At 60.5% G+C, this 56,349-nt stretch carries 54 protein-coding genes and 1 riboswitch (2 of these 55 only partly in view); of the genes, 33 read left to right on the forward strand and 21 right to left on the reverse strand.

Annotation, left to right across the window (positions count from 1 at the left end; all coding sequences use genetic code 11):
* Positions 1-676, reverse strand: partial view of a TorF family putative porin gene (locus JH25_RS05070; RefSeq protein ID WP_005790212.1) — the 5' portion only. 47 nt of this gene lie to the left of the window's left edge; only the first 676 of its 723 coding nucleotides appear in the window; the start codon lies at positions 674-676; its stop codon lies beyond the left edge, outside the window.
* A 213-nt stretch (positions 677-889) separates the two neighbouring features.
* A complete protein-coding gene (locus JH25_RS05065; RefSeq protein WP_003193095.1) occupies positions 890-1,069 on the reverse strand; it encodes a hypothetical protein in 180 nt (59 codons plus the stop codon).
* A gap of 322 nt (positions 1,070-1,391) precedes the next feature.
* Between JH25_RS05065 and JH25_RS05060 the strand changes: the two genes are divergently transcribed.
* Together JH25_RS05060 and JH25_RS05055 are read left to right on the forward strand one after the other, a co-directional pair.
* Positions 1,392-2,228: a CvfB family protein gene (locus JH25_RS05060; RefSeq protein ID WP_019820451.1), complete on the forward strand. Its 837-nt coding sequence runs from the start codon at positions 1,392-1,394 to the stop codon at positions 2,226-2,228.
* 112 nt (positions 2,229-2,340) lie between these two features.
* Positions 2,341-2,739: a DUF2177 family protein gene (locus tag JH25_RS05055; RefSeq protein WP_032879998.1), complete on the forward strand. Its 399-nt coding sequence runs from the start codon at positions 2,341-2,343 to the stop codon at positions 2,737-2,739.
* Here the strand turns inward: JH25_RS05055 and JH25_RS05050 are convergent.
* The gene (locus JH25_RS05050; RefSeq protein WP_032879999.1) at positions 2,683-3,861 is read right to left on the reverse strand and encodes an MFS transporter; all 1,179 of its coding nucleotides are present in this window, start codon (positions 3,859-3,861) and stop codon (positions 2,683-2,685) included. The two genes, JH25_RS05055 and JH25_RS05050, sit on opposite strands and share 57 nt — an antisense overlap.
* A 104-nt stretch (positions 3,862-3,965) precedes the next feature.
* On the opposite strand from JH25_RS05050, the gene ptrR reads away from it, so the two are divergent.
* Positions 3,966-4,859 (forward strand): putrescine utilization regulator PtrR, encoded by an 894-nt coding sequence (gene ptrR, locus JH25_RS05045; protein WP_032880001.1) that lies wholly within the window; start codon positions 3,966-3,968, stop codon positions 4,857-4,859.
* A 142-nt stretch (positions 4,860-5,001) separates the two neighbouring features.
* Positions 5,002-5,124 carry a PA1414 family protein gene (locus JH25_RS29220; protein ID WP_003193089.1) on the forward strand — a complete coding sequence of 41 codons (123 nt, stop codon included), beginning with the start codon at positions 5,002-5,004 and terminating at the stop codon, positions 5,122-5,124.
* A 187-nt stretch (positions 5,125-5,311) separates the two neighbouring features.
* Here JH25_RS29220 and JH25_RS05040 read toward each other — a convergent pair whose 3' ends face one another.
* Entirely contained in the window at positions 5,312-6,694 is a 1,383-nt protein-coding gene (locus JH25_RS05040; RefSeq protein WP_032880003.1) for a sodium:solute symporter, read from the reverse strand.
* A gap of 131 nt (positions 6,695-6,825) precedes the next feature.
* A complete protein-coding gene (gene speB, locus JH25_RS05035) occupies positions 6,826-7,776 on the reverse strand; it encodes an agmatinase (protein ID WP_032880005.1) in 951 nt (316 codons plus the stop codon).
* Between the two features lie 149 nt (positions 7,777-7,925).
* Between speB and JH25_RS05030 the strand changes: the two genes are divergently transcribed.
* The 7 genes from JH25_RS05030 to JH25_RS05000 all read left to right on the forward strand — a co-directional run bounded on the left by JH25_RS05030 (position 7,926) and on the right by JH25_RS05000 (position 15,842).
* Entirely contained in the window at positions 7,926-8,819 is an 894-nt protein-coding gene (locus JH25_RS05030; protein ID WP_005790200.1) for a LysR family transcriptional regulator, read from the forward strand.
* A 7-nt stretch (positions 8,820-8,826) separates the two neighbouring features.
* Positions 8,827-9,432 carry a tRNA-uridine aminocarboxypropyltransferase gene (locus JH25_RS05025; protein ID WP_032880007.1) on the forward strand — a complete coding sequence of 202 codons (606 nt, stop codon included), beginning with the start codon at positions 8,827-8,829 and terminating at the stop codon, positions 9,430-9,432.
* Positions 9,433-9,663: 231 nt separating this feature from the next.
* Positions 9,664-10,566 carry a cysteine synthase CysM gene (cysM, locus tag JH25_RS05020; RefSeq protein ID WP_003193080.1) on the forward strand — a complete coding sequence of 301 codons (903 nt, stop codon included), beginning with the start codon at positions 9,664-9,666 and terminating at the stop codon, positions 10,564-10,566.
* On the forward strand, positions 10,566-11,918 hold the full coding sequence (gene rlmD, locus JH25_RS05015) for a 23S rRNA (uracil(1939)-C(5))-methyltransferase RlmD (RefSeq protein WP_032880008.1): 1,353 nt from the start codon (positions 10,566-10,568) through the stop codon (positions 11,916-11,918). The genes cysM and rlmD overlap by 1 nt, the downstream gene beginning before the upstream one ends.
* Positions 11,919-12,039: 121 nt before the next feature.
* A complete protein-coding gene (gene relA, locus JH25_RS05010) occupies positions 12,040-14,283 on the forward strand; it encodes a GTP diphosphokinase (RefSeq protein ID WP_032880009.1) in 2,244 nt (747 codons plus the stop codon).
* Positions 14,284-14,437: 154 nt separating this feature from the next.
* Entirely contained in the window at positions 14,438-15,271 is an 834-nt protein-coding gene (gene mazG, locus JH25_RS05005) for a nucleoside triphosphate pyrophosphohydrolase (protein WP_032880011.1), read from the forward strand.
* 25 nt (positions 15,272-15,296) lie between these two features.
* Positions 15,297-15,842 (forward strand): DUF2058 domain-containing protein, encoded by a 546-nt coding sequence (locus JH25_RS05000; protein WP_014719402.1) that lies wholly within the window; start codon positions 15,297-15,299, stop codon positions 15,840-15,842.
* Positions 15,843-15,908: 66 nt separating this feature from the next.
* Here JH25_RS05000 and JH25_RS04995 read toward each other — a convergent pair whose 3' ends face one another.
* The 7 genes from JH25_RS04995 to purM form a co-directional block, all read right to left on the reverse strand.
* The gene (locus JH25_RS04995; protein ID WP_032880013.1) at positions 15,909-18,014 is read right to left on the reverse strand and encodes a TonB-dependent receptor; all 2,106 of its coding nucleotides are present in this window, start codon (positions 18,012-18,014) and stop codon (positions 15,909-15,911) included.
* The gene (locus JH25_RS04990; RefSeq protein WP_032880014.1) at positions 18,011-19,237 is read right to left on the reverse strand and encodes an MFS transporter; all 1,227 of its coding nucleotides are present in this window, start codon (positions 19,235-19,237) and stop codon (positions 18,011-18,013) included. Before JH25_RS04990 ends, JH25_RS04995 begins: the two co-directional genes overlap by 4 nt.
* On the reverse strand, positions 19,227-21,152 hold the full coding sequence (locus tag JH25_RS04985) for an IucA/IucC family protein (RefSeq protein WP_032880016.1): 1,926 nt from the start codon (positions 21,150-21,152) through the stop codon (positions 19,227-19,229). Before JH25_RS04985 ends, JH25_RS04990 begins: the two co-directional genes overlap by 11 nt.
* A gap of 188 nt (positions 21,153-21,340) precedes the next feature.
* Complete coding sequence (locus tag JH25_RS04980; RefSeq protein WP_003193064.1) at positions 21,341-21,529, reverse strand: hypothetical protein; 189 nt, start codon at positions 21,527-21,529, stop codon at positions 21,341-21,343.
* 378 nt (positions 21,530-21,907) lie between these two features.
* Positions 21,908-22,621, reverse strand: a complete 714-nt coding sequence (locus JH25_RS04975; RefSeq protein WP_032880017.1) for a DUF3108 domain-containing protein — start codon at positions 22,619-22,621, stop codon at positions 21,908-21,910.
* Between the two features lie 8 nt (positions 22,622-22,629).
* Positions 22,630-23,280 carry a phosphoribosylglycinamide formyltransferase gene (purN, locus tag JH25_RS04970; RefSeq protein WP_032880020.1) on the reverse strand — a complete coding sequence of 217 codons (651 nt, stop codon included), beginning with the start codon at positions 23,278-23,280 and terminating at the stop codon, positions 22,630-22,632.
* Positions 23,280-24,338, reverse strand: coding sequence for a phosphoribosylformylglycinamidine cyclo-ligase (gene purM / locus JH25_RS04965; protein WP_005790182.1), 1,059 nt, complete (start codon positions 24,336-24,338; stop codon positions 23,280-23,282). Before purM ends, purN begins: the two co-directional genes overlap by 1 nt.
* A 355-nt stretch (positions 24,339-24,693) precedes the next feature.
* Between purM and JH25_RS04960 the strand changes: the two genes are divergently transcribed.
* The 5 genes from JH25_RS04960 (at position 24,694) to JH25_RS04940 (ending at position 29,294) form a co-directional block, all read left to right on the forward strand.
* Positions 24,694-25,734, forward strand: a complete 1,041-nt coding sequence (locus tag JH25_RS04960) for a DUF2066 domain-containing protein (protein ID WP_032880022.1) — start codon at positions 24,694-24,696, stop codon at positions 25,732-25,734.
* 55 nt (positions 25,735-25,789) lie between these two features.
* A complete protein-coding gene (locus JH25_RS04955) occupies positions 25,790-26,863 on the forward strand; it encodes an AI-2E family transporter (protein WP_032880024.1) in 1,074 nt (357 codons plus the stop codon).
* Between the two features lie 203 nt (positions 26,864-27,066).
* Positions 27,067-27,771 (forward strand): DnaA regulatory inactivator Hda, encoded by a 705-nt coding sequence (gene hda, locus JH25_RS04950; RefSeq protein WP_027603798.1) that lies wholly within the window; start codon positions 27,067-27,069, stop codon positions 27,769-27,771.
* Between the two features lie 209 nt (positions 27,772-27,980).
* Positions 27,981-28,610, forward strand: a complete 630-nt coding sequence (locus JH25_RS04945; RefSeq protein WP_005790175.1) for a C40 family peptidase — start codon at positions 27,981-27,983, stop codon at positions 28,608-28,610.
* A gap of 144 nt (positions 28,611-28,754) precedes the next feature.
* Positions 28,755-29,294, forward strand: a complete 540-nt coding sequence (locus JH25_RS04940; RefSeq protein WP_005790173.1) for a C40 family peptidase — start codon at positions 28,755-28,757, stop codon at positions 29,292-29,294.
* A 131-nt stretch (positions 29,295-29,425) separates the two neighbouring features.
* On the opposite strand, the gene JH25_RS04935 is transcribed toward JH25_RS04940, so the two are convergent.
* Positions 29,426-30,739 (reverse strand): PQQ-dependent sugar dehydrogenase, encoded by a 1,314-nt coding sequence (locus tag JH25_RS04935; protein ID WP_032880026.1) that lies wholly within the window; start codon positions 30,737-30,739, stop codon positions 29,426-29,428.
* Between the two features lie 99 nt (positions 30,740-30,838).
* Positions 30,839-31,084: riboswitch (cobalamin riboswitch) on the forward strand.
* Between the two features lie 79 nt (positions 31,085-31,163).
* Here JH25_RS04935 and cobO point away from each other — a divergent pair.
* The 13 genes from cobO to JH25_RS04870 all read left to right on the forward strand — a co-directional run bounded on the left by cobO (position 31,164) and on the right by JH25_RS04870 (position 42,595).
* A complete protein-coding gene (gene cobO / locus JH25_RS04930; protein WP_005790169.1) occupies positions 31,164-31,775 on the forward strand; it encodes a cob(I)yrinic acid a,c-diamide adenosyltransferase in 612 nt (203 codons plus the stop codon).
* The gene (locus JH25_RS04925) at positions 31,772-33,163 is read left to right on the forward strand and encodes a cobyrinate a,c-diamide synthase (protein WP_032880028.1); all 1,392 of its coding nucleotides are present in this window, start codon (positions 31,772-31,774) and stop codon (positions 33,161-33,163) included. The genes cobO and JH25_RS04925 overlap by 4 nt, the downstream gene beginning before the upstream one ends.
* A complete protein-coding gene (gene bluB / locus JH25_RS04920; RefSeq protein ID WP_032880030.1) occupies positions 33,160-33,810 on the forward strand; it encodes a 5,6-dimethylbenzimidazole synthase in 651 nt (216 codons plus the stop codon). The genes JH25_RS04925 and bluB overlap by 4 nt, the downstream gene beginning before the upstream one ends.
* Positions 33,807-34,715, forward strand: a complete 909-nt coding sequence (cbiB, locus tag JH25_RS04915; protein ID WP_032880032.1) for an adenosylcobinamide-phosphate synthase CbiB — start codon at positions 33,807-33,809, stop codon at positions 34,713-34,715. Before bluB ends, cbiB begins: the two co-directional genes overlap by 4 nt.
* Positions 34,708-35,697, forward strand: a complete 990-nt coding sequence (gene cobD, locus JH25_RS04910; RefSeq protein WP_032880034.1) for a threonine-phosphate decarboxylase CobD — start codon at positions 34,708-34,710, stop codon at positions 35,695-35,697. The genes cbiB and cobD overlap by 8 nt, the downstream gene beginning before the upstream one ends.
* Entirely contained in the window at positions 35,694-37,145 is a 1,452-nt protein-coding gene (locus tag JH25_RS04905) for a cobyric acid synthase (RefSeq protein ID WP_032880035.1), read from the forward strand. The genes cobD and JH25_RS04905 overlap by 4 nt, the downstream gene beginning before the upstream one ends.
* Positions 37,146-37,306: 161 nt before the next feature.
* On the forward strand, positions 37,307-37,828 hold the full coding sequence (gene cobU, locus JH25_RS04900) for a bifunctional adenosylcobinamide kinase/adenosylcobinamide-phosphate guanylyltransferase (RefSeq protein WP_032880036.1): 522 nt from the start codon (positions 37,307-37,309) through the stop codon (positions 37,826-37,828).
* Entirely contained in the window at positions 37,825-38,880 is a 1,056-nt protein-coding gene (gene cobT / locus JH25_RS04895) for a nicotinate-nucleotide--dimethylbenzimidazole phosphoribosyltransferase (RefSeq protein ID WP_032880037.1), read from the forward strand. The genes cobU and cobT overlap by 4 nt, the downstream gene beginning before the upstream one ends.
* Positions 38,877-39,452, forward strand: coding sequence for an alpha-ribazole phosphatase family protein (cobC, locus tag JH25_RS04890; RefSeq protein ID WP_032880038.1), 576 nt, complete (start codon positions 38,877-38,879; stop codon positions 39,450-39,452). The genes cobT and cobC overlap by 4 nt, the downstream gene beginning before the upstream one ends.
* Positions 39,453-39,454: 2 nt before the next feature.
* Positions 39,455-40,183: an adenosylcobinamide-GDP ribazoletransferase gene (locus JH25_RS04885; RefSeq protein ID WP_032880039.1), complete on the forward strand. Its 729-nt coding sequence runs from the start codon at positions 39,455-39,457 to the stop codon at positions 40,181-40,183.
* Between the two features lie 42 nt (positions 40,184-40,225).
* Entirely contained in the window at positions 40,226-40,630 is a 405-nt protein-coding gene (locus tag JH25_RS04880) for a MarR family winged helix-turn-helix transcriptional regulator (RefSeq protein ID WP_005790150.1), read from the forward strand.
* A 63-nt stretch (positions 40,631-40,693) separates the two neighbouring features.
* Complete coding sequence (locus JH25_RS04875) at positions 40,694-41,893, forward strand: MFS transporter (RefSeq protein WP_164365808.1); 1,200 nt, start codon at positions 40,694-40,696, stop codon at positions 41,891-41,893.
* A gap of 150 nt (positions 41,894-42,043) precedes the next feature.
* Complete coding sequence (locus JH25_RS04870; RefSeq protein WP_005790144.1) at positions 42,044-42,595, forward strand: glutathione peroxidase; 552 nt, start codon at positions 42,044-42,046, stop codon at positions 42,593-42,595.
* A gap of 65 nt (positions 42,596-42,660) precedes the next feature.
* Here the strand turns inward: JH25_RS04870 and JH25_RS04865 are convergent, their stop codons facing one another.
* The 4 genes from JH25_RS04865 to JH25_RS04850 all read right to left on the reverse strand — a co-directional run bounded on the left by JH25_RS04865 (position 42,661) and on the right by JH25_RS04850 (position 45,815).
* A complete protein-coding gene (locus JH25_RS04865; protein WP_032880041.1) occupies positions 42,661-43,938 on the reverse strand; it encodes an OmpP1/FadL family transporter in 1,278 nt (425 codons plus the stop codon).
* 146 nt (positions 43,939-44,084) lie between these two features.
* Positions 44,085-44,567, reverse strand: coding sequence for a hypothetical protein (locus tag JH25_RS04860; RefSeq protein ID WP_032880042.1), 483 nt, complete (start codon positions 44,565-44,567; stop codon positions 44,085-44,087).
* A gap of 275 nt (positions 44,568-44,842) precedes the next feature.
* Positions 44,843-45,067: a hypothetical protein gene (locus JH25_RS04855; RefSeq protein ID WP_005790139.1), complete on the reverse strand. Its 225-nt coding sequence runs from the start codon at positions 45,065-45,067 to the stop codon at positions 44,843-44,845.
* Between the two features lie 442 nt (positions 45,068-45,509).
* Positions 45,510-45,815 (reverse strand): hypothetical protein, encoded by a 306-nt coding sequence (locus JH25_RS04850; RefSeq protein ID WP_032880043.1) that lies wholly within the window; start codon positions 45,813-45,815, stop codon positions 45,510-45,512.
* 456 nt (positions 45,816-46,271) lie between these two features.
* On the opposite strand from JH25_RS04850, the gene JH25_RS0127350 reads away from it, so the two are divergent.
* On the forward strand, positions 46,272-46,595 hold the full coding sequence (locus JH25_RS0127350; protein ID WP_032880044.1) for a hypothetical protein: 324 nt from the start codon (positions 46,272-46,274) through the stop codon (positions 46,593-46,595).
* Between the two features lie 175 nt (positions 46,596-46,770).
* Positions 46,771-48,135, forward strand: coding sequence for a DNA recombination protein RmuC (rmuC, locus tag JH25_RS04845; protein ID WP_177327436.1), 1,365 nt, complete (start codon positions 46,771-46,773; stop codon positions 48,133-48,135).
* 61 nt (positions 48,136-48,196) lie between these two features.
* Here the strand turns inward: rmuC and JH25_RS04840 are convergent, their stop codons facing one another.
* The 3 genes from JH25_RS04840 to JH25_RS04830 form a co-directional block, all read right to left on the reverse strand.
* The gene (locus JH25_RS04840; protein WP_032880045.1) at positions 48,197-51,667 is read right to left on the reverse strand and encodes a hybrid sensor histidine kinase/response regulator; all 3,471 of its coding nucleotides are present in this window, start codon (positions 51,665-51,667) and stop codon (positions 48,197-48,199) included.
* Between the two features lie 118 nt (positions 51,668-51,785).
* Complete coding sequence (locus JH25_RS04835; RefSeq protein WP_032803663.1) at positions 51,786-52,169, reverse strand: YbaN family protein; 384 nt, start codon at positions 52,167-52,169, stop codon at positions 51,786-51,788.
* Between the two features lie 20 nt (positions 52,170-52,189).
* A complete protein-coding gene (locus tag JH25_RS04830) occupies positions 52,190-52,777 on the reverse strand; it encodes a UPF0149 family protein (protein ID WP_005790129.1) in 588 nt (195 codons plus the stop codon).
* Between the two features lie 275 nt (positions 52,778-53,052).
* Here JH25_RS04830 and recQ point away from each other — a divergent pair, with 275 nt between their 5' ends.
* Positions 53,053-55,182, forward strand: coding sequence for a DNA helicase RecQ (recQ, locus tag JH25_RS04825; RefSeq protein ID WP_005790127.1), 2,130 nt, complete (start codon positions 53,053-53,055; stop codon positions 55,180-55,182).
* A gap of 121 nt (positions 55,183-55,303) precedes the next feature.
* Positions 55,304-55,738, forward strand: a complete 435-nt coding sequence (locus tag JH25_RS04820; RefSeq protein WP_003193007.1) for a MarR family transcriptional regulator — start codon at positions 55,304-55,306, stop codon at positions 55,736-55,738.
* A gap of 128 nt (positions 55,739-55,866) precedes the next feature.
* On the opposite strand, the gene JH25_RS04815 is transcribed toward JH25_RS04820, so the two are convergent.
* Positions 55,867-56,349, reverse strand: partial view of a patatin-like phospholipase family protein gene (locus tag JH25_RS04815; protein WP_005790125.1) — the 3' portion only. It continues 1,707 nt past the right edge of the window; the window shows 483 of its 2,190 coding nt (coding positions 1,708-2,190); its start codon lies beyond the right edge, outside the window — the gene reads right to left on this strand; its stop codon occupies positions 55,867-55,869.

Consider the following 56,349-nt stretch of genomic DNA (forward strand, 5'->3'; position numbering starts at 1 on the left):
GCGAGTTGTGTCCGGAGTAGGCCGAGCAGTCACCGCCGCTGAGGCTGGAGTCGCTGTAGATCAGATCCAGGTCGATGCCTTTCCAGGCCCGGGAGAATTGCACCGACCAGTCGCTGAAACTGCTGATGGCGCCGTTTTCCACCGACACCGGTGTGCCCAATTGGTGGGTGGTGTATTTCATGCTGACGCCGATACCGAACGGCTGGGTGCCGCCGAGGTCGGCGAACAGGGTGCTGTCCTGACGGTCGGGGTCGTTGCTGAAGGACACGCCGAAGCGGTTGCCCAACAGGTTCAGGCCGCCGTAGAACTCCTGGCTGTCGAGGGGGCTGACCTTGGGGTAGCTGTAGTGAATCAAGCCCACTTCATAGCCCAGGGTCTGGTCGAAAGGGCGTTTGAAACCCAGGTAGGAGTCAACTTCGAGATTGTTGGCCGACGACAGGCCCATATTCGGTGAAAACTGGCCGAAATACAGGCCGCTGTCGTGGGTAAGGTCCAGGCCTCCGTGGAACGAGTCACTGCCAGGGGAGGTGGGCTTGACCAGGCCCTGGGCCATGCTACGGCTGGGGGTAGTGCCCAATTTCAGGTCGAAGTCGCCCAGTTCACGCTGAAAAATCTGCGCTTCGGCCAAAGGGCTGGCGATCAGAATGCTGACCAGGAAAATACAGCGTTTAAGCATGCTTCACTCCATGAAAAGCGAGGAGCAGGAACGGATGGGTTCGAGCAGATGCCCGTGCTAGACGTGTGCAAGGATACCGGCGAATGCCAGGCATTGAGGCCCGTTCGTCGATTAGCTTGGTATTGAAGGGTGTACGAGGGTGTTTCCAACTCTAGTCCTAGCGCCTTGAAGGCAAGACGCTTAGGGACCAGATGCAGTGCGCAGGTAGGACGATTACTTCTTGCCCAGGCTGATCTGCTTGGACGGGCCGAAAGTCTGGCCGCTCACGCCCTTGGCAATTTGCTGGATTTCGCCGCCGGACTTGAGGAAAGCAGCAATCTGGCTGTTGATCGATTCGCTGGTTTCAACGGCGGGAGCTGGCTTTGCTTTGCTGTTGGATGCTTTTACACGCATGGCGGCCACTAACCTGTAGAGAATTAACTTGGCCAGGCATCGTACAGGAAATACTTGACAATTGCTTGGCAAATATCCCCTGAGAATATAGGCCAGGCTGGGAAAGAGCCCAGGTTTAATGATGAAATAAGCCGCTAACTTACTGTTTTAGCTCGAAACCATGGGCGTGTGCGAGGTTGGCGGCCCGGAAAAATTCAACCGATTGATCAGACGAGCGGGGCGATGCCAATAGAACGCCATGCCAGCCCGCGATTTTTCAGGCGCGCGCGCGTGCAGGGCCCAACTCGGGTAGAATGCCGCCCACGCAATGAGGGTATTGGAAATGGCTTTAGTCGGGCGCTACAACAGCTTGCAAGTGGTCAAGCACACTAACTTTGGTTTGTACCTCGATGGTGCGCAAGATGGGGAAATCCTCTTGCCTAATCGGTATATCCCTAAAGATATTCCCAGTGAAGATGAAGACTGGCTCAATGTTTTCATTTACTTGGACAGCGATGACAAACTTATCGCCACCACTGAAAAACCCAAAGTTCAAGTCGGCGAATTTGCCAGTTTGAAAGTTGTGGAAGTCAACAGTATCGGGGTGTTCCTCGACTGGGGCCTGCCAAAGGATCTGCTGCTGCCGTATTCGGAAGAAAAGCGCCAGCTGACGGCGGGTGAATATTGCGTGGTGCACGTCTACCTCGACAAGCACACCAAGCGCATCACCGCCACCGCACGTCTTGACCGTTACCTGGACAAGACGCCAGCCAACTACCAGGTGGGCCAGGAAGTCGATCTGTTGGTGGCTGAAGCCACGGACATGGGTTTCAAGGCAATCATCAACAACAAGCACTGGGGCCTGATCCACAAGAACGAAGTGTTCAAGTTCCTGCGCCCGGGCAAGGAAGAAAAAGGCTTCATCAAGGAGATTCGCGCCGATGGCAACATCAGCCTGAGCCTGCAACCGGTCGGCCAGGAAGCGGCCTCCAGCCTCAACTCCAAGATCCTCGCCAAGTTGCGTGACAACAACGGCACCCTGCCGGTCAGCGACAAAAGCGATCCGGCGGTGATCAGCAACTTGTTCGGCGTCAGCAAAGGCAACTTTAAAAAGGCCATTGGTGCGCTCTACAAGCAAGGCCAGATCGTGATTCACGCCGACCGCATTGAACTAAGCTGATCGCGCCTGGCTCTTTGTAGGAGCGAGCTTGCTCGCGAAAATATTCCACGCGCAGTGTGGCGTCGGATGTACGTTTTTCGCGAGCAAGCTCGCTCCTACAAAGGCTCGTGTCATGTCCAAGAGACCGCTCTTCGCCTACCTCGGCACCTTGCTCGCCTTCCTGGTCCTCGACGGCCTCTGGCTCGGCGTGCTCATGGGCCCCACCTACAAATCCCTGCTCGGCCCGCTGATGCTTGATCAGCCGCGCCTGTTGCCTGCGGTGTTGTTCTATCTGCTGTATGTCCTCGGTTGTGTGGTGTTCGTGGTCTTGCCCAGTGCCAGTTGGCAACGTGCTGCGCGGTTGGGCGCACTGCTGGGCCTGGTGGCCTATGGCACTTATGATTTGAGCAATTGGGCCACGCTTCAGGGCTGGTCCGCCGGGCTCGCGGTGATGGACATGGCGTGGGGCACCTGTTTAACCGCCCTGTGCTGCACCGTCGGCCACCTGTGTGCACGGCGTGTGCATCGGTAGTTGGCGGTTGATCAAGACCGAGCCTGCCACCAACAACCCGGCACCGGCGACGATCAACGCCGGGTGCAGACCACCACTGAGGTGACTGCTCATCGAGGCCAGTAGCGGACCGCTCAGTTGGCCGATGGCAAAGCTGGCGGTCAGTAGCCCTGTGCTGCGTTGGTAGCCGTTGGGTGCAACCTCGCGCAGGCGCGCCATTACCAGTTGCATGCAGGCCAGGAAGGGCGCGCCGCACAACAACACGCCCAGCGCAAGGCCCCAACCGTTACCGAGCAGGCAGGCGAAGACCCCGGCCGCTTGCAGCCACAAGGTCACGATCAGCCATCGGCGCGTGGTGTCCGGGCTCTTGCGGCGCAGACTTGCCACCACCACACCTACAGCGGCAGCCACGCCGAAGCAGGGCCAGAACAGATCGGCCTGCCAGGCTCCGTTGAACTGTGCGTTGGCCATCTGCGACAGAAAGGTCGCGGGGATGATGTAGCCCAGGCCGAACAGGAAATAGATCCAGCACAGATGCGCGATGCTGCCGTTGTTGCTTGCACGGGTTTCAGCAGGCGCCGTGAGGGTTGGCTTGGGTAAAAAGGGCAGGATCGCCAGCAGCATCACCAGGGCAACGATGCCGTAGACCAGCCACAGAATGGCGGAGCCTTGCCCCAGCAAGTTCGAGCCCAGCGCCAGCAGCCCCGTCAGCGCAATCCCAAGTCCCGGCCCGGCAAATACCAGCGCACCCAGACGCGGCCGGCCGGCGGCGATCGCCAGCGGCTGGCTCAGGCTGGTAATCATCACCAGAGCCCAGGCGCTGGCCACGCCGGTTCCGAAGCGCAACAGCAAGTGCGGCCAGAACCCATGGGCCCAGTACGACGCCAGCGTCAGCAGGACGCAGAGCCACAACCCGCCATAAAGGCGGCCGCGTACATGATGATGGCTGCGAGCAAAGATCGAATCCACCGCGCCCACAAAGTAGCCCAAGTAATTGGCGGCCGCGATCAGCCCGGCATCCGCCAGGTCGACCTGACCTTCGCTGAGTAAATGCGGCATTTGCGGGGTCAGGGCGAAGCGGCCAATGCCCATGGCCATCATCAGGGCGATAAAGCTGGCGAGTAAACGAATCTGCGGTGACATGCTTAGGTTTCCTACAGGAAAGCGAATGACTTGTAGGCTAAGGCGGATTGACTTTCTGTAAAATTGAATAATAGTGAGTAACTTGTTCAGTTTTGGAGAAAGGTATGGAGTTCAGTCAATTGCGGATTTTCCAGGCCGTGGCGGAAGAGGGCTCCATCACCCGCGCCGCTGAACGTTTGCACCGCGTGCCATCGAACTTGTCGACCCGCCTCAAGCAGATGGAGGAGCAACTGGGAGTCGAGCTGTTTGTGCGTGAGCGCCAGCGGTTGCAGCTTTCTCCTGCGGGTAAAGTGCTGCTGGACTACAGCACTCGGCTGCTGGCGCTGCATGACGAAGCTCACAGCGCCGTACAAGGCGGGCAACCGGCTGGTGATTTTGTGCTGGGCAGCATGTACAGCACCGCCGCGGTGCATTTGCCCAAGCTGCTGGCGCGCTATCACAGGACTTACCCCATGGTGAACCTGCAAGTGCAGTCGGCGCCCAGCGGGGAGCTGCTGGAAGGTTTGATTACCGGACGGCTGGACGCAGCGTTTGTGGACGGTCCGCTGACCATCGCGACCCTGGATGGCGTACCGTTGTGCGAAGAGCGCCTGGTATTGATTTGCGAAGCCGATCACCCACCGGTGCGCGGTCCCCAGGACGTTGCCGGGCGATCTGTGTTCACGTTCCGACGCAGCTGCGCCTATCGCACGCGCCTGGAAACCTGGTTTTCCCACGAGCATGTGGCCATGGGGCGGGCTATCGAGATCGAGTCCTATCAAGGGATGCTCGCGTGTGTGATCGCCGGTTCGGGGGTGGCGTTGATGTCGCAATCGATGCTCGACAGCCTGCCAGGCAAGGACAGCGTGTCCGTTCATCCGCTGACCGGGCCTTTTGCCACTGCGACCACCTGGCTGATGTGGCGAAAGGGTATGCTCGGCGCTAACCTCAATGCATGGATCGACCTGCAGCACGAAGGCAGCCCGGCAAGCCTGGCAGATACGCGCGCCATCGCTTGAGCGATCCGTCAGGATTTGGATCAATCCAGTAATAGTTAGTTGTGGTTTCGTTCAAGCATTACCTAGGACTTAGGGCTACTATCTCTGTAGGAAACGGCGACAAAACTCACGCCGACCAGCACTACCCTCAAAGGGGGCAACCATGAAAGAGAAAATCCAAAACTGGCTCCACGATCTTGGCGTTGCGCTGGGCTTGATCGAGCCCCCGCTGCAACCGGTGCCGATCCGCACGGACGATGAGCAGCGCCGGCCCCGTCGCCGCTGAGTATCAGGCCCAAACAATATGGGAAATGTGGGAGCGGACTTGCTCGCGAATACGGTGCATCAGCCAGTAAATGGTTGAATGACACACCGCCTTCGCGAGCAAGCCCGCTCCCACAATTATTTTGTGCAGCGCAAAAAACGGGTGCGAACACCGACGTCGCACCCGCTGAAGAAATTATCCTAATCGCTCAAGCCGCTCGAGCCGCCACGGTATCCGGTTTGCGCGACAACACACTCACCAGCACAAAACTCACCAGGGCTACCGCCAGGCTGCAGTAAATCGGTGTGTTTGCATCCAACCCATCCTTGAACATAAACACCAGCGCGGTTACGAAACCCAGCGCCATGGACGTGATCGCGCCCGAGGTGGTGGCTCGCTTCCAGAATATCGCGCCAATCAGAGGTACCAACATACCGCCCACCAACAGGTTATAGGCCAGGGTCAGCGCGCTGATCACGTCATTCACCACCAGTGCGATGCCCAATACGGCAACACCGGTCATCAGGGTGAACACGCGGTTGATGCCCAGGCTCGATTGCTTGCCACCGCGCAGCCGTGGCAGCAGGTCTTCGGTCAACACGGTGGACGCAGCGAGCAGGCCGGCGCTGGCGGTGGACATCATCGCCGCCAGGGCAGCCGCAATCACCAGGCCACGAATACCGTCCGGTAACGAGGCTTTGACGATGGCGGCAAAGGCATTGTTGACGTTATCCAGGTCCGGGATCAGCACGTGAGCCGCCATGCCAATCAGGGCGCAGGCCAGGCCGTAGAGAATGCAGTAGAAACCGGCGAAAGTGCCCGCGTACTGGGCGACCTTTTCATCACGGGCGGTGAATACTCGCTGCCAGATATCCTGGCCGATCAGGATGCCGAAGAAGTAGATCATGAAGTAAGTGATGATCGTGTCCCAACCGATCGCGGTAAAGCTGAAGTTCGACGCCGGCAGCTTGGCCACCAGTTCATCCCAGCCGCCGACGCGGTACAGGCAGATCGGCAGCAGGATGAACATCAGGCCGACGGTCTTGATCACAAATTGCACGATATCGGTCAGGGTCAGCGACCACATGCCACCGATGGTTGAATACACCACCACCACACCGCCGCCTACCAGCACCGACATCCAGAAGGGCAAGTCGAACAGCACTTGCAATACGGTGCCGATGGCCAGGATCGAGGTCACGCCGATCATCAGTGCATAGGCCAGCATGATCACCGCGCTGGCCTGGCGCGCCATGGGGTTGTAGCGTTTTTCCAGGACCTGGGTCACGGTGAAGATTTTCAGCTTCAGCAGCGGCTTGGCCAGGAACAGGTTCAGCGCAATGATCCCGGCGCCCAGCGCGGCGCACAGCCAGAAACCTGAAATGCCGTGCACATAACCCAAGCGCACGGTGCCGACGGTGGAGGCGCCGCCCAATACCGTGGCGGCCATGGTGCCCATGTACAGCGATGGGCCGAGGTTACGGCCCGCCACCAGATAGTCTTCGTGGGTTTTGGCGCGGCGCATACCGTAGTAGCCAAGCACGAGCATACCGGCGGCGTAGATGAGTACGACGAATAAATCCAAAGCCATGACGGTGATTCTCCGATTATCTTTTTTATGGGCGATCAAGCGGCAGCCGGCTCGGTCAACACGCGAGCGAAGGTCAGGTATATCGTTGGACGGGGATCTGCGCGATCCCCTTGATTGTTATCGTGAAGGCATCAGCGATGCGCGACGCCAGGCAATACGCAGAGCATCTCGTACAGCAAGTTGGCGCCCAGCAGCGAGGTGTTGCCGGTGGTGTCATAGGGCGGCGAAACTTCCACCAGATCACAACCAATCAGGTCCAGGCCCTGGCAGCCACGGATGATCTCGATCGCCTGGATGGTGGTCAGCCCGCCGATTTCCGGGGTGCCGGTGCCGGGTGCCCAGGCGGGATCGATGCCGTCGATATCGAAGCTGAGGTACACCGGGCCGCCGCCGACTTTCTCCCGCACTTGGGCCATCAACGGGGCCAGGGAGTGGTGCCAGCATTCTTCGGCCTGGACCACGCGAAAGCCTTGCTTGCGGCTCCAGTTGAAGTCTTCGGCGGTGTAGCCCTGGGCACGCAGGCCGATCTGCACCACGCGGTCGCAATCGAGCAACCCTTCTTCCACGGCGCGGCGGAAGGTGGTGCCGTGGGCGATTTTTTCGCCGAACATATGGTCGTTGACGTCGGCATGGGCATCGATGTGCACCAGCCCGACCTTGCCGTGTTTCTTGTGGATCGCCCGCAGGATCGGCAGGGTGATGGTGTGGTCGCCGCCCAGGGTCAGGGGGATCACGTCGTGCTCGAGGATTTCATCGTAGGCCTCTTCGATGATGCGCACGGCGTCGAGCAGGTTGAAGGTGTTGATCGCCACGTCGCCGATGTCGGCCACTGACAGTGAGTCGAACGGTGCCGCCCCGGTGGCCATGTTGTAGGGGCGGATCATCACCGACTCGGCGCGGATTTCCCGAGGCCCGAAGCGTGTGCCGGCGCGCAGCGAGGTGCCGATATCCAGGGGCACGCCGATAAAGGCAGCGTCCAGACCCTTGGCCGTTTGCAGGTGGGGAAGACGCATCATGGTGGCGATGCCGGCGAAGCGCGGCATTTCGTTGCCGCCCAGTGGTTGGTGGAAAATCTTGTCCACGGGATTGCCTCATCGTTGTTTTGTTTATTGATGGCCGATTCTGCGAAAAGCCCGGGGCAGGAAGAATCGGCAGGGGCAAATACTTAGTTCAGATTTTTCTAAACTAATGCAGGGAGGTAGACTGCATGCATCCCTGTCCGGAACTGACCATGGCCAACGCCTTGCCCGACCTGAAACTCCTGCGCATCTTCGTCAGCGTCGTGCGCCACCAGGGGTTCGCCAATGCCCAGCACGAACTCAACCTGTCGACGTCGGCCATCAGCACGTATATGAGCCAACTCGAATCCGCGCTGGGCCTGGTGCTGTGCCATCGAGGACGTGGCGGCTTCAGCCTGACCAGCAAAGGCGAGCTGTTTCATCAGGAAACCCTGCGCCTGTTGGGCGAGCTCGAGGGCTTCGAGCAATACGCCGCCGCGCTCAAAGGCGAGTTGCGCGGCACGCTCAAGCTGGGCGTGCTTGATTCCACCGTCAGCGACAAGGCCCTGCCATTCGCCGAAGTGATTGGCGCCTACAGCCTGGAACATCCGGCGGTTCACCTGAATCTGTCGGTGATGAGCCCCTACGAACTGCAACTGGGCGTACAGGACAACCGCCTGGACCTGGCAATCGGTGCGTTCTCCAACCGTATGAGCGGGCTGATCTATATGCCGCTGTACCGCGAACAGCACTGGCTGTATTGCAGCAACCGGCACCCGCTGTTCAGCGAGCGGCGTATTCCCGAACAGGTCATCACTCAGCAGCGCATGGTCGGCCGCGGCTACTGGAGCCAGGCCGAACTGGCGCGCCACGGCTTCAAACACAGCGCCGCGACCGTGGAAAGTATGGAAGCGCAGTTGATCCTGGTATTGTCCGGCGCCTACATCGGTTACCTGCCCGAACACTACGCCCAGGCCTGGGCCGACAAGGGTGACCTGCGCGTGTTACTGCCGGCGACCTTCGGCTACCAGGCGCCGTTCTCGATGATCATGCGCCGTGGTCGTAGCCGTGAACCGCTGATCCAGACCTTCCGCGACTTGCTCAAGACCCAGCTTAACCAGGCCTGAAAAAACCATGTCCAGACCCCAATGCCCGCAATGCTTGCGGCCGACCACTCATTGCCTCTGTGCACTGATCCCGACCCTCGATAGCCGCACTCGCGTGTTGCTGTTGCAGCACCCGAGCGAGGTCGGCCATGCGCTCAATACCGCGAGGTTGGCGGCGTTGGGCTTGAATAATGCGCAGTTGGTGGTGGGGGAGGTGTTTGATGATCTGGCGACGTTATTAAACCCGCCTGGTTATCGGGCGCGGCTGTTGTTTCCGGCGGATGACGCCGAGCCGCTGCGCGCTTATGCACCTGACGATCAGCCATTGTTATTGGTGGTTCCCGATGGCACCTGGCGCAAGGCGCGCAAGCTGTTGCACCTCAACCCTTTGTTGGCGGCGTTGCCCCGGGTGACATTGGCCCTAGGCGGCGTTTCCCGCTATCGCTTGCGCAAGGCGCCGGGGCCTGGTGCCTTGTCGACGGTTGAAGCAATCACGCAAGCGTTGCAGGTATTGGAAGCGCCACTATCGTTCGAGCCGCTGCTCAAACCCTTTGAAGCGCTGATCGAAGGGCAGATTGCTGCGATGGGGGATGAGGTATTCCAGAGAAATCATGGTGAAGGGCAGAAGGATTAGCAGGTTTGACGAGGCGCGCCCATCGGGAGCAAGCCCCCTCCCACAGTCGATCGCGTTCCTGCATAAAAATGCGGTCCGATGTGGGAGGGGGCTTGCCCCCGATGGAGCCCTCACAGTCAACACTTTAATGGCTTATGCCTTTAAGCCATAAGCACCGCACTTTGCGTGATATGGCCCGCCGGCCTTTCCCGGTATGATGTCCGCCCCCGCAGTCTGGATTGCGAATACGCCATGACCTTGCAGTACCCCACAATCGCCGATTGCGTCGGCAACACGCCCCTGGTCCGCTTGCAACGCATGGCGGGTGAAACCAGCAATACCCTGTTGCTCAAACTCGAAGGCAACAACCCGGCCGGCTCCGTCAAGGACCGCCCGGCGCTGTCGATGATCGCCCGCGCCGAGTTGCGCGGGCAGATCAAGCCAGGCGACACCCTGATTGAAGCCACCTCGGGTAACACCGGGATCGCCCTGGCCATGGCCGCCGCGATCAAAGGCTACAAGATGGTGCTGATCATGCCCGACAACGGCAGTGCCGAGCGCAAGGCGGCGATGACCGCTTACGGTGCCCAGCTGATCCTGGTCACCCAGGAAGAAGGCATGGAAGGCGCCCGTGACCTCGCCGAGCGTATGGCCGCCGAAGGCCGTGGCGTGGTGCTGGACCAGTTCGCCAACGGTGACAATCCCGAGGCGCACTACACCAGCACCGGCCCGGAAATCTGGCGCCAGACCCAGGGCACCATTACCCATTTCGTCAGTTCCATGGGCACCACCGGCACCATCATGGGCAACTCGCGCTACCTGAAGGAGCAGAACCCTGCGATCCAGATCGTCGGTCTGCAACCGATGGAAGGCGCGGCCATCCCCGGTATCCGCCGCTGGCCCGAAGAGTACTTGCCGAAGATTTACAACGCGACGCGAGTAGACCGCATCATCGACATGGCCCAGCGCGAAGCCGAAGACACTACGCGCCGTCTGGCCCGTGAAGAAGGCATCTTCTGCGGCGTGTCCTCCGGCGGCGCTGTGGCCGGTATGTTGCGCTTGTCCAAAGAAGTGGAAAACGCGGTGATCGTCGCGATCATCTGTGACCGAGGCGACCGCTACCTGTCGACCGGCATCTTCGACGAACCCAACTGATGGCCAAGCACGAGAGAGGCCTGCGCTTCCAGCCGACAGGCGGCAGCCGGGCCCCGCAGATCCCGGTGGGCAAGAAACAGCGCCTGACCATCGAGCGCCTGGCCAATGATGGCCGTGGCATTGTGTTCTTTGAAGGCCGCACCTGGTTTGTGAATGGTGCGCTGGCCGGCGAAGAAGTCGAAGCGCGGGTGTTGGGCGCCCACGGCAAAGTGGTTGAGGCCCGCACCGAGCGGGTGTTCAAGGCCAGTGAGCTACGGCGCCCGGCACCCTGCGCCCACGTTGGCCGCTGCGGCGGTTGCAGCGTGCAGCATCTGCCCCATGATCAGCAACTTGCCCTGAAACAGCGCATGCTCGCCGAGCAGTTGTCGCGGGTGGCAGGTGTCGAACCGCAAGAGTGGGCGCCGCCGTTGAGCGGGCCGGAGTTCGGTTACCGGCGTCGCGCCCGTGTGGCCGTACGTTGGGACGCCAAGGCGAAGAAACTCGAAGTGGGTTTTCGCGCCGTGGCCAGTCAGGACATCGTCGCTATCGACGATTGCCCGGTGCTGGTACAAGCCTTGCAACCGATCATGCAGCGCTTGCCGAATATGCTGCGTCGCCTGAGCAAACCGCAGGCGCTGGGGCATGTGGAGCTGTTCAGTGGTTCGTCCACCGCCGTTTTGCTGCGGCATATGGCACCGCTGTCCGAAGCAGACCTGCTGATCCTTAAAGAATTCTGTACCTTCCATGAGGCCCAATTGTGGCTGCATGGCGAGGGCCAGCCGGAACCTGCCGAGCCCGACCAGGCCCTGGGGTTTCGCCTGGATGCGTGGAATCTGGAACTGGCTTACCGGCCGGGAGATTTTGTGCAGGTCAACGCCGGGGTCAATCAGGCGATGGTTGCCCAGGCATTGGAGTGGCTGGCGCCACAAGCCGACGAACGGGTGTTGGACCTGTTTTGCGGCCTTGGCAACTTCGCCTTGCCGCTGGCGCGCCAGGTGCGCGAAGTGGTGGCGGTAGAGGGTGTGCAGACCATGGTGGACCGTGCGGCACTCAATGCCGCGAGCAACCATTTGCCTAACGTGCAGTTCTTTCAGGCCGACCTGTCTCAGCCTTTGACTGACGCGCCATGGGCCAAACAGGGCTTTTCTGCGGTACTCTTGGACCCACCCCGCGATGGTGCCCAAGAGGTTGTGCGCAAGCTCGCCACCCTTGGAGCCAAGCGCCTGGTGTATGTGTCCTGTAACCCAGCTACGCTGGCGCGGGACACGGTTGAGTTGGTCAAGCAAGGCTACCGGCTAAAGCGTGCCGGGATTCTCGACATGTTTCCGCAGACTGCGCATGTCGAGGCCATGGCGTTATTTGAAGCGGGCTAGGATGCCCGTTTAATCCGACTGGCCTGCGTTCTCCAAGGCCTTGGTACTGCTACGGAGCTCGCAGTAAAAGTCGGCGATGATTTTGGCGCATCAAAGGTGCGTCGTAGGGAAGGTAAGCAAGATGGTACAGGTGAGAGCACACCAGCCGATCAACACCGACGGCAGTATCAATCTCGAGGCATGGCTGGATCATGCCGTCAGTGTCGACCCGGCACTGGACCGTGAAGCCTTGAAAGCAGCCTGCGAGTTCGCTCGTGAGTCTGAGCAGCAAGACAATGCGGCCAAGAACCTGTGGGCCGAAGGCACTTCAAGCTTTCGCACCGGGTTGGAAATCGCCGAGATCCTCGCCGATCTCAAGCTGGATCAGGATTCGCTGATCGCCGCCGTGCTGTATCGCGGCGTGCGCGAGGGGCATATTCCGTTGGCAACCGTTGGCCAGCGCTTCGGCTCGGTGGTGACCAAGCTGATCGACGGCGTGCTGCGCATGGCGGCCATCAGTGCCAGCCTCAGCCCGCGCCAGTCGATGGTGCTGGGCACCCAGGGCCAGGTGGAAAACCTGCGCAAGATGCTGGTGGCGATGGTCGACGACGTGCGCGTCGCCCTGATCAAGCTGGCCGAGCGTACCTGCGCGATCCGTGCGGTGAAGACCGCCGACGACGAAAAGCGCAACCGCGTCGCCCGCGAAGTCTTCGACATCTACGCGCCGCTGGCCCACCGCCTGGGCATCGGCCACATCAAGTGGGAGCTGGAGGACCTGTCCTTTCGCTACCTGGAGCCGGACCAATACAAACAGATCGCCACGTTGCTGCACGAGCGGCGCCTGGATCGCGAGCGCTTTATCAGCGACGTGATGGGCCAGCTGCGTTCCGAGCTGCAGGCAACTGGCGTAGACGCCGACATCAGCGGCCGCGCCAAGCACATCTACTCGATCTGGCGCAAAATGCAGCGCAAGGGCCTGGCCTTCAGCCAGATCTATGACGTGCGGGCGGTGCGCGTGCTGGTGCCGGAAATGCGCGATTGCTACACCGCGCTGGGGATCGTTCACACCCTGTGGCGCCACATCCCCAAGGAGTTCGACGACTACATCGCCAACCCCAAGGAAAACGGCTACCGCTCGCTGCACACCGCGGTGATCGGCCCTGAAGGCAAGGTGCTGGAAGTGCAGATCCGCACCCACGCGATGCACGAAGAGGCCGAGCTGGGTGTGTGCGCGCACTGGCGCTACAAGGGCACCGACGTCAAGGCCGGGTCCAACCAGTACGAAGAGAAAATCTCCTGGCTGCGCCAAGTGCTGGAATGGCACGAAGAACTCGGCGACATCGGCGGGCTGGCCGAACAGCTGCGGGTGGATATCGAGCCGGACCGGGTCTATATCTTCACCCCCGACGGCCATGCCATCGACTTGCCCAAGGGCGCCACGCCGCTGGATTTTGCCTACCGCGTGCACACCGAAATCGGCCATAACTGCCGGGGCGCCAAGATCAACGGGCGCATCGTGCCGCTCAACTACAGCCTGCAAACCGGTGAACAGGTCGAGATCATCACCAGCAAGCACGGCACGCCGAGCCGCGACTGGCTGAACCCGAACCTGGGCTATATCACCACCTCGCGAGCACGGGCGAAGATCGTCCACTGGTTCAAATTGCAAGCGCGCGACCAGAACGTCGCCGCCGGCAAGACCCTGCTCGAACGCGAACTGGCGCGCCTGGGCCTGCCTCAGGTGGACTTCGACAAGCTGGCCGAAAAGGCCAACATGAAGATCGCCGAAGACATGTTCGCCGCCCTCGGTGCCGGTGACCTGCGCCTGGCGCAACTGGTCAACCTGGCCCAGCAACTGGTCGAGCCCGAGCGCGGCAACGAACAGCTGGAACTCATCCCACGCAAGGCCACGGGTTACAAACCGGGCAAGCGTGGCGATATCCAGATTCAGGGCGTGGGCAACCTGATGACGCAAATGGCCGGCTGCTGCCAGCCGTTGCCGGGCGACGCCATTGTCGGCTACATCACCCAGGGCCGTGGCGTGAGCATTCACCGCCAGGACTGCGCCTCGGTGCTGCAACTGGGCGGGCGCGAGCCGGAGCGGATCATCCAGGTCAGTTGGGGGCCGGTGCCGGTGCTCACTTACCCGGTGGACATCATCATCCGTGCCTACGATCGTTCCGGCTTGCTGCGTGACGTCTCGCAAGTGCTGCTCAACGAGCGGATCAACGTGCTGGCGGTCAACACCCGCTCGAACAAAGAGGACAACACGGCGTTGATGTCCCTGACCATCGAGATTCCGGGGTTGGACGCACTGGGACGGTTGCTGGGGAGGATTTCCCAGTTGCCGAACATCATCGAGACGCGGCGCAACCGTACCCCATGAATAGCTGGATGAACGCGAACTGAATTGTGTTAGCTGCTTCATGTGGGAGCTGGCTTGCCTGCGATAGCACCACCTCGGTTTAACTGAAGCACCGAGTCGCGAGCATCGCAGGCAAGCCAGCTCCCACATTGGATTTTCAGCGGAAAGAGATACGATGTATTCACTCGAAGACCTGCTGCACCTGATGAACCGCCTGCGCGACCCGCAATACGGCTGCCCGTGGGACATCAAGCAAACCTACGCGACCATCGTCCCGCACACGCTGGAGGAGGCCTATGAAGTGGCCGACGCCATCGAGCGCGGCGATTTCGATCACCTGCAAGGTGAGCTGGGCGACCTGCTGTTCCAAGTGGTGTATTACAGCCAACTGGCGCGGGAAGAAGGGCGCTTCGAATTTGCCGGCGTGATCGACAGCATCACCCGTAAGTTGATTCGCCGGCATCCTCACGTGTTCCCAACCGGCGACCTGTACGCACCGCTGGATATCCCGCAGTTGAGCGAAGAACAGGTCAAGGAGCGCTGGGAGCAGATCAAAGCTGAGGAGCGCGCAGAAAAGTCCGACGCTCCCGAGCAACTCTCCCTGCTCGATGATGTGCCCACCGCCTTACCTTCGTTGTCCCGTGCGGCCAAGTTGCAAAAGCGCGCCAGCCAGGTCGGTTTCGACTGGCCGGCCGCCTTGCCGGTGGTGGACAACGTGCGTGAAGAGTTGGATGAAGTGCTCGAAGCCATGGCCGATAACGATCCGCAGGCCATTGCCGATGAAGTCGGTGACCTGCTGTTTGCCGCCGTCAACCTGGCCCGTCACCTCAAGGTTGACCCGGAAACCGCACTGCGCGGTGCCAATGCCAAGTTCGAACGACGTTTCCGATTTATCGAACAGGCATTGCGCGATACGCACCAACCCATAGAAGATTGCACCCTCGAAGAGTTGGACGCCCTGTGGGGCGAAGCCAAACGCCAGGAAAAGAATGTGTCCAGCTGCGGTTGAGCAGCTGCCTAAGTGAGTAAGCACCATGAGCCTTTCCCTTCGCGACCAGTTGCTCAAAGCAGGTCTGGTCAACCAAAAGCAGGCCAAGCAGGTCGGCAAAGAGAAGCAGAAGCAGCAGCGTCTGGTCCACAAGGGCCAGGCCGAAGTCGATGATACCCAGGCACGCCTGGCCGCTGAGGCACACGCCGAGAAGGTCAAGCGTGACCAGGAGCTCAACCGCCAGCAGCAGGAAAAAGCCGAGGCCAAGGCGCGTACCGCCCAGGTCAAGCAGTTGATCGAAACCTCGCGCCTGCCCAAGTTGACCACCGAGGACTACTACAACTTTGTCGATGACAAGAAGGTCAAGCGCCTGTCGGTCAACACCTTGATGCGCAACAAGCTGAGCAACGGCTCTCTGGCTATCGTGCACCACGGTGGCGGCTACGAGGTGATCCCGCGTGAAGCGGCGCTCAAGATTCAGGAACGTGCACCGGAGCGCATCGTGCAGCTCAACATCCTCACCGAAAGCCAGGTGCCGGATGAGGATGATCCGTACGCCGCCTACCAGATCCCTGACGATCTGATGTGGTAAGCCGCTAGAAACGACAAACCCCGCCAAAAGGCGGGGTTTGTGTTTTAAGCGTGCAGCGTCAGCCGGTTACCAATCCACTGCGTAACTCAGGCTGAAGGTACGGCCCTCGGCATTCGGGTACGGTGCGCGGGCATTGGCCTGGGCGAACATGTTCTGGTAGTTGCGGTTGGTAAGGTTGTACACCGCACCTTCGAGGCGACCTATCGGTAGCCTTACCGAGCCCAGCACGTCAACCAAGGTATAGCCCTGGATATCGCGACCGTTGTTGTCCTTGGCCGCCGCGTCATAGTCGGCCAGGCGCATCCCCTGCAAGCGCAGGCTGTAGTCGTCACGCTGATAGCCGACAAAAGCGGTGGTCTTGGCGGGGGAAATACGCGTGGCGGGCAGGTCGATCCATTTGCCGTTCTGCTGGGTCTCGCCCTTGGCGTAAGCGTAAGTACCGCCGACGGACCACTGGTCGTTGACGTTATAAGTCAGGCTGGTTTCGGCACCGCGCACGCGTTCTTTCTGATTGATCAGGCGCAATACACGGTCGTTGGCATCGTAGAACTGCGTGACATCCGAGGTGTTTTCATACGCGGTGACACTGGCCTGCCACTTGTCCCAGTCGCCACGCCAGCCCAGCTCGTAACTGTCGACTTTCAGAGCCTGGGCATTGAGGTCCTGAATATCGTATTTGCTGTTCACGTCACGCAGGAAGCGCTGGATATCCGGCAGGGAAAAGCCCTGGCTGAAGTTGACGAACACGTCCTGGTTTTCGGTCAGGTGATACACCGCCCCGAGGTTATACAGCGTGTCATCGTATTTGAGCGTGCCGCCGGGCAGTGTGGCGCGGTTGCCGGTCTGGACGATTTCGCCGTAGGCGATGCTGTCGGAGACTTTGCTCTCAATCCACTCGCGACGTATTCCACCGCGTAAGGTCCAGTCATCGATGTCGTAGGACAGCTGACCAAAGATGGCTTTGGTGGTGGTCTCAATATCCGGGCCCAGTTCGAACGTGGTCCCGGTTTTGCTGTAGCTCAGGCCATTGACCCGGTATTGGTCGCCACGCTGGCGTGAGGTTTCATGATCATAGTCAGCCCCCCACACCAGGTTGCCGGTTGCCGGGCCGATGTCCGGCATCTGCGTATCGATCGCCGCACGCAGGCCATAGACATCCTGCACGCTGTTGTTGTCGGACACGCCTGCCCGACCCCGGGACAGGTCCGGGAAGAACAGGGCGTCGGCCCGCCGCCAGTAACTTTCGACCTGCAGGCCCTGGCCGTAGAAATCCTTATCGGCGTAGTTAAGGTTGACCGCCTGGTTATGGGTGTAGGGCTGGTCGCCCAGGTCCAGGCCTTTTACCGCGACTGCGTTGCTGGTGATGCGCGGGTTCTTGGTGTAGCGGGTGTCTTGTTCGTCTTTATAGTCTTGCAGCGACAGGCTGATCTTCTTGTCGTCATCGAGCTCGTAGCCGAAGCGACCTTGCAGGTCGTAGGTGTCGGTGTCCATGTTGCTGCCCTGGGACGTATCCTGGGGAATGCGCTTGCCGTTACCGTCGAACTGGTCGTTGCGCTGCACGGTATTGCCCGACAGATACCAGTCCACTGGACCCTTGCGCCCGGTAGCGCTTTGGAACGCCTCGTAAGCGAACCCCTTGTGGCTGAAATTATTGCCGGCGGTCATGCCGATCTTGCTGCTGAAGGCCAGGTCCTCACCCTTGTTGCGCTTGGTGATGATGTTGATGATGCCGCCCGATGCGCCTGCGCCGTAGACGCTGCTGGCGCCGGAGATCACTTCGATGCGCTCGATGCTTTCCGGTGCCACGCTGTTGAGCTGGCGGAAGTTATCGCGCGTGGCGTTTTGTGAAACCCCATCGATCAGGATCAGGGTATTACGCCCGCGAAGCGTTTGGCCGAAGTTGCTCATGCCGCCGCTGGAAGGCGCAATGCCAGGCACCAGTTGGCCGAGGATATCTGCGACCCGACGCCCCGCGCCCGTTTGCTGGCGGATCTGTTCTTCGTTGATGACCTGCACGGAGCCTGGAATCTGCGCGATGCTGGTTTCATTGCGCGTGGCCGACACCACGGTCGCTTGCAACTGCAGGCTGGTCGGCTCTGTCTGTTCGGCCCAGGCGGGGGCACTGATCGAGCCGAGAAGCGGCAGCAGAACGGCCAATTGCGATGTGTTCATGGATTTGTCTCAGAGTTATTAGAAGTATTGACAGAAAAATCGGATGTCTCAGGCGCTCGCGTACATGAACGGATGGCGCGGATACTCACGGCGGCCAATGCGTAGGTCAGTGCGACCAGCCAGAAGCTGTGCGCCAGGCCCACCCATCCCATGCCGATACCGCCTATCAATGCGCCGCACAGCGCACCTGCTTTGGCGGCGCTGTTGCCCATGCCCAGGGCGAAACCCTGCTGGCTGGACGCTACGGTATTGGCGATCAGCGTGTAGGCCACGGGCAATAAAGCACCCTGCCACACGCCCCATAGCAGCCGGCTGGCGATGAACCCCAACCACTCACTGGCCAGCGCCGTGCCGGCCAGTGTGAGCGCGCACGCCCAGGTGACCCACTCGATGATGCGCAGCGTATGCGCTGGTTGATGTCGATCGAACAGGCGGCCCCATAACGGCGCGGACAGTGCCAGGGTCAAGGCGCTGGCGCCATAGCTGGCGCCGATCAGCCACGCGGGTGCCTGCAAAACCTCGGCAACATATAAGGCGTAAAACGGTTGCGGCATCATCCTGGCCGCCTGGATCAATACGATGATTCCCAACATTGCGCCCAGCCAGCCTTTGGGCAGTGCGACAGGCTTCGATGGGCGGGCAGGTCTGGATCGTGGTGAATCGCTGGGCAAGAACGCGCTGATTATCGCGCACAACAGGCAGACGGCGGTGGCGCTGTAGCACAGCAATGCGAAACCGGATATGTCCATCAGCCAGCCGCCCAATACCGGCCCGGCCAGGGAGCCTACGGCGGTGGCTGATTGCAGCCGCGCAAGAATGTGCCCGCGTCCACTCTCACCGCAGCAGGCCAGCGCGTAGGCTTGGGCAGCTGCAATGAAACCGGCCAATGCACCTTGCACCACGCGGATGACCACCAGCCACCACGGATCGGGCGTCATCGCAGCCAGCGCCTGGCACACCGCCAATGCCAGCAACGCCCGGATGATCATCGGCTTATGGCCGGTACGGTCGCCCAGTTTCCCCCACATGGGTGTGAGGATCATCGCTGCTATCATCGGCCCAGCATATACCAGCGAAGACAGCAGGCCGGTGTACTGGGCATTGGCGACGCCCAGCAGCTTCTGGATTTGCAGCGGCCAAAACGGCCCGCTCATCTCCATCGCCCCCATCGACACCAACTGAATCACCACCAGCAGCCGCAGCGCTGTGTTGTTAGTCGGCATTGGCGGCCGCGCTCAACGGGTTGGGCAGGCGTCCGACGATATCGGCATGACTCTCCAGCAGGCGCATGCGCATGAACGACTTGGCCGGCCACGGTTGCTCCAGCAGTGCTTCGCGCTCGGCTGCCCAGCGTTGCGGTTCAACCTGTGAGCGCAGGTTGTCGAAACACTGGCTGACCTGTGCCGACAGTTCATTCCAGAGCAGCGCCTGGGGGATGTCGAAGTGGCGCGCAGCAAGCAGGATCAACTCACCCAGATGGCACATGAATACGGTGTGCAGCAGTTTGTCCCGTACGAAACCTGCGTCGTCGTACAGCGTCATCTTCGGGTCGTGTAGTTCGACGTCCAGGCCGTGGGCGTGCAAGGTCTTGCGGTCGATACGGATATCGCCGAAATCGCGCAACAGCAGGCGGCTCAATTGCCCATCTGCAGTCATGACCATGAAGGAGTTCTGCTGATGGGCCTCGAAAGCGACGCCGTAACGCAAATACATGCCCAGCAGCGCCGGCACACTGATCGCCGCGTACTCATGGAAGAACGCGAGCATGGCTGCCGCATCGTCTTTGCCTTGGCTCAGGCGCACCCATTGGCGCAGCAGCGGCTGGCCGTGTTGATCAATGGCAAACAGGCTGCCCACCGGTACGGCCATTTCCCCGGGCTTGAGCTGGCTCTGGGGATTGTCGCGATAGAGCACCGCCAGGTGGCGGGAGTGCTCGTCATTGGCCGGTTGTGGCTTGAAATGCACACCGATACGCTCGGGAACGATGCTGAGGATTTTCTGAATCGCAGGCTCGCGCTCCAGGATGGTCAGCAGCAGGTGGCTGATCCGTGGGCCCATGCGTGCCGAGCGCGGTGAGACGGTGCGCTGCACGCTGGTCAGGCGCAGCGACACCGGCAGTTTGACCATGGGCGCATCGCAACGTCCGTCAGGCAATACGGTCCTGAATGACATGGTGGGGTGGGCGGTAAACGCGACGATATCGGTCAGCACCAGCAGCTTGTCGCCGATTGCATCGGCGAACAGCTGGGGCAGCTCCTGACGTGCCTGCCAGGGATGGGCAGGCACCGGCAGATAATCGCCTGCTTCAAGGCCTTGTGCTTGAAGTGTCGCGGTTAATTGCTGCGCCGCGTGTGGAAAGTGACTGCTCCACCACTGCCAGTAATCCGCCGTCCCGGCCAACGTTTCGACATGGGCAAACTGGCGATGCAGCGCGCACAGCAGCACGGGGAAGCGTGCTTCGAACTCCGGCGAATAGTCGATGACTTGGCTGGTATCCAGGCCCAGCTTGGTCTTGTAGTTGGGGTGCCACGGGTGCCCCAATGTTCCCCACTGCTCAAGTACGGATGTCGGATTGATCGTGCCTGCACCGTGCTTGAGATGACTCAGCAGGTTGCCTTGATGTACTGGGTCCATGGACGCATGCAGCTTGAGCGTCCATTGCTCATGGAAAGCGAGGCACAAGGTGTCGTTGATGAAGCTGTCGTCGATCTCGGCATTGAGGCGGTTGAGCACTTCCAGGTCGGCAGGTGACGTGAGGCTGGCGTTAAGCAACGTCAACAACTGTGATGGGAGCTGGATCTTCTGGTCGGGCTGACCTTCGCGCAACAGGATGACTTTGCCACGCAGGTCCCAGCTGGCCATGCGGCCAGGACGCAAATGATCAAAGCGCAGGCGAGCCTGACAAGGCAGTGTCAGCGAGCATTGCCCATGTTCGTCGTAAATGAGGGTGCTGGGGTCCAGCAGGCTTTCACGAAACAATGCTTGGATCAGGCGTTGGAAGCTACGTTCAGCGGCAGGTGCCAGCGTATTGACCAAGTCGTCGAGGCTGATGTGGCTGGCCTGGAATTGCGCAGTGGCAAGCGCTTCGCTCCAGCGTTCCAGTAACGCGTTTTCCGGCTTCCTGCTATTTCCGTGCATCTAATTGATTCCCTAATCGTGAGCCTGAATGAAAGGCGCATGAATGATATCGAGAATCATTATTTGTGTGTGCTTTTGTTACATTAATTCATATCGAATTTTTGACAAAAAAACCGCGCTCGAAAAGCGCGGTTTTTGATGTAGACGGCCCGGCTGCGTGGGCCGGGCGTCGACTTGATTTCAGAGTTTCAGGAGCTTTTCGCCTGGCGTTGCAATTCGAGAGTTTCAAGCTCGTTTTTATAATTGTGGGCATCGCTCTCGTTGTGAAACATGCCGACCAATACGTCTTGCTGATGGACATCCCAGATGTGAATCCCGTGGCCTACCGCCTCGTGGGACATATGCTCATCGTCGCGTTCAGTTACTTTTACAGTCATCTGCTTGCTCCAATCTCTGGTTGATCTGCGGCAAGTCGTCGCAGGCCTCTGTTATATTATTTGTTAGCTTGCTAAGTAAACTGATTTTGCGCGCAATAATTCATTGCAGAAAACGCAACAATCGCGCAGGCCGCTAAACCCGTGGCATTCGGTCGCAGGGGCATGAGTTTTATGACAAAAGTTTCATGTTTGCTTCTAGCAATAAGACCTTTGTCGGCCCTACCACCGCTATCGGGAGCAAGCCCCCTCCCACATTTGAAATGCATTCCACTGTGGGAGGGGGCGTGCTCCCGATAGCGTCATAAGCTTCACAGTAAAATTTCCAGGCAAAAAAAAGCCCCGCATTCAGCGAGGCTCTCTTCCAGCTCATCAGCGCAATCAGCTGCCTTTGACGGCCTTACCGTCAACGGTGCCATCCTGCAGCATGATGTTGTATTCCTTGCCGTCGGTCTCAACCTGGCGCAGGGCAACCAGAATGCCGCCCTGGTCCTTGGCAAACCACATCTGCGTGATGCGCTTGCTCTGGGAGGGATCACGTACGCGTTCAACCTTGATCGCGTCAATGGAGCCTACCTTGGTCTGAACCTTTTCCGGGCCAATCACACGGAAGTCATAGGTATCGACATCAGTACCTTCGGCCACTCGGTAGCTCATGCTCTTCTTGCCGGCAGCCACGTCGCGCTGAAGGGCGAGCTGATACGTGGACTTGTCGAGCATGCCGCTTTCGAGGGTGACGTTGACCGGATCCTTGTTTTCAAAGCCGGTGATTTTCTTGTTCGCCTGGTCGAAATCCAGGTTGATCTTCTTAGCCTTGCCCAAACCGCCGCGCTCGAAGCTGTAGCTCTTGGGTTGCAGGGTGTCCTTGTCGAACAGGATCACGCTGGTTTCGGTCAGGCTGGCAATCATCATCGAGGCCTTGAAGTTCAAGGTCCAGGTGCCGTCGCCGTTTTTGGTCAGGCTGCGTTCAGCCGAACCACTCATGGGCAGTTGCTTCCAGTCGGCGGTGTAGCTGACGGAGAAAGGGTGAAGGTCTGCCGCTTGTACGGCAGGCAAAGCGAACAGCGCAAAAGCGAAGAGCAGGGCGCGACGCATAAAATCTCCTAGGTTCGAATCAAGTGGCCGCTGGCCGCGAGTAACTGACCGTCCAATAATGCACCCTGGTCACCAAGAATCAACCGTCCCTCGGCAAACCAGCGAACAGCCAGCGGGTAAATCCTGTGTTCCTGGGTATGAACCCGTTGCGCAAGCGTCTGCGCCGAGTCGCCTGACTCTACCGGAACCACTGCCTGTACGACCAGAGGCCCGCCATCGAGTTCCTCGGTGACAAAGTGCACGCTGCAGCCATGCTCGCTGTCGCCGGCGTCGAGGGCGCGCTGATGGGTGTGCATGCCTTTGTACTTGGGCAGCAGGGAAGGGTGGATATTGAGCAGGCGCCCTTCGTAGTGCCGCACGAAATCAGCACTGAGGATGCGCATGAAGCCGGCAAGCACGACGAGCTTGGGTTTGAAGGCGTCGATCAGTTCGACCAGGGCGCGGTCGAAGGCCTCGCGGCCGTCGAACGCCTTGTGATCCAGCGAGCGGGTGTCGATACCCGCGTCCCTGGCGCGTTGCAGGCCGTAGGCGTCGCTGCGGTTGGAAATCACCGCAGCGATGCGCACCGGGCTGTCGCCGCTGCGCGTGCTATCGATCAGGGCCTGCAAGTTACTGCCGGTGCCGGAGAGCAGCACCACGACATCACAGGTTGCAGGCATCAGTGCGCCTTAAGGTTCTTCAGTTCAACCTGGGCTGCGCCTTCTGGAGCAGTGGCGATCTGGCCGATGACCCAAGGTTGCTCGCCGGCTTCACGCAATACGTTCAGCGCGGTTTCAACGTGCTCTTGCGCCACGCAGATGACCATGCCCACACCGCAGTTCAGCACGCGGTGCATCTCGGTTTCGTTGACGTTGCCTTTCTCTTGCAGCCAATCGAAGACTGCCGGGCGCTGCCAACTGGCCACGTCGACAATCGCCTGGGCGCCTTTTGGCAGGACGCGCGGGATGTTGTCCAGCAGACCGCCGCCGGTGATGTGGGCCATGGCCTTGACGGCGCCGGTGTCCTTGATCAGCTTGAGCAGTGGCTTGACGTAAATGCGGGTCGGGGCCATCAGCAGGTCGGTCAGAGGCTTGCCGTCGAGCTGGATGTTCTCGATGTCGGCGCCGGACACTTCGATGATCTTGCGGATCAGCGAGTAACCGTTGGAGTGCGGGCCGGACGATGGCAGGGCGAGCAGGGCGTCGCCAGCAGCCACTTTGGAGCCGTCGATGATCTCGGCTTTTTCCACGACGCCGACGCAGAAACCGGCCAGGTCGTAATCTTCGCCTTCGTACATGCCTGGCATTTCAGCGGTTTCGCCGCCGACCAGCGAGCACCCCGACAGTTCGCAGCCGGCGCCGATGCCGGTGACCACCTGGGTTGCGGTTTCGACATTGAGCTTGCCGGTGGCGTAGTAGTCGAGGAAGAACAACGGCTCGGCGCCGCACACCACCAGGTCGTTGACGCACATGGCAACCAGGTCGATGCCGATGCTGTCGTGCTTGTTCAGGTTCAGGGCCAGGCGCAGCTTGGTGCCTACGCCGTCGGTGCCGGACACCAGTACAGGCTGCTTGTAGCCGGCCGGGATTTCGCAGAGGGCGCCAAAACCGCCCAGGCCGCCCATGACTTCAGGGCGCGCAGTGCGCTTGGCGACGCTCTTGATGCGTTCGACCAATGCTTCACCGGCGTCGATGTCTACACCGGCGTCCTTGTAGCTCAGGGAGGGTTGCTTGCTCATGATCCAGGCCTTTAGGGGGGGATTCAGGGGTAACGACCGAGCGGGCGGGCGCTTTTTAAAAAGGCCGCTGCCGTTGACGGTCTGCGAAGGCGCGCGATTTTATCAGGCTTGAAGGGCAGCGGCCATCCTCGGGCCGACGGGCAGGGCCATATAGATTAAAAAAGCCGGTTAAAAAATGCTGATCGGCTCTGCCAAGCGGCGTATTAAGGTATAGCCTTGAACCCGCTATCGTTATGACAGTACAAAAACTTACCGAGGCCCTGTGAATGTTTTGCCGGGTGCTGTGGTCACAGCCTGGCTAAACCGATTCACGCGGTCTGTTCCAGCCGCTAAATTTGTCGTTCGGGAATCTTCCATGCGTCTGTGTAAATTCTTCTTTGTGGGCTGTTTGTCGTTGGTCAGCCTGGCGAGTCATGCCGAAACCCTCAATGGCCTCTATCAAGTGCTCGAACCGGTCAGCAGCCAGTCGCCCCAGGAGCGTGACCAGGCCACCCAGCGCGCCGTGCAGACTCTGGTGATTCGCCTCACCGGCGACGCCAAGGCCGCCGATGGCCCGGGCCTGGCGGCAATCCGCAAGGACCCGCAACAAATCATCACCCAATATGGCTACGACGCGGGCCCGCCCGAGAGCCTGCAAGTGGACTTCGACCCGGTCAGCACCGACCGCGCCTTGCGTGATGCCGGCCTGTCGATCTGGGGCAGTAATCGGCCGTCGATTCTCGGTTGGTGGCTGAACGATTCCACCGAAGGCAGCAGCCTGGTCGGCGATGGCCAGGCGGTTGCCCAGACACTGCGCCGCGCCGCGCAACACCGTGGCTTGCCGTTGCGCCTGCCGCTGGGCGACCTGGATGAGCAAGTGGTTGCCACTGCACCGAATCTGGAAAGCGCGGACGCTGCGCCCTTGCGTGCAGCCTCCGAGCGCTACGGAGCCGATGCGTTGCTGGCTGTGCATGCGCGTCAGGAAGGTAATCAGTGGCAGGCCAAATGGCGTCTGTGGCTGGGCGATAAGTCTGAGCAAGGCACCGTCCAAGGCGCTGATACTGCCGCACTGGCAGATGCTGTATTGCTGGAGGTCAGCCAAAAGCTGGCGCCGCGCTTTGCGGTCAAGCCTGGTGTGAGCAGCGAGCAGCTGCTGGAAGTGCAAGGCATGAACCTGGAGCGCTACGCCGTCCTGGGCCGGTTGCTGGAGCCCTTTGGCGGTCAGCCGCAGTTAGTGGATGGCAATCGCATTGTGTATCGCGTCAACGGCAGTGCCGAGCAGCTGCGTACCCAATTGAGCCTGGCCAAGTTGCAGGAAATTCCCGCAGGTGAAACCCCGGCCCAGCAACCTGTGGTCGATGGCACGCAACCGGCTGCTGTACCTGAGCCTCAGGCGCAACTGCGGTTTCGTTGGTAAATAGTGCTCCTTCTTCTATATAGAAGAAGGGCGTCGATAATAGATGGAGTGGTTTATGGCGGATACGCGTCGTTGGGTGTGGCTTGGCGGGATAGTCCTGCTGTGCGGTTTTGTGTTCTTGCTGCATTCGATCCTGACGCCGTTTCTGGTGGCGCTGTTGCTCGCCTATCTGTTCGATCCCGTGGTGGATCGCCTGGAAAAAGCCGGTATGTCGCGTACTTTTGGCGTGGTCACGGTGTTCGCACTGTTCACGCTGATTATCACGGCGCTGGTGTTGATACTGGTGCCGATGCTGGCCAAGCAGCTGTTTCGCCTCTACGAGCTGGCGCCGCAGATGCTCGACTGGTTGCAGCACACGGCAATGCCGTGGGCCCAGTCCAAGTTCGGGTTGGCGGATGGGTTCTGGAAGTTCGACAAGGTCAAGGCGGCCATCAGCGAGCATATGGACAAGACCACCGATATCGTCACGGTGGTGCTCAGCCAGGCAACCGCTTCGAGCCTGGCGCTGATCGGCTGGTTGACCAACCTGGTGCTGATCCCGGTGGTGGCGTTTTACCTGCTGCGTGATTGGGACATCATGATGGCCAAGATCCGCAGCCTGCTGCCCCGTGACCGTGAAGAACGCATCGTCTCCCTTGCTGCAGAATGCCATGAAGTACTGGGGGCATTCGTTCGCGGTCAGTTGCTGGTGATGCTGGCGCTGGGGGTGATCTACGCAGCTGGCTTGATGGCCATCGGCCTGGAGCTGGGGCTGTTGATCGGCTTGATCGCAGGCCTGGCAGCCATCGTGCCGTATATGGGCTTTGTGATTGGTATCGGTGCGGCGCTGGTGGCCGGTCTGTTCCAGTTTGGCGGCGACCTCTACCCAATGCTGGGGATTGTCGCGGTGTTCATGGTCGGCCAGGCATTGGAAGGCATGGTACTTACGCCGTTGCTGGTAGGCGATCGGATTGGCCTGCACCCGGTGGCGGTGATCTTTGCGATCCTGGCGGGTGGCGAGTTGTTCGGGTTTACCGGCATTCTGCTGGCGCTGCCGGTGGCGGCGGTGATCATGGTGCTGGTGCGTCATGTTCACGACTTGTACAAGGATTCGGACGTGTATACGGGCGTTGATGAGCCCGAGTTGTAATCGCAATGTCACAAACCCGGCCAAGGCCGGGTTTGTTGTTTCTGGCGGTGGTGCGTCAAACAATCCGCGTAAAACCGCCAAGTTAACGCAAACCTTTGATTTTGCTTGTGGTCTGCTGCATTGTGCACCCGGCGTCACGGGTATAAACTTTGCAAACTTTACACAGAGGCCACTAACGGTTCGATGGGAGCCGTTCAGTCAGCATGAAACCGATTCAGCTGCCCCTAGGTGTGCGTCTGCGTGATGACGCTACCTTTATCAATTACTACCCAGGCGCCAATGCCGCTGCACTCGGCTATGTGGAGCGGCTTTGCGAAGCCGACGCCGGGTGGACTGAAAGCCTGATCTATCTGTGGGGCAAGCATGGCGTGGGGCGTACCCACCTGTTGCAGGCCGCGTGCCTGCGTTTCGAACAGATGGGCGAGCCGGCAGTGTATTTGCCCCTGGCCGAGTTGATGGACCGCGGCATCGGCATCTTCGACAACCTTGAGCAATACGAACTGGTGTGCCTGGACGACTTGCAGGCGGTGGCCGGCAAGGCGGATTGGGAAGAAGCGCTGTTTCACCTGTTCAACCGCCTGCGCGACAGCGGTCGTCGTTTGCTGATCGCCGCTTCCACATCGCCTCGTGAGCTGCCGGTGAAGCTGGCCGACCTCAAGTCGCGCCTGACCCTGGCGCTGATCTTCCAGATGCGCCCGTTGTCCGATGAGGACAAGTTGCGTGCCCTGCAGCTGCGTGCTTCCCGACGTGGCCTGCACCTGACCGACGAAGTCGGGCACTTTATCCTGACTCGTGGCACCCGCAGCATGAGCGCGCTGTTCGATTTGCTTGAGCAGCTTGACCAGGCTTCGTTGCAGGCGCAAAGAAAATTGACGATTCCTTTTCTGAAAGAAACGCTGGGTTGGTAAGGCGTTGATTTGCCACTAATCGGCATTTTACGGGCGCCAGAAAACCTGCGTTTGAGCCCAGCGGGCCACGCAAGTGCAGTGATAAATGGAATTACGGCTTAGATGGCATAGTCCAAACAATAAGTCACATAGATCACGATTGAATTTGCAAATCGATGTGATAGAGGGCATAGTCTCGGCTTCTTTACACATCAGCCACGGTCGTGCCCATGCTAAATCGCTTCGCACCCCTCGTGCCTCTCGCACTCGTTACCCTATTGTTTGGTTGCGCCTCCCACCCTCAACAGGTGGCAGAACAGCCCAAACCACAGGTTCAAAATCAGGCCAAGTTCGTTGCTGCACAGTCTGCTTCTGTTTATGAAGAAGAGATGGCAACCGAAAAAGAACTCGCCGAGTTTTCAGACAGCAAGCCTTACCAGCTGCCCCTTCTGGCCGACAGCATTCTTGAACGCGGCAAGTCCCTGATCGGTACTCGTTACCGTTTTGGCGGCACCTCTGAAGCCGGTTTCGATTGCAGCGGTTTCATCGGTTATCTGTTTCGTGAAGAAGCTGGCATGAACCTGCCTCGCTCCACCCGCGAAATGATCAACGTGGATGCACCGTTGGTCGCACGCAACAACCTCAAGCCGGGCGATCTGCTTTTCTTTAGTACCAGTGGTCGTGGTCGTGTCAGCCACGCCGGTATCTACCTGGGCGATAACCAGTTTATCCACTCCAGCAGCCGCCGCAGCGGTGGTGTTCGGGTCGATAACCTGGGCGACAGCTACTGGAGCAAAACCTTCATCGAAGCCAAGCGCGCACTCGCCATGGCCCCGACTACGGTTACCGCTAGTAAGTAAAGTTAAAGTGATACTTGAAGTTTGACGTGTAAGCGCTAGAATCCCTGGACATTGTTGTTATCCGTTCGCGCGAGCTTTGCTTGCGCGTTCTGGTTTTCAACGTTCGGCAGCGAAAGCCGCATCCAGACCAGGATTGTTCTGCACATGTCGACCTCGGCCCGCCTGATGCTCATTGTTTGCGCCGCGCTGCTCAGCGCCTGCGCCAGCCGTCCACCGCCGCCCGCGCCTGTAGCGGTCAAGCCCAAGCCGGTATTCAACTACGCCACCCAGAATTTTTCGCCTGCTGCCGAAGACGTGCTCTTCCGTGCGCTGGGCCTGGTCGGCACGCCTTATCGCTGGGGCGGCAACACACCGGATTCGGGGTTTGATTGCAGTGGCCTGATCGGCTTTGTGTTCCGCGACGCCGCCGGCATTTCCCTGCCGCGCACCACCCGCGAACTGATCGTGATGCGTGGCCAGGACGTCAGCGAGCAGAACCTGCAAACCGGTGACTTGCTGTTCTTCGCCACAGGCGGTGGTTCACGGGTCAGCCATGCGGGAATCTATGTCGGGGAAGGGCGCTTTGTGCATGCGCCGCAAACCGGCGGTACGGTTAAGCTCGACACGCTATCCAAAGCGTATTGGCAGAATGCCTACCTGAGTGCCAAGCGGGTTTTACCGGGGAATCTGGCGCGCAACCCTTGAGTCGTACATAGATCCAGTGTGGGAGGGGGCTTGCCCCCGATAGTGGTGTAACAGTCGGCACATACTCAGCTGACAGACCGCAATCGGGGGCAAGCCCCCTCCCACATTATTTGCAATGCTCTTGAGATGGGTTACTTGGCTGCAGAAACCCGCCACACCTTATTGCCCACATCATCAGCCACCAGCAAATCACCCTGCTGATCAATCACCACGCCCACCGGCCGGCCCATGGCTTTCTCGTCGCTGTTGAGAAACCCCGTCAGCACATCCACCGGCTGTCCTTTCGGCTGGCCCTCTTCAAACGGCACAAAAATCACCTTGTAGCCACTATGCGGCTTGCGATTCCACGAACCATGCTGGCCGATAAACGCGCCGTTGCTGAATTGCGCAGGCAACTTGCTGCCCTCGGCGAAGGTCAGCCCCAGTGAAGCGGTGTGCGGGCCTACCGCGTAGTCTGGCGCGATGGCTTTGGCAACCAAGTCCAGGTTTTGCGGCGTGACGCGAACATCCACATGCTGGCCATAATAGCTGAAGGGCCAGCCATAGAAGCCGCCATCCTTAACCGAGGTGATGTAGTCCGGCACCAGGTCGCTGCCGATTTCATCGCGCTCATTGACCGCCGTCCACAGCTTGCCGCTCTGTGGTTCCCAGGCCATGCCATTGGGGTTACGCAGACCGGAGGCAAAAATGCGGTGTTGGCCGGTGGCGCGATCGACTTCCCAGATTGCAGCTCGGCCTTGCTCGACGTCCAGGCCGTTTTCGCCAACGTTGCTGTTGGAGCCGACGCTCACATACAACTTGCTGCCATCCTTGCTGGCCACCACGTTTTTCGTCCAGTGGTGGTTCAAGGGGCCACCTGGCAACTCCACGACTGTTGTGCCTGGGGATGTGATTGCGGTTTCACCTGGCTGATAAGGAAAACGCAGCAACTTGTCCGAGTCCGCCACGTACAGGTCGTTGCCCACCAGTGTCATGCCAAACGGCGAATTCAGATTTTGCAGAAATACCGTACGCGTTTCGGCCACGCCGTCATGATCGGCATCGCGCAACAACGTAATGCGGTTCGGGCTCGGCACACCGGCACCGGCGCGGCCCATGACTTTTTCCATCACCCAACCCCGCACGCCTTTGGTGTCGTCTGGCTTGGGTGGCGCATTGGTCTCGGCCACCAACACGTCGCCGTTGGGCAGTACGTAGAGCCAGCGTGGATGCTCCAGGCCCTCGGCGAATGCGGCCACTTGGGTGCCGGCGGCAGCCGTTGGCTTGGCGCCTTCAGGCCAACCGATCGCCGGGGCGATGTTGACGGTGGGAATCAGCGTCTTGTTCGGCTCCGGCAGTTTGGGCGAGGGCCCGGTGCCATCGGAGACTTGCAAGGTAGAGCTTTCGCCGCAGGCGGCGAGGCTGCCGGTGAGCATGATCAGTAAGGCCAGTCGGGTTTTAGGCATGGTTTTCTCCTTGATACCTGTAAGGGTAGAGAAGCACGCTGTACGGATGGTTCAAGTACAAGGCCAGCTTTAATTGACGCTCCACCCCCAACCCACTAACCTTCGCGGCTTGTTCCAGGTGCTCTGTGGCGTGCGCGTCGACAGGGTGAAACAGGGAAGCCGGTGAGCGAGCGCACTTGTACACAGTGCTGCCGCGATTCCGGCGCTGCCCCCGCAACGGTAAATGAGTCAAGACGGTGCTGTTTGCCACTGTATCGCCCGCGATATGGGAAGGCGCGCCCTCGGCTGCTTCGACAAGACGCGCCACTCATGAGTCCGGAGACCGGCCTTGAACATTCAACAGCATCACGGTGGGCGATGCTTGGCTGTCTGTTTTTTCTTTTTCCTGCCCGCCGTTTTTGTCCAGCCCCAACGGAGAGCTGCCATGACCGATTCCCCCGACCGCGACGAACGCCACCTGGCGCGCATGTTGCGCAAAAAAGCCGTGATCGACGAGCGCATCGCCAATTCGCCGAATGAGTGCGGCTTGTTGCTGGTATTGACCGGCAACGGCAAAGGCAAGAGCAGTTCGGCCTTCGGCATGTTGGCCCGCGCCATGGGCCACGGCATGCAGTGCGGTGTGGTGCAGTTCATCAAGGGCCGCAACAGCACAGGCGAAGAGCTGTTCTTCCGGCGCTTCCCCGAGCAAGTTCGCTTCCACGTCATGGGCGAAGGCTTCACCTGGGAAACCCAGGATCGTCAACGCGATATCGCCGCCGCCGAAGCAGCTTGGGCGGTGTCGCGGGCAATGCTCAATGACCCTTCCATTGGCCTGGTGGTGCTGGATGAACTGAACATCGCTCTCAAGCACGGCTACCTCGACCTGGACCAGGTACTAAGCGACCTGCAAGCCCGCCCGCCGATGCAGCATGTGGTGGTCACTGGCCGTGGTGCCAAGCCTGAATTGATCGAAATGGGCGACACCGTCACCGAAATGGGCATGCTCAAGCACGCGTTCCAGGCCGGTATCAAGGCACAGAAGGGCGTTGAACTTTGAATCAGCCCCGCCAATGCCCAGCCGTCTTGATCGCCGCTCCGGCGTCCGGCCAAGGCAAAACCACGGTCACCGCTGCGCTGGCCCGTTTGCATCGCAACCTGGGGCGCAAGGTGCGCGTGTTCAAATGCGGGCCGGACTTTCTCGACCCGATGATCCACGAGCGCGCCAGCGGTGCGCCGGTGTATCAATTGGACATGTGGATGGTGGGCGAGCAGGAAAGTCGTCGTCTGCTGTGGGAAGCGGCGGGGGAGGCCGACCTGATCCTGATCGAAGGCGTGATGGGGCTGTTCGACGGTACCCCCTCCAGCGCCGACCTGGCGCGGCACTTCGGCGTGCCAGTGCTGGGGGTGATCGACGGGACTGCCATGGCCCAGACCTTTGGTGCCCTGGCCCTGGGCCTGGCGCGCTATCAGCCCGACCTGCCGTTCGCCGGCGTGCTGGCCAACCGTGTCGGCACCCTGCGCCATGCCCAGTTGCTCGAAGGCAGCCTCACGGAGGGCTTGCGTTGGTACGGCGCGTTATCCCGCGAGACCGGTATCGAACTGCCGAGCCGCCACCTGGGCCTGGTGCAAGCCAGCGAACTCAATGACCTCGATGTACGCCTGGATGCTGCCGCCCAGGCATTGGGCAGCAGCTGCGAAGTGGCCCTGCCGCCCCCCGTGACCTTTGCCGCGCCCGAAGTGATCAAGGCCGAACCGTTACTTGCCGGTGTGCGTATCGCCGTCGCCCGTGACGAAGCCTTTGCCTTTACCTATGGCGCCAGCCTGGATTTGCTGCGGGCCATGGGCGCAGAGCTGACATTCTTCTCACCTATTCATGATCGCCAACTGCCGCAGGCAGACAGCCTTTACCTGCCAGGCGGGTACCCGGAGCTGCACCACCAGGCGCTGTCGGCAAACACCTCGATGCTGGAGGCCATCCGTGCTCATCACGCCGCCGGCAAGCCACTGCTCGCCGAATGTGGCGGCATGCTCTATCTGCTCGATTCGCTGACGGATGTAGAGGGCGCCCGAGCCGAACTGCTTGGCGTGCTGCCAGGCGATGCGGTGATGCAAAAGAAACTCGCGGCACTGGCCCTGCAAAGTGTCGAATTGCCGGAAGGCACGTTGCGCGGGCACACTTATCACCACTCCTTGACCAGCACCGCATTGGCGCCGATCTCCCGTGGCCTGAGCCCTAACGGCGGGCGCGGGGCTGAAGCGGTTTACCGACAAGGGCGGCTGACCGCTTCCTACGTGCACTTTTATTTTCCGTCGAATCCTGGCGCGGTGGCCGCGTTGTTCGCGCCAGACCTTGAGACCGCTATCGCAGGCAAGCCAGCTCCCACAGTTGACCGAGTTGAAACCCAATCCAATGTGGGAGGGGGCTTGCCCCCGATGAGGCCATGACTGACAACGCCTTCCCCGAGGCCGACCGCCAGGCCGTTTACCGCGCCATCGCCGAACGCCGCGACATGCGCCACTTCACCGGCGGCAGCGTCGCCCCGGAACTGTTGCACCGCCTGCTCCAGGCCGCGCACCAGGCACCCAGTGTAGGCCTGATGCAACCGTGGCGTTTTATCCGCATCAGCGACCGCTCATTGCGCAGGCAGATTCAACAGTTGGTGGAAGAAGAGCGCGCGCGCACCGCGCAGGCCCTGGGCGAGCGCTCCGATGACTTCATGAAGCTCAAGGTCGAAGGCATCAGCGACTGCGCCGAGGTGCTGGTGGCTGCACTGATGGATGATCGCGAGCGCCACATCTTCGGGCGCCGCACCTTGCCGGAAATGGACATGGCGTCTCTATCTTGCGCAATCCAGAACCTGTGGCTGGCGGCGCGCGTGGAAGGCCTGGGCATGGGCTGGGTGTCGCTGTTCGAACCCCTGGCGTTGGCCGAACTGCTGGGCTTGCCAGCCGGCGCGAAACCCCTGGCCATACTGTGCCTGGGGCCGGTGGCTGAGTTCTACCCGGCACCGATGTTGCAGCTCGAAGGCTGGACCGAGCCGCGGCCGCTGAGTGACATGCTGTATGAAAACAAGTGGGGAGTGAGTCAATGAGTGTGGCCTTGCTGTGTGTCGCTGCGGTGGCGCTGGATGCGCTGCTGGGTGAACCCAGGCGCTGGCATCCGCTGGTGGCGTTCGGCAACTTCGCCGGGCGCATCGAGCAGCGTTTCAATAGCGGTGGGCGTGGCTGGCGCAGCCATGGCGTGACCGCGTGGTTTATCGCAGTAGTGCCCCTGACCTTGCTGGCCACCGCGTTATCGTGGGCGCCATATATCGGCTGGCTCCTGGAAATCCTGGCGTTGTACTGCGCCTTGGGCATGCGCAGCCTGGGCGAGCATGTGACGCCGGTGGCCCAGGCCCTGCGCAGCGATGATCTGGATGAGGCACGCAAACGCGTGAGTTACCTGGTCAGTCGCCAGACCAGCGAACTGGACCGCACCGAAGTTGCGCGCGCCGCAACCGAGTCGGTGCTGGAGAACGGCAGCGATGCGGTATTCGCCGCGTTGTTCTGGTTTGTGGTGGCAGGCGTGCCAGGCGTGGTGCTTTATCGCCTGAGCAACACCCTCGACGCCATGTGGGGCTATCGCAACGAGCGCTTTGAGCGTTTTGGCTGGGCGGCTGCAAAGATCGACGATGTGCTCAACTACATTCCTGCGCGGCTGGTGGCCTTGACCTACGCGCTATTGGGCAAAACCCGCCTGTCTCTCAAATGCTGGCGCACCCAGGGCCCGACGTGGGACAGCCCTAACGCCGGTCCGGTGATGGCTGCCGGTGCCGGTGCGTTGGGCGTCGAACTCGGTGGCGCAGCGATTTATCACGGCGAGGTGCATCAGCGCCCGCAGTTGGGCGAAGGCCCGCCGGCCGATGCCGACTCCATTGATCGTGGCTGGCACCTGGTGCAGCGCGGCGTATGGTTGTGGCTGCTGGTCTTGTGCGTAGGGGCGCAAATCTATGCTTGAACACGGTGGTCGGCTGCGAAAGGCCGCGATTGAATACGGGATTGCCGAAGCGGATTGGCTTGATCTCTCCAGTGGCCTGGCGCCCTGGCCGTGGCCGATTCCCGAGATCCCGCTGCGTGCCTGGGCCCGCTTGCCGGAAACCGATGACGGCCTGGAGAAGGCCGCCTGCGAGTATTACGGCGCCGCCCAGTTGTTACCGGTGCCGGGCTCCCAGGCCGCGATCCAGTTACTGCCGCGCCTGCGCCGCTCCGGCAAGGTCGGCGTGCTTTCGCCTTGCTATGCCGAGCACGCCGAAGCCTGGCGCCGCGCCGGTTATGTGGTGCGTGAAGTGCAGGAGCAGGAGGTCGACTTCTTTCTCGACAGCCTCGATGTGCTGGTGGTGGTCAACCCCAACAACCCCACGGGCCTGAGCCTGCCCCCGCAACGCTTGCTGGACTGGCACGCGCGGCTGGTCCAGCGCGGGGGCTGGCTGGTGGTGGACGAAGCGTTCATGGACGTGACCCCCGATTCAAGCCTGGCGAGCCATGCCGATCAGGTCGGTCTGATCGTACTGCGCTCGTTCGGCAAGTTTTTCGGCCTGGCGGGTGTACGCCTGGGCTTTGTGCTGGCCGAACGCAAGTTGCTCAAGTTGCTGGCCGAACAGGTCGGGCCCTGGGCAGTCAGCGGGCCGACGCGGGTATTGGGCCAAGTGTGCCTGCGCGATACGGATGGGCACACCCGCCAGCGCAATCGATGCATCGAAGCGGGCCAGCGCTTGTTCGAACTGCTTGAGCGCAGAGGCTTTCAACCTCACGGCGGCTGCGCATTGTTCCAGTGGTTGATCACGCCTCATGCCGAGCGCCTGCACGAATTCATGGCCCAGCGCGGCATCCTGCTGCGCCTGTTTGTGCACGACAGCAGCGTACGTTTCGGCTTGCCCGACACCGAAGCCGACTGGTTGCGGCTGGGCGAGGCTTTGGCCGCATACAAGGAAGCCACATGAGTACACTGATGGTGCAGGGCACAACCTCCGACGCCGGCAAGAGTACCCTGGTGACCGCGCTATGCCGTTGGCTGGTGCGCCAGGGTGTTGCGGTGGTGCCGTTCAAGCCGCAGAACATGGCGCTCAACAGCGCGGTGACGGCCGAAGGCGGCGAGATCGGCCGCGCCCAGGCAGTGCAGGCCCAAGCTGCCAACCTGGCACCCCACACCGATATGAACCCGGTGCTGCTCAAGCCCAACAGCGACACCGGCTCGCAAGTGATCATCCACGGTCGCGCCGTGACCAGCATGAACGCCGTGGCCTATCACGACTACAAAGCCATTGCGATGCAGGCGGTGTTGGCTTCCCACGCACGTTTGAGTCAAGCCTATCCGGTGGTGATGGTCGAAGGTGCGGGCTCCCCGGCCGAGATCAACTTGCGCGCCAATGACATCGCCAACATGGGTTTCGCCGAAGCGGTGGATTGCCCGGTGCTGTTGATCGCCGATATCAATCGCGGCGGCGTGTTTGCTCATCTGGTCGGTACCCTGGAATTGCTGTCGCCCAGCGAGCAGGCACGGGTCAAGGGCTTCATCATCAACCGTTTTCGCGGTGATATCGCGCTGTTGCAGCCTGGCCTGGATTGGCTGGAGGCGCGCACCGGCAAGCCGGTTGTAGGCGTGTTGCCCTACGTGATGGACCTGCACCTGGAGGCGGAAGACGGCATCGACCAGCGCCAGATCGACAAGGCCGCCCACGTGCTCAAGGTGGTGGTGCCGGTGTTGCCGCGTATCAGCAATCACACTGACTTTGACCCGCTGCGCCTGCATCCTCAGGTGGATTTGCAGTTTGTCGGGCCGGGCCAGGCGATGCCTGCGGCTGACCTGGTCATCCTGCCTGGCTCCAAAAGCGTATGCAGCGATCTGGCCTTCTTGCGCGCCAATGGCTGGGATGCGGCCGTGGCGCGGCATCTGCGTTATGGCGGCAAGGTGCTGGGGATTTGCGGCGGTTTGCAGATGCTGGGTGAGCAGGTGCATGACCCGCTTGGGCTGGAGGGTGTGGCCGGGTCCAGTGCCGGCCTCGGGCTGCTGGCGTTTACCACAACGCTGGAGGAGCACAAGCAGCTGCGCAATGTGCGCGGACGCTTGGTGCTCGAAGATGCTGAAGTGAGTGGGTATGAGATTCACGCGGGTGTGACATCAGGCGATGCCCTGCTCAGCGCTGCGGTGCTGCTGGACGATGGTCGCAGCGATGGCGCGCTGAGTGCTGATGGGCAGATTCTCGGCACCTACCTGCACGGGCTGTTCGAAACACCGGCGGCGTGCAGTGCCTTGCTGCGGTGGGCCGGATTGCAGGAGGTGCAAGAGGTGGATTATCACGGGTTGCGCGAGCGTGATATCGAGCGGTTGGCGGACTTGGTGGAGAACCACCTGGATACGGATTTATTGCGTCGATTGTGCGGGATTTGACGGCATGTATAGGACGCAAATGTGGGAGGGGGCTTGCTCCCGATAAGTGCTTCACAGTCACTGAGGTATCGACTGATACACCTTAATCGGGAGCAAGCCCCCTCCCACGATGGATGGTATCAATCGCAATTTTTTCGGCTGGCTGGAAAAGGTATTTGCTCATGTATCAATTAATCCTCGGCGGTGCCCGTTCGGGCAAGAGTCGCCTGGCTGAAAAGCTCGCCTGCGACAGCGCTTTGCCGGTCACTTATATCGCCACCAGCCAACCGCTGGATGGTGAAATGAATCAGCGGGTGGCGCTGCATCGCGAACGTCGCCCGGATCATTGGGGGCTGATTGAAGAACCCATCGAGCTGGCGCATGTGCTGCGTGAAAACGCCGCTACCGACCGCTGCCTGTTGGTGGACTGCCTGACGTTATGGCTGACCAATCTGCTGATGCTCGACGATAGCGATCGTCTGGTGTTCGAGCGCGATCAACTGCTGCAAACCCTGGCCTCGCTGCCGGGTGAAATCATTTTTGTCAGCAACGAGACCGGTCTGGGTGTCGTGCCGCTGGGCGAATTGACTCGCCGCTATGTGGATGAAGCCGGTTGGCTGCATCAAGCCTTGGCCGAGCGGTGTCAGCGTGTGGTGTTGACGGTTGCCGGCCTGCCCCTGACTTTGAAAGGTACTGCGTTATGACGGACTCCTGGTGGCTCAACCCCTGCAAGGCCATTGATACTGCGGCCCATGAACAGGCGCTGGCGCGTCAGCAACAATTGACCAAGCCCGCCGGTTCCCTCGGCCAGCTGGAAGCGCTGGCGGTGCAGCTGGCGGGTTTGCAGGGCCAGGTCAAGCCGTCGGTGGAGCAACTGTGGATCGCGATTTTTGCCGGTGATCACGGTGTGGTCGCCGAAGGCGTGTCGGCATTTCCTCAGGAAGTGACCGGGCAGATGTTGCATAACTTCGTCACCGGTGGTGCGGCGATCAGCGTGTTGGCGCGGCAACTGGATGCGCAGCTGGAAGTGATTGATCTTGGCACGGTGACGCCCTCGCTGAACTTGCCCGGCGTGCGTCATGTGAATATCGGCGCGGGCACGGCCAACTTCGTCGATGGCCCGGCGATGACCCAGGCTCAAGGGCTGTTGGCATTGCAAGCCGGCCGAGACAGCGCGCACCGCGCTCTGGAACGCGGTGCGCAGGTGTTTATCGGCGGCGAGATGGGTATCGGCAATACCACCGCGGCCAGCGCGTTGGCCTGTGCATTGCTGGATTGCCAGGTGAGCGACCTGACTGGCCCGGGCACAGGTTTGAATGCAGCGGGCGTCAGCCACAAGGTCGCGGTCATCGAGCGCGCTTTGGCGCTGCATGCCGGGCAACGGGGTGATGCGTTGCAAACGCTGTTCAATCTCGGCGGTTTTGAAATTGCCGCGTTGGTTGGCGCTTACCTGGCCTGTGCGCAGGCAGGTATCGTGGTGCTGGTGGATGGGTTTATCTGCAGCGTTGCCGCGCTGGTGGCGGTGCGCTTGAACCCGGCGTGCCGCGAATGGCTGGTGTTCGGGCATCGCGGTGCCGAGCCGGGCCATCGCCATGTGTTGCACAGCCTGGATGCCGAACCGCTACTGGAACTGGGCTTGCGCCTGGGCGAAGGCAGCGGCGCGGCGCTGGCGGTGCCGTTGTTGCGTTTGGCCTGTGCGTTGCACGGGCAGATGGCAACCTTCGCCGAAGCGGCCGTGGCAGATCGCCCCGCATGACCTTGCACCTGGACCTGCTGCGCCACGGCGAAACCGAGCTGGGCGGCGGCCTGCGCGGCAGCCTGGACGATGCCTTGACCGCCAAGGGCTGGGCGCAGATGCGAGCCTCGGTGGTGGGCCAGGGGCCATGGGATCGGTTGATCGGCTCACCGTTGCAACGCTGCGCCTTGTTTGCCCAGGAGCTGGGAGCACAGCTCGGCCTGCCGGTCAGCCTTGAGCCGGCTTTGCAAGAACTCCACTTCGGTGCCTGGGAAGGCCAGAGCGCCGCGGCGCTGATGGAGACCGATGCCGAAGGGCTGGGTTTGTTCTGGGCCGATCCCTACGCGTTCACGCCGCCCCAAGGCGAGCCTGTCAGTGCATTTTCCGAGCGGGTGCTCGGCGCGGTGTCACGCCTGCATCAGGCTTACGCCGGCCAGCGTGTACTGTTAGTCAGCCATGGCGGCGTGATGCGCCTGCTGCTGGCCCGGGCGCGTGGGATGCCGCGCGAGCAACTGCTGAACGTCGAGGTCGGCCACGGCGCGCTTTTCAGCCTGCAGGTCGGTGCCGACGGCGTACTGAAAGAAGGATCGTGACGATGTTGCCGTTCTGGATCGCCCTGCAATTTCTCAGCTGCCTGCCGATCCGCTTGCCGGGTATGCCGCAGCCTCAGGAGCTAGGCCGTTCGTTACTGTTTTATCCGCTGGTGGGACTGCTGTTCGGTCTATTGCTGTGGGGGTTGAACCTGGTATTGATGGGCGCGCCCTTGCTGCTGCACGCCGCGCTGTTGCTGACGGCCTGGGTGCTGCTCAGCGGTGGCCTGCACCTGGATGGCCTGGCGGACAGCGCCGATGCCTGGTTGGGTGGCTTTGGTGATCGCGAACGCACCCTCAGCATCATGAAAGATCCGCGCAGCGGGCCGATTGCGGTGGTTACCCTGGGCTTGGTGCTATTGCTCAAGTTCAGCGCGTTGGTGGCCTTGATCGAGCAGCATAATGGCGCCGCCCTGATCCTGGCACCGTTGATCGGACGGGCTTCGATGCTGGCGCTGTTTCTTACCACGCGCTATGTGCGGGCAGGAGGGTTGGGCCAGGCCTTGTCGGACTACTTACCGCGGATTGTCGGCCAGCAGGTGCTGATCCTCAGCGGATTGACCTGCATCCTGATCGGTGGTTTCAACGGCGGTATTGCGGTGTTGCTGGCGGCGCTGTGCTTTATGGGGCTGCGTCACTTGATGATCAGGCGCCTTGGCGGTACCACGGGCGACACGGCAGGCGCGCTATTGGAACTACTGGAAGCCGCTGTCCTGGTCGGGTTGGCGCTGTAACGCTTTCTTGCAATTCCTTAACTCCGGGTATATACACGCTCTATGCTTGCTTCCCAATGTTTATGCACCAACCTGCGACGCGCCGCTCGTGGCGTCAGCAGGCATTACGACGGCGCTCTCGACGGCTTCGGGATCAATGTCGCCCAGTATTCTTTGCTGTGTAACCTGCAGCGCCTTGACCAGCCGAGCATTTCCAGCCTGGCCGAAGCCATGGGCCTGGATCGCAGCACCCTGGGGCGCAACCTGCGTGTTCTGGAGGGCGAGGGGTTGGTGCAATTGGTCGAGGGCGATGACCTGCGAAACCGCCTTGTGCTGTTGACTGAAAGTGGCCAGCAGCGATTGGCCGCCGCGTTGCCGGCATGGGAAGCGGCGCAACAGAAACTGATTGATAAGCTCGGCGCTGAAAAGCGCGAAACCTTGTTGGCCTTGCTGGATGAACTCGCCTGAACGGCGGTTTGCTCGACTACAAGCGGGTATATACCCGCGAGCGGAGAATAAAAAATGACCTCGATGTGGCGCACCAGCGGTTGGATCCTTGTGGGGAGTGCGCTGATCCTGGCGTTGTCCTTGGGCGTACGGCATGGCTTCGGCCTGTTTCTGGCGCCGATGAGCAGCGAATTCGGCTGGGGGCGTGAGACCTTCGCCTTCGCCATTGCCTTGCAGAACTTGATCTGGGGCCTGGCGCAGCCGTTTACCGGCGCCTTGGCCGACCGTTTCGGCGCAACCAGAGCGGTGTTTGTCGGCGGCGTGTTGTACGCCGTGGGCCTGGTGCTGATGGGGATGTCCGACTCCGCGTGGTCATTGTCCCTGAGTGCAGGCTTGCTGATTGGCATCGGCCTGTCCGGTACCTCGTTTTCAGTGATTCTCGGTGTGGTCGGTCGCGCCGTACCGCCGGAAAAACGCAGCATGGCCATGGGCATTGCCAGCGCCGCCGGGTCCTTCGGCCAGTTCGCCATGGTGCCCGGCACCCTCGGCTTGATCGGTTGGCTGGGCTGGTCCGCAGCGTTGCTGGCGTTGGGCTTGATGGTGGCGTTGATCCTGCCGCTGGTTGCCATGCTCAAGGACCGGCCGTTGCCGGTCACGGTCGGTCAGCAAACCCTGCGCGAAGCGTTGAAGGAAGCCTGCTCTCACTCCGGGTTCTGGCTGCTGTCTTTCGGTTTTTTTGTGTGCGGGTTCCAGGTTGTGTTTATCGGTGTGCACTTGCCGGCGTACCTGGTCGACCAACATCTGCCGGCCACGGTGGGCACCACGGTGCTGGCCCTGATCGGTCTGTTCAATGTGTTCGGCACCTATACCGCTGGCTGGCTGGGCGGGCGCATGTCCAAGCCGCGCTTGCTGACTGGCCTGTACCTGCTGCGGGCGGTGGTGATTGTGTTGTTCCTGTGGGCGCCAGTCACTGAAGTGACGGCCTATCTGTTTGGCATGGCGATGGGGTTTCTGTGGTTGTCCACCGTGCCGCTGACCAACGGCACCGTCGCGACGTTGTTTGGCGTACGCAACCTTTCGATGCTCGGCGGGATTGTGTTCCTGTTCCATCAACTCGGTTCGTTCCTCGGCGGTTGGCTGGGCGGGGTAGTCTATGATCGAACCGGCAACTACGATTTGATCTGGCAGGTGGCGATTCTGCTCAGCCTGCTCGCCGCGGCCTTGAACTGGCCGGTGCGTGAGCGGCCAGTGGCGCGTGTACAGGCGCAGATGGAGGCGGCATGAGGGTAGCGGTGCGCTTGATGGTGATGGCGGCAGGGTTGCTTCTGTTGCTACTGGCCTGGTGGGGTTGGCAGCAAGGTGGCCTGGCGTTGATGCAACTGGGCATGGCGATCTGTTAAGTTCAATGCCTGAACTGACTCAAGGACTTTGATCATGTTGATGCGCTGGCTCGCTGTACCCGTCCTCATGGCTGTTGGCAGCGTGGCCATGGCCGCCAGCTGCCCGTCGCTGCTTACGGGCCAATTGCCCAAACTGCGGGCCAAGGAATCCATTGACCTGTGCCAGCAATTCGCTGGCAAACCCTTGGTGATCGTCAATACGGCGAGCTTCTGCGGCTTTGCCCCGCAGTTCAAGGGCCTGGAAGGCTTATATCAACGCTATAAGGGCGAAGGCCTGGAAGTAATTGGCGTGCCGTCCGATGACTTCAAGCAGGAAGCCAAGACCGGGGAGGAGACCGCCAAGGTCTGCTACGTGAATTATGGCGTGACCTTCACCATGACCGAGCCGCAGAAGGTCAAGGGGCCGGATGCGGTGCATCTGTTCAAGGTCCTTGCCGAGCAGGCCGACGCGGCGCCGAAGTGGAACTTCTACAAGTACGTGGTTGACCGCCAGGGCAATGTTGTCGCCAGCTTTTCCAGCCTGACCAAGCCGGACAGCCCGGAGTTGATCAAGGCGGTCGAGCAGGCGATAGCATCCAAACCTTGATAACCAGTCACTGAAAAGCCCCGCCTCCTTCACAGGAGAGCGGGGCTTTTTTATACGGTCGCGGTTTAGAACTTGTAGGTCATGCCCAGGCCGAAACCGTTGGCACTGTTTTCATACTTGGCGTTGTAGCTGGCCAATTGGTTGGAGCGCGAAACCTTGACGTCTTCTTCCTTCAGGTAGGAGTAGGCCAGGTCGATGGTCATGTTCGGCATGACCTCGTAGCCCAGGCCCAGGCTGAAGATCGTGCGGTCGCCGGTCGGGATGCGTGGCGAACGATCCGTGTTGTTGGTAGGCGACTGGTCGAAAGTCAGGCCGGTACGCAACACCACTTGCTTGGTGAGCTGATACGAAGTACCCACGGCATAGGCCCAGGTATCGTGCCAGTTCTGGTCTTCCTTGATAGTGCCTACCAAGGCAGGGGCGAGCGCGCCGCCTGTTGCGCCGGACACGCCGTCGTTCTTGACGGTGATGTCTTTCAAGCGGCTCCAGCGTGTCCAGGTTGCACCTGCATAGAGTTTCCAGGCGTCGGTCAGGTCTTGGGTCACCGACAGGTCGTAGGACTCAGGCGTATCGATCTTCAGCGACGCATCGTAGCGATTGCTGCGCAGGGCGGCAGCGGTCGCGGCTGGTGCGGTGACTTCGGTGTGGCCGTCCAGCTTGTAGCTGACCTTGGAGTGATAGGTCAGGCCGACGCGGGTGGTATCGGTGGCTTGTACCAGCACGCCGATGTTGAAGCCCAGCGCGGTGTCGTCACCCTTGATCTTGATGTTGGTGTCTGGCGCGCGAGCGTTCAGCGTCAGGTCTGATTCCAGGGTGCCGGCGATGCGGTTGATGGTCGGGCCAAAACCAACGGAAACACGGTCGTTGAAGGCGTAGCTGACCGTTGGCTGGAAGGTGATGACTTTCACTTCACTCTTGCTGCCAAAGCCACGGCCCTGGAAGCCGCTTTCGTAGTCGGTTACCAGGCCGAACGGTGCATAGACACCGAAGCCGACAGCCCACTGATCGTTGAGTTTATTGGTGTAGAAACCGAAAGGGACGGCGGTGAATGGCACCATGTCGCCTTTGTTGCTGCCGCGGGAGCGGCCGCTGACGTCGCTGATATCAGTAGAAGCATCAATGGCTGCAACGCCGCCGGTGATCTGTTGACCTTCCAGGCGTGCCATACCGGCAGGGTTACCGAACACAGTGCTTGCATCATCGGCAGAAGAAGATCGACCTGCAAAACCAGTACCCATCCCGCTGACGCTCTGTTCGTTCAGGGCAAAGCCGCTGGCGAATAGTTGGGAGGATGCCATGGCAACGGCGAGGCTAAGTGTGGTCTTGAGCATTACTTTTTTCATTATTAGAACTCCGAGGTGATCACCGCAGCGGAAAGTAACAATAAATTTGCGATCGCGCTATAGGGTGTAATGCAGGAGATAGAGCGGTTTTGTAGGACAATCCGACCAGATTCGCTGTTTTTTGCCGAATCTTGCAATTTGCCCGGTCAGCAGATCACCTGTTTTATGGTTGGGACGCAGCTTTGCCAGGCTTGGGTAAAATCCCGCAGCCGCCCTTGAGGGTGAAATATTTCTTTCCAGATGCGTGCCATGGCCAGTACGTCGCCTGGGGCGGGGAGTGCCGGGCGATGTTGTTCTACCAGCAGCCAGGCGATTGCCGTGGCGTAACGCAGGTTTACCGTCAGCTCCAGCTGGGGCGCACTCAGGAATGCGTGTTGACTGGCAAGCCCGCGCACCAGGCTTGCGCGTTCCGGGTCCAGCGCCAGGTATTCGTCCCAGAGGGCACGGTGGCGGGGTTCAGTGATGCTATAGAGGCCATGGCCGCGCCGATCATGCAGGGCCGACCCCAGTTCCGACTGGCTGGCGGCGATCCCCAGTAACAAGGACTCTGCTGTTGGGTTATGGCAGCCGAGGTAGGTCAAGGTCGGCCTGATCACATAACGACACAATTCGCTGGCGGCAATACCCATACAAGCCTCAGTCCATAAATGGGGTTGACGAGCCTGAGAAGGAGGGCTTGGCAGCGGTGAATCGGATCTCAGGCCCGTCGCAAGCGGACGATGCCGCTTGAGTTGAAGTGTAGTGTCATATTCATGATGTAAAGGACTGTTTTTAAAACATCTTATCTATTCAGTTATAACGTTTATATCTATCGGTGCTTAGTAAATACAGGCCCGTGCCAAATTTCAGGCAATAAAAAACCCTGTTTTTCAGACAGGGTTTTTGTTTTCAGCGACTCGGTCGATCAGGCAGTCAGTGCCTGACGGGTACGCTCGATCACGGCCTGCAGCGGTTCTGCGCTGGAGTATTGATCGGGGTACAGGCGTTCGCTGTGACGAGCGATACCGTGTTCATTGACCAGGGTGAAGCTGAAGCAGCCTTTGCGAGCGGCCATGATCAGGCAGTTCATTGGGGCAAAAGCGTTAGTGAGGGTGCGAATGGCATCCTGAGTGTGGATTTGAGCGTTCATATTATTGGTGTTCCTACAAATGACACGGATAAGAACCGTGCAACGTTAAAACGTTCCAGTAACGCTGATCACCATTGATCAAACGAAGAACCTGACTGGAACAAAGCAGCCAGTTTGAAGCGCTGATAATTTAGGCGCGCTTGGGCTGGCAGGTAGGTACTTAGGAGGGCAGGCAACACAACAGGGGCAAAGGTTCTGGGCCCGGGGTGAAGATCCTGATCAATTTGCAGGTTGGTTCGGTCAGAGTATGTAAACTTCGCGACACCCTTTGCTTGTTCAAAGGCAGTGTCGTCGCAAGCGATACCTGGAAACCATCGAGGTGGTCGATCCCGTGTGGTTCAGGGGACTTGTTCGACCAGAATTGACTTTCAGCTTGGTACTAACGCCGCGGATAGTAACGGAATGAAGCAGGGAAGGGAAGGGGGTTGGCAAAAAACTTTAATCAGCCGCCGAGCAGTCCACGATAGACCAATACGGTCACAGACGCAGCCAGGGCGCAGCCCAGTGCGTAAGCGGCGAGCGTCAGGCGCAAGGACTGGCCGGTCTCGATCAGTTTCATGACCTCGTGAAGATCATTGATCCGGCCGTCACTCAGTTCGATGCACAGGCTCGCGGCGGTAAAGGCGGCCGAGAGCAAAATCGCGATAGCGAACAACGCGCCGTCCGGAGAGGGTAGCGCTGCATTGATTCCCAACGATGTCGCGCAGATGGCCAACAGCAGCATGGCGAAAAGCAGAATTCCTTTCATCGGCCCTACAGAGTTGCGTTGACGGTGGCGCAGTGTGGCGAGCCGGGACAGATTTGAAAAGCCCCCGGGTTTGTCCTGGCAGTAACATGTTTAACGCGTGTTGAATCAAAAAACGCCGGCGATATAACCCTTGAATAGTTACTTGTGCACATTGGTTGCGGCATGTGTAACCCTCCTGCCACTCACCGCGAAGGGCGCCCATTTGCCTGTAATCAAAATTTAAGTCAATGAAAAATCTGGCTTTTTTTATTGGTGAAAAAATCGTCAGTTTGACCGGGGGCCCCGTTCCATGGGCCTTTGCGCGAGTTCAAGGAGGGTTGTCCACTGAGTTATCCACAGCTTCTGTGGATTGTCCCAAGCGCTTGCTCTAGGACGGGCGTGCAGGTTTTTTTCAGCTTTACCTGTACGAAAAAAAGAGTAGAGTGGCGCGCCTTCCGTTCTGTCCCACAGTGCTTTATGAAGTTTCGCTCAGTATCACCTTCTGTTACCGACACTACTCAAACTGTTACCGCACCCAAGCGTTTTTCCTTGAAGGTCGCTCTGTGGCTGCTCGACAGCCCGCGTCTGGGCCAGAGTCGCAACGTCAAGCACTTCGCTGGGCGTTTGCTCAAGCAGCCTGCCCGGGAAGGCGTGGTGGCCGCACAGAGTCGTCTCGGCCAGCTGATGTGCCGCGAGTGCGGAAACGCACGTGACCGGCGCATTGGTCATGATCTATTACGCTCGGCCGCTCGCGCCGGCGATCGTCGCGCCCAGAGTGAACTGCGCCAGGTCGAAGACTGAGCTGTCTTCGGGCCCTGTGCTTGGTTACCCTTGATCTTTTTTGGTGATGGCAGAAATGGCTATGGTTTTTGACTGGACCAGTATTGCCTTGGGGCTCGTTGGCGCAGCCGTACCGTTACTGGCGCTGTGCTGGCAGATTCAGCGGCGCTTGAACGCGCGCAACACCGGGTGGGAACTGCTGGAAGAACGCCTGGCAAACGCGCAACTGGCCCAAGAGGGGCTCGCCGCCCAGCTGGATGCCAGTCGCGATGAAATCAGCGACCTGAGCCAGGCCAACGCCGCCAAACAAGCCGACCTGGCGGCACTGGGTCGCGAAGTCGAACTGTTGCAGATCGACCGCGATAACGCCCGCGATGCCGCCCATGCCTGGAACCTCGATCGCAGCGCCAAGGAAACCGAACTGCGCCGTCTCGACGCCTTGGCCGCATCCCTGAGCGCGGAATTGCGCGAGCAACAGGAGAGCCATCAGCAGCGCCTCACTGACCTGCAAGGCTCACGGGACGAGCTGCGTGCGCAGTTCGCCGAGCTTGCCGGTAAAATCTTCGACGAGCGTGAACAGCGCTTCGCCGAAACCAGCCAGGAACGCCTGGGCCAGTTGCTCGACCCGCTCAAGGAGCGCATCCAGTCCTTCGAGAAACGCGTTGAAGAAAGCTATCAAAACGAAGCCCGTGAGCGGTTCTCCCTGGCCAAGGAGCTTGAGCGCCTGCAGCAACTGAACCTGCGCCTGTCGGACGAAGCCACCAACCTGACCCGCGCCCTCAAGGGGCAGAAAACCCAGGGCAACTGGGGGGAACTGATTCTTGAGCGGGTGCTTGAACACGCAGGCCTGGAAAAAGGCCGCGAATACCAGACCCAGGTCAGCCTCAAGGGCCCGGATGGCGAGCGCTTCCAGCCGGACGTGCTGATCATGTTGCCGGGTGACAAGCAGGTGGTGGTCGACTCCAAGGTCAGCTTGACCGCCTATCAACAGTACGTCGCGGCGGATGACGAAGTGATTGGCCAGGCGGCGTTGAAGCAGCATGTGCTGTCTTTGCGCAATCACGTCAAGGGCTTGGCCGGCAAGGACTACAAGCGCCTGGAAGGTTTGCACAGCCTGGATTTCGTTCTGCTGTTCGTACCGATCGAGGCGGCTTTTTCCGCGGCCTTGCAGGCTGAACCGAATTTGTTCCAGGAAGCCTTCGATCGCCATATCGTGATTGTCAGCCCCACCACCTTGCTCGCCACCCTGCGGGTGATCGATAGCCTGTGGAAGCAGGAGCGTCAGAGCCAGAACGCCCGGGAAATCGCCGAGCGTGCCGGTTGGCTGTACGACAAGTTCGTGTTGTTTATCCAGGACCTGGACGAAGTGGGCAACCGGCTGCAGCAGTTGGACAAGGCTTACAGTGCGGCGCGCAACAAATTGACGGACGGGCGTGGGAATCTGGTCAGCCGTACCGAGCAGTTAAGGTTGCTCGGCGCCCGAGCCAGCAAGAGCCTTCCGGCGGATTTGCTGGAGCGAGCGATGACAGATTCGGATGGCGTGGCGCATCTCCCCGAATAGACTTGGGGCCAAATGTGGGAGTGGGCAAGCCCCTCCCACATTTTGACCACGCACGACCCTTTTACAAGGGCAGGTGCCTGCTCAACAGTGCCCTCAACGCCGCCGGCTTCACCGGCTTGGCCAGGTAGTCCAGCCCCGCCCCATGCACCTGAGCCACCATCTCCGGGCGCCCGTCGGCACTGATCACAACGCCGGGAATAGGCTCGGCCAATTGCGCTCGCAGCCAGCCCATCAGTTCGGTGCCGGTTTCGCCGTGGTCCAGGTGATAATCCACCAGCGCCAGTTGCGGTCGCATACCGTCGGCCAGCAGCGCTGCGCACTGGGCCTGGTCGGTGGCGGTCCAGACTTCGCAGCCCCAGCGTGTCAGCAGGCTGCGCATACCGATCAGGATGCTTTCCTCGTTATCCACGCACAGCACCCGCGCACCGCTCAGGGGCAGGCCGTTCTCCACGGCGGCTTTTGGCTGCGGGCTGGCCTGGTTGCGCGCCAGCGGCACGCACACGCTAAACACGCTGCCCTTGCCCGGCCACGAGCGCACGCTCAGGCGATGGCCCAACACGCGGCACAGGCCGTCGGCAATCGCCAAGCCCAGGCCCAGGCCCTTCTCGGCGCGGGTCTGGTGGCTGTCCAGGCGCTTGAATTCTTCGAAGATCACTTTTTGCTTGTCCGGCGGAATGCCCGGGCCTCGGTCCCATACTTCCAGGCACAGTTCGCCCTGACGTCGACGTACGCCCAGCAGTACGGGCCCGTCGGCATAACGGAAGGCATTGGTCAGAAAGTTCTGCAACACCCGCCTCAGCAACTTGATGTCGCTGTCCACTCGCAGGCGGCTGCCGCGCCAACGGAAGCGCAAGCCTTGCTCATGGGCCAGCGCCTTGAATTCTGCGCCCAGGGTGTCAAATAGCTCATTGAGTACAAAGGGCTGGCGTTGTGGATTGATCTTGCCGTTTTCCAGGCGCGATATGTCCAGCAAGTCGCTGATCAGGTCTTCGGCTGAGCGCAACGAGCTGTCCAGATGCTGCACCAGTTGCCGCGCCTCGTCGGACAGGCCGTCGTGCTGGTGGGAGAGGGCGGCGGAGAACAGACGTGCGGCGTTCAGCGGTTGCATCAGATCGTGGCTCACCGCCGCCAGGAATCGCGTCTTCGATTGGCTGGCAGATTCGGCCACGCCTTTGGCGTCGGTCAGCGCCACGTTGAGCTGCGACAACTCATGGGTGCGCTCGGTCACTCGCTGTTCCAGGCCCTCGTTTGCCTCGGTCAGTGCCTGTTCGGCTTCGCGGAACGCGGTGATGTCGGTGAAACTCATGACAAAACCGCCACCGGGCATCGGGTTGCCGATCAACTCGATCACCCGGCCATTGGGAAACAGGCGCTCGGAGGTGTGCGCGCGGCCCTGGCGCATCCAGTGCAGGCGTCGCGCCACGTGCACTTCGGCTTCACCCGGCCCGCACAGGCCGCGCTCGGCGTTGTAGCGAATAATGTCGGCAATCGGCCGGCCGACGCTGATCAAACCGTCCGGGTAGTTGAACAGCTCCAGGTAGCGCCGGTTCCAGGCCACCAGCTTGAGCGACTGGTCCACCACGCTGATGCCCTGGGTAATGTTCTCGATAGCGCCTTGCAGCAGGGCGCGGTTGAATTGCAGCACCTCGGAGGCTTCGTCGGCGATGCGTACTACGTCCTCCAGCTGCATTTCCCGGCCTTCGATCGCGGCTTTCACCACTGCCCGCGTCGAGGAGGCGCCGAGTACGCCGGCCAACAAACGCTCGGTATGGGCGATCCAATCGTTGTCGGCATTCTGGTTGGGGTTGAAGCCTTTACCCTGGCGATAGGCAAAGCGAATGAAGCTCTGCTGGGCACGTTCTTCGCCGACGAAACGTGCAGCCAGGCTGAGCAGGTCGCTGATCTGCACCGACAACATGGAACGAGCATTGGCGCGCTGGTTGATTTCCTGGCCGATAAACCGGCCGGCCTGCCAGTGCTCGGAAACTCGCGTGCGCGACAGCATCGATACCCAGACGAAGAGGGTGAAGTTACCCGCCAGGGAGAACACTGTACCCAAGGTCAGCGACGTCACCGACAGCCCGAATGGGTGGGAGTGCATCCAGGTCAGGCCGGGGAAAAGGCTGAGCGACCAGCCAAGGCTTTTCGCCGTCACCGGTAGGACCAAGGTGTAGAACCACAGGAATGTACCGGCGGCCAGGCCGGCAAATACACCGCGCCGGTTGGCCTGCTTCCAGTAGAGCGCACCGAGCATCGCCGGGGCCAGTTGGGTCACGGCGGCAAAAGCGATCTGGCCGATGGTGGCCAGGCTGGCAGTCGAGCCCAGCAGACGGTAGCTCACATACGCCAGCAGCAGAATGATCACAATGCTCACCCGGCGTACCGAGAGCATCCAGTGGCGGAACACTTCGAACGGCCGCTCGGCGCTGGAGCGGCGCAGCAACCACGGCAACAGCATGTCGTTGGAGACCATGGTCGACAACGCGATGCTGGCCACGATGACCATGCCGGTGGCTGCCGAAGCCCCGCCGATGAACGCCAGTACGGCGAGGGCCGGGTGGGCCTGGGCCATCGGCAGGCTGATCACGTAGGAGTCGGGCAGCACCGAACCGGGCAACAGCATTTTTCCGCCCAGGGCGATCGGTACCACGAACAACGCGGCGAGGATCAAGTACGCCGGAAATACCCACTTGGCCAGGCGCAGGTCCTGCGGGTCAATGTTCTCAACGACAGTCACATGGAATTGCCGGGGCAGGCAGATGATCGCCATCATGGCGACGCCAGTCTGCACCACCATTGATGGCCAGTTGATCGTTTCTTTCCAGTATTCCTCCAGGCGCGGCGCGAGCATGGCCTGGCTGAACAGATCGCCGAAACCGTCGTACAAGCCGTAGGTCACAAACGCGCCGACCGCGAGAAATGCGAACAGCTTGACCAAAGACTCAAAGGCAATCGCCAGCACCATGCCCCGGTGGTGTTCGGTGGCATCGAGGTTTCGCGTACCAAACACGATAGTGAACAGCGCCAGCACCAGCGACACGATCAAGGCGGTGTCCTGAGCCCGGGTACCGGTGGTGTCGGGGCCTGCGCCGATCAACAGGTTTACGCCCAGCACGATGCCTTTGAGTTGCAGCGCGATATAGGGCAGCACGCCGACCAGACAGATCAGCGCGACCACCACCGCCAGGGATTGGGATTTGCCATAGCGAGCGGCGATAAAGTCGGCGATGGAGGTGATGTTTTCCTGCTTGCTGATCAGGATCATCTTCTGCAGCACCCAAGGCGCCAACACTAGTAACAGCACCGGCCCCAGGTAGATCGGTAAAAATGCCCACAACTGCTCGGCGGCTTGGCCTACCGCTCCGAAGAACGTCCAACTGGTGCAGTACACCGCCAGCGACAAGCTATAGACCCACGCACGCACCCGGGGTGGCAGCGGCGCATGGCGGCGGTCACCGTAAAAAGCGATGGCAAACATAATGGCCATATAGGCCAGGGCAACGGCGGCGATCAGCCCGCTGGACAGCGTCATGGTAACTCCGAGCATAAGAACACCCGGGCATTCCGGGCCCGGTTGGACAGTCTCGCATGATGCCTGTTGTTAGTCAGTGTCGACCAAGGTCGCGTGGGATCTAATGTCGCAGGTGCGTTCAGCGCGGGGGCAGGGTTTTCTGGCGCAGGATGTAGATCGTCACCAGCACGGCGCTGGTCAGCATGAAGCCGCGAGCCCACGGCAACGGCACCAGGTAACAGGATAGCGCGATGCTCAGCCACATCAGGCCGATGGCGTAGACCTTACCCTTGAGTGGAATGCCGTTGCCATCCAGGTAATCACGAATCCATGGGCCCAGTCGTGGGTGTTCCACCAGCCAGTGATAGAACCGCGGGGAGCTTCGAGCGAAGCAGGCGGCGGCCAGTAGTAGAAAGGGCGTGGTCGGCAATACCGGTAGGAAAATGCCAATCACTCCCAGCGCTACGCTCAGCCAGCCGATGGCCAGTAGTACGTAGCGCAGGAGCAGTGAGCGGTTGCCCATGGGTGCCACGGACAAGCGACTCAGTGGTGACGTGGCTTGAGGATCGCCGGTTTTTCGTCAGGCGCATTGCACAGCAGGTACAGCGCGGTCAGGGCTTCCGGGATCTGCACGATCATGTCGTCCATCAGGTTGGCATCGGCGGCGATGTCGGAGAACTCTGCTTCTTCTTCGAACAGGCCCGAACCGACCATGATCGGCAGGAGCATTTCGCTGACTTCTTCTTCGGCGGTTTCGAACCAGGCGGCTTCACGCAGGAACACGCCTTCCATGAAACCGATGCACCAGCCGCGCAGGTCGGAGTCGTCCGGGTCGTCGCCCAGGTCGAGGTCGCATGGCAGCTCGAACTCTTCGTCGGAGGCCAGTTGGCGCGCAATGTGGGCCTTGAGGGCGATCAGGGTGGATTCGATTTCTTCGCGCTGGGCGGCGTCGCTGTAATGAGGCTCTTCAGCGAACAGCGCGTCGATCCATTCACGGTCCGGGACGGTTTCGGAGCAGATCGACAGGGCGGTCAGGTAGCCGTGGGCGGCCACGTAGTCCAGCGCCTCGTCATGCAGCTCATCGGCGTCGAGGAAGGCTTGCAGGCGGGTTAGTTGCTCAGCGAAGGACATTGAAGGGCTACCTTGGGAATAAACGATGCTGAATTCTAGGCTTTCTTGAGCGCCCAGGCCAGCCGCACGGCATATTTGCCCGGTTTTAGAGCAGGCGTCTATTCGTCAGTCGCGCCCTTTGGCCGATGACGCTCGGGTATACTGCCGCGTTTTGTGATGCCCCTGCAGGCTTAGCGCCAATCCGGGAAAACTTCGCTTACGGATTATTTTCCGTGAAAGCGTGTTTTTTCGGCCAGCCTGTACAGAGGGATTTCGGCACCATTTTGGAGTTTTACATGCTCGAGCAGGCTCAACGCGTCCTCAAGGACATCTTCGGCTACGACAGTTTTCGTGGCCGCCAGGGTGCGATCATTGAGCGTGTGGCCAGCGGCGGCGATGCCCTGGTGCTGATGCCTACCGGTGGCGGCAAGTCGCTGTGCTTCCAGGTACCTGCGCTGTTGCGCAACGGCCTGGCGGTGGTGGTGTCGCCGCTGATCGCGTTGATGGACGATCAGGTTGCCACCCTCGAAGAGCTGGGCGTCGCCGCCGCTTCCCTGAACTCCACTCTCAGCGCCGAGCAGCAGCGCGACCTGGCCGCACGAATCAAGCGCGGTGAAGTGAAGATGTTGTACCTGGCGCCGGAGCGTCTGGTGCAGCCACGCATGTTGGCCTTTTTGCAGAGCCTTGAAATCGCCCTGTTCGCCATCGACGAAGCCCACTGTGTATCGCAGTGGGGCCACGATTTCCGCCGCGAATACCTGCAGCTTGGTCAATTGGCGGAGCTGTTCCCCGACGTGCCGCGCATCGCCCTGACCGCCACCGCCGACAAACGTACCCGTGAAGAGATCGTCGAGCGCCTGCATTTGCAGAATGCCGAGCGCTTCCTGTCCAGCTTTGACCGGCCGAATATCTTCTATCGCATCGTACCCAAGGAGCAGCCACGCAAGCAGTTGCTCGCGTTCCTGTCCGAGCGGCGCAGCGATGCGGGTATTGTCTACTGCCTGTCACGCAAGAAGGTCGATGAAGTCGCTGCGTTCCTGTGCGAGCAAGGCTACCCGGCGCTGCCTTACCACGCCGGCCTGCCCAATGAAACGCGCTCTGCGCACCAGAAACGCTTCCTCAACGAGGAAGGCCTGATCATGGTGGCGACCATCGCCTTCGGCATGGGTATCGACAAATCCAACGTGCGTTTCGTGGCGCACATGGACCTGCCCAAATCCCTTGAGGCCTATTACCAGGAAACCGGACGTGCCGGCCGTGATGGCCTGCCGGCGGATGCCTGGATGGTCTACGGCCTGCAGGACGTGGTGATGCTCAAGCAGATGCTGCAGAACTCCGAAGGGGACGAGCGTCACAAGCGTCTGGAGCAGCACAAGCTCGACGCCATGCTTTCGTTGTGCGAAGAAACCCGCTGCCGCCGTCAGACGCTGCTGGCGTATTTCGACGAAGACATGCCGCAACCCTGCGGTCACTGCGACAACTGCATCGACGGCGTGCAAACCTGGGACGCTACCGAGCCTGCGCGCCAGGCGTTGTCGACGATCTATCGCACTGGCCAGCGCTATGGCGTGGGCCATCTGGTGGATGTGTTGCTCGGCAAGGACAATGAAAAAGTTCGTAGCTTCGGCCACGAAAAACTGTCGGTCTATGGCGTCGGCAAGGCCCGTGCCGAGGGCGAATGGCGTTCGCTGTTTCGCCAGATGGTTGCCCGTGGCCTCGTCGACATTGATATCGAAGGCTATGGCGGGCTGCGCCTGAACGACAGTTGCCGGCCGTTGCTCAAGGGTGAAGTCAGCCTGGAACTGCGCCGCGACCTAAAGCCGCAGGCCAGCGCCAAAAGCAGCAGTACCAGCCAGGCCAGCCAGTTGGTGCGGGGCGAGGAGCGCGAGCAGTGGGAGGCGTTGCGTACCCTGCGGCGCAAATTGGCGCAGGAACACAGCGTGCCGCCCTACGTTATCTTCCCCGACTCCACGTTGCTGGAAATGCTCCGCGAGCAACCCACCACCATGGCCGAGATGGCTCGGGTCAGTGGCGTGGGTGCGCGCAAGCTGGAGCGTTACGGCCAGGCCTTCCTCGAAGTGCTCGGCGGCCAGGCAGAAGCGCCGAAGGAAATCGCCGATATTCGCCACGAACTGATCAGCCTGGCCCGCGCTGGCATGACCCCGATCCAGATCGCCGGCCAACTGCAATGCTCGGAAAAAAATGTGTATACCCTGCTCGCCGAAGCCATCGGCAAGCAACAGTTGTCGCTGGAGCAGGCCCTTGATTTGCCTGAGGATTTACTCGGCGAAATCCAGGATGCCTTCCTCGACGGAGAAGGCGAATTGCCACCTGTAGTGGAGATCGCTCCGTTGTTCACCGGGCGTGTTCCCGAGGGTGTTTTGTACTGCGTGCGTGCCGCTTTGCAGTCGGAATTCGAAATTTAGTGTGGCAATTACGACAATGTAACGAATCAGTACATACCGGGCCTTGCCTACTGGCATGGCTCATGCTTAGCTGACTAATAATTAGCCACACTTTATTTTCAGTCTTAAACACGAGTTTTTTATGCCGTTAACCGATCAACACCGTTTTGGCATGCAGTTGGCGCAAATGTCCCGAGGTTGGCGCGCCGAGCTGGACCGTCGTTTGGCGGGGCTAGGGTTGTCCCAGGCGCGCTGGCTGGTGCTGCTGCATCTGGCCCGTTTTGTCGAAGCACCTACCCAACGTGAACTGGCACAAAGTGTCGGCGTCGAAGGGCCGACCCTGGCGCGCCTGCTCGACAGCCTGGAAGGCCAGGGCCTGGTGCAACGCCAGGCCGTGGTGGAAGACCGCCGCGCCAAACGCATTTTGTTGTGTGATACCGCTCAACCGCTGATCGACCAGATCGAGACCATCGCCACGGCCTTGCGCCATGAGCTGTTCGTTGGGGTGAATGAAGAGGATCTGCGCGTGTGCATGCGTGTGCACGAGCACATTCTGGCGAACCTGGAAAAGTCCTGACTCCCAATTCGCCGAGAACCAAATGTGGGAGGGGGCTTGCTCCCGATTGCGGTGGGCCAGCTACAGAATTGTTGACTGATACCCCGCCATCGGGAGCAAGCCCCCTCCCACATTAGTTCTGTGCTGTGTCAGAAGGTCTGGCCGAGATTCAGGTACACCGCCTTCTGATTATCATCATTGAACCCATAGCTGAAATTCAGCGGCCCCAGTGGCGTATCAAACCCCAGGAAAATACTCGCGGCATTGATATACCCGCTGTCGAATTCGTTGTCGTTGTTCCACGCCCGGCCCCGTTCCAGTGAGGCACCCAGGTACAACGGGAAGTCCAGTGGCAGGTACGAGCGTGGGGTCAGCCGGCGGAAGTACACCGCGCGCATCAGGCTGACGTTCTGGCCCGAAATCGCATCCTGGCGAAAGCCCGACAATTGCCGCGCCCCACCCAGCAGGAAGCTGGAGATCACCACATCGGAATTATCCAGCGTGCGTCCATAGCGACCGCCGAGTATCAGAGTGTCCGGGCCATGGCTCATGGCCTTGTCCAGTTTGAACTCCCATTGACGGTAGCGCTGGTCCGAACCCAGTCCGGGTTCGAATTCGCGAAAGGCCAGGCC

The organism is Pseudomonas sp. BRG-100 (genome assembly GCF_000737955.1).
Lineage (GTDB): Bacteria > Pseudomonadota > Gammaproteobacteria > Pseudomonadales > Pseudomonadaceae > Aquipseudomonas > Aquipseudomonas synxantha_A.

Bases quoted from the DNA above. Each gene is read 5' to 3' on its own strand.
- JH25_RS05065 (WP_003193095.1), bottom strand. From the start codon at position 1,069: ATGCGTGTAAAAGCATCCAACAGCAAAGCAAAGCCAGCTCCCGCCGTT.
- JH25_RS05060 (WP_019820451.1), top strand. From the start codon at position 1,392: ATGGCTTTAGTCGGGCGCTACAACAGCTTGCAAGTGGTCAAGCACACT.
- JH25_RS05055 (WP_032879998.1), top strand. From the start codon at position 2,341: ATGTCCAAGAGACCGCTCTTCGCCTACCTCGGCACCTTGCTCGCCTTC.
- JH25_RS05050 (WP_032879999.1), bottom strand. From the start codon at position 3,861: ATGTCACCGCAGATTCGTTTACTCGCCAGCTTTATCGCCCTGATGATG.
- ptrR (WP_032880001.1), top strand. From the start codon at position 3,966: ATGGAGTTCAGTCAATTGCGGATTTTCCAGGCCGTGGCGGAAGAGGGC.
- JH25_RS29220 (WP_003193089.1), top strand. From the start codon at position 5,002: ATGAAAGAGAAAATCCAAAACTGGCTCCACGATCTTGGCGTTGCGCTG.
- JH25_RS05040 (WP_032880003.1), bottom strand. From the start codon at position 6,694: ATGGCTTTGGATTTATTCGTCGTACTCATCTACGCCGCCGGTATGCTC.
- JH25_RS05030 (WP_005790200.1), top strand. From the start codon at position 7,926: ATGGCCAACGCCTTGCCCGACCTGAAACTCCTGCGCATCTTCGTCAGC.
- JH25_RS05025 (WP_032880007.1), top strand. From the start codon at position 8,827: ATGTCCAGACCCCAATGCCCGCAATGCTTGCGGCCGACCACTCATTGC.
- cysM (WP_003193080.1), top strand. From the start codon at position 9,664: ATGACCTTGCAGTACCCCACAATCGCCGATTGCGTCGGCAACACGCCC.
- rlmD (WP_032880008.1), top strand. From the start codon at position 10,566: ATGGCCAAGCACGAGAGAGGCCTGCGCTTCCAGCCGACAGGCGGCAGC.
- relA (WP_032880009.1), top strand. From the start codon at position 12,040: ATGGTACAGGTGAGAGCACACCAGCCGATCAACACCGACGGCAGTATC.
- mazG (WP_032880011.1), top strand. From the start codon at position 14,438: ATGTATTCACTCGAAGACCTGCTGCACCTGATGAACCGCCTGCGCGAC.
- JH25_RS05000 (WP_014719402.1), top strand. From the start codon at position 15,297: ATGAGCCTTTCCCTTCGCGACCAGTTGCTCAAAGCAGGTCTGGTCAAC.
- JH25_RS04995 (WP_032880013.1), bottom strand. From the start codon at position 18,014: ATGAACACATCGCAATTGGCCGTTCTGCTGCCGCTTCTCGGCTCGATC.
- JH25_RS04990 (WP_032880014.1), bottom strand. From the start codon at position 19,237: ATGCCGACTAACAACACAGCGCTGCGGCTGCTGGTGGTGATTCAGTTG.
- JH25_RS04985 (WP_032880016.1), bottom strand. From the start codon at position 21,152: ATGCACGGAAATAGCAGGAAGCCGGAAAACGCGTTACTGGAACGCTGG.
- JH25_RS04980 (WP_003193064.1), bottom strand. From the start codon at position 21,529: ATGACTGTAAAAGTAACTGAACGCGACGATGAGCATATGTCCCACGAG.
- JH25_RS04975 (WP_032880017.1), bottom strand. From the start codon at position 22,621: ATGCGTCGCGCCCTGCTCTTCGCTTTTGCGCTGTTCGCTTTGCCTGCC.
- purN (WP_032880020.1), bottom strand. From the start codon at position 23,280: ATGCCTGCAACCTGTGATGTCGTGGTGCTGCTCTCCGGCACCGGCAGT.
- purM (WP_005790182.1), bottom strand. From the start codon at position 24,338: ATGAGCAAGCAACCCTCCCTGAGCTACAAGGACGCCGGTGTAGACATC.
- JH25_RS04960 (WP_032880022.1), top strand. From the start codon at position 24,694: ATGCGTCTGTGTAAATTCTTCTTTGTGGGCTGTTTGTCGTTGGTCAGC.
- JH25_RS04955 (WP_032880024.1), top strand. From the start codon at position 25,790: ATGGCGGATACGCGTCGTTGGGTGTGGCTTGGCGGGATAGTCCTGCTG.
- hda (WP_027603798.1), top strand. From the start codon at position 27,067: ATGAAACCGATTCAGCTGCCCCTAGGTGTGCGTCTGCGTGATGACGCT.
- JH25_RS04945 (WP_005790175.1), top strand. From the start codon at position 27,981: ATGCTAAATCGCTTCGCACCCCTCGTGCCTCTCGCACTCGTTACCCTA.
- JH25_RS04940 (WP_005790173.1), top strand. From the start codon at position 28,755: ATGTCGACCTCGGCCCGCCTGATGCTCATTGTTTGCGCCGCGCTGCTC.
- JH25_RS04935 (WP_032880026.1), bottom strand. From the start codon at position 30,739: ATGCCTAAAACCCGACTGGCCTTACTGATCATGCTCACCGGCAGCCTC.
- cobO (WP_005790169.1), top strand. From the start codon at position 31,164: ATGACCGATTCCCCCGACCGCGACGAACGCCACCTGGCGCGCATGTTG.
- bluB (WP_032880030.1), top strand. From the start codon at position 33,160: ATGACTGACAACGCCTTCCCCGAGGCCGACCGCCAGGCCGTTTACCGC.
- cbiB (WP_032880032.1), top strand. From the start codon at position 33,807: ATGAGTGTGGCCTTGCTGTGTGTCGCTGCGGTGGCGCTGGATGCGCTG.
- cobD (WP_032880034.1), top strand. From the start codon at position 34,708: ATGCTTGAACACGGTGGTCGGCTGCGAAAGGCCGCGATTGAATACGGG.
- JH25_RS04905 (WP_032880035.1), top strand. From the start codon at position 35,694: ATGAGTACACTGATGGTGCAGGGCACAACCTCCGACGCCGGCAAGAGT.
- cobU (WP_032880036.1), top strand. From the start codon at position 37,307: ATGTATCAATTAATCCTCGGCGGTGCCCGTTCGGGCAAGAGTCGCCTG.
- cobT (WP_032880037.1), top strand. From the start codon at position 37,825: ATGACGGACTCCTGGTGGCTCAACCCCTGCAAGGCCATTGATACTGCG.
- cobC (WP_032880038.1), top strand. From the start codon at position 38,877: ATGACCTTGCACCTGGACCTGCTGCGCCACGGCGAAACCGAGCTGGGC.
- JH25_RS04885 (WP_032880039.1), top strand. From the start codon at position 39,455: ATGTTGCCGTTCTGGATCGCCCTGCAATTTCTCAGCTGCCTGCCGATC.
- JH25_RS04880 (WP_005790150.1), top strand. From the start codon at position 40,226: ATGCTTGCTTCCCAATGTTTATGCACCAACCTGCGACGCGCCGCTCGT.
- JH25_RS04875 (WP_164365808.1), top strand. From the start codon at position 40,694: ATGTGGCGCACCAGCGGTTGGATCCTTGTGGGGAGTGCGCTGATCCTG.
- JH25_RS04870 (WP_005790144.1), top strand. From the start codon at position 42,044: ATGTTGATGCGCTGGCTCGCTGTACCCGTCCTCATGGCTGTTGGCAGC.
- JH25_RS04865 (WP_032880041.1), bottom strand. From the start codon at position 43,938: ATGAAAAAAGTAATGCTCAAGACCACACTTAGCCTCGCCGTTGCCATG.
- JH25_RS04860 (WP_032880042.1), bottom strand. From the start codon at position 44,567: ATGGGTATTGCCGCCAGCGAATTGTGTCGTTATGTGATCAGGCCGACC.
- JH25_RS04855 (WP_005790139.1), bottom strand. From the start codon at position 45,067: ATGAACGCTCAAATCCACACTCAGGATGCCATTCGCACCCTCACTAAC.
- JH25_RS04850 (WP_032880043.1), bottom strand. From the start codon at position 45,815: ATGAAAGGAATTCTGCTTTTCGCCATGCTGCTGTTGGCCATCTGCGCG.
- JH25_RS0127350 (WP_032880044.1), top strand. From the start codon at position 46,272: ATGAAGTTTCGCTCAGTATCACCTTCTGTTACCGACACTACTCAAACT.
- JH25_RS04840 (WP_032880045.1), bottom strand. From the start codon at position 51,667: ATGACGCTGTCCAGCGGGCTGATCGCCGCCGTTGCCCTGGCCTATATG.
- JH25_RS04835 (WP_032803663.1), bottom strand. From the start codon at position 52,169: ATGGGCAACCGCTCACTGCTCCTGCGCTACGTACTACTGGCCATCGGC.
- JH25_RS04830 (WP_005790129.1), bottom strand. From the start codon at position 52,777: ATGTCCTTCGCTGAGCAACTAACCCGCCTGCAAGCCTTCCTCGACGCC.
- recQ (WP_005790127.1), top strand. From the start codon at position 53,053: ATGCTCGAGCAGGCTCAACGCGTCCTCAAGGACATCTTCGGCTACGAC.
- JH25_RS04820 (WP_003193007.1), top strand. From the start codon at position 55,304: ATGCCGTTAACCGATCAACACCGTTTTGGCATGCAGTTGGCGCAAATG.